The sequence below is a fragment of the Streptomyces sp. NPDC060031 genome, from assembly GCF_042736805.1.
In the GTDB taxonomy this organism is placed as follows: domain Bacteria; phylum Actinomycetota; class Actinomycetes; order Streptomycetales; family Streptomycetaceae; genus Streptomyces.
On the sequence record NZ_JBHWVM010000049.1, the window covers coordinates 1 to 54,905 of the forward strand.

The window sequence follows — 54,905 nt, forward strand, 5'->3', positions numbered from 1 at the left end:
TCGGAGGGCGTGGAGATGAACGTATGGGGCAGATACCTCAAGAGCGGCAATCGTATAGCTCGCCTATCGACACAAACCACCCCTGAATGCCCACTTAGTGGTCGTTAAGTCCGACTTCTCTTCGTTCGTGATCGCTCGATCGTGGTATTGATCGCGGTCCGGGCTGCTCGATGGGCATGTCCATGTTGAGATGCGGGGCGTGATGAGAGAGCCGTATCTCAGCGATTTGTCGGATGGGCAGTGGGCGTTGATCGAGCCGATGATCACGGCCTGGAAACAGGGCCGGGTGGCGCGGTCGGCGACCGGGGATCCCGGGTCCTGTGACCTGAGGGAGGTCGTGAACGCGATCTTCTACCAGAACCGGACGGGCTGTCAGTGGCGCATGCTGCCGCATGACCTGCCGGCCTGGTCGGCGGTGTTCTACTACTTCAGGTTGTGGCGCGAGGACGGGCTCGACCAGCGGATTCAGGAACTCCTTCGCTGCCAGGTCAGGGAGAAAGCCCGCCGATTAGAGGACCCGTCCCTCGTGATCATCGACACCCAGTCCGTCCGCGCTGCGGCGGGTGTCCCCAGGACCACGACCGGGCTGGACGCGAACAAGAAGGTCTCGGGACGCAAGCGGGGACTGGCCGTCGACGTGCTGGGGCTGATCATCGGCGTCGTCGTCATGGCCGCCTCGGCGCACGACAACGCCGCCGGCATCGCCCTGCTCGACCAGGCCGCCGAGCGGTGCGGAATGCGCCTGGAGAAAGCCCTGGTCGACCAGGGCTTCAAGGAAGCGGTCATCGTTCACGGCGCACTGCTGGACATCGGCGTCGAGGTCGTCCGCCGCAACCCCGCCGACCAGGGCAAAGGGTTCGTCCCGCAACCGAAGCGGTGGGTGGTCGAGCAGACGAACGGCACGCTGATGCTCCACCGGCGTCTGACCCGTGAGTACGACCACCGGCCCGACACCTCCGCCTCACGCGTCTACTGGGCCTCCACCGCCAACATGGCCCGCCGCCTCACCACCCCCACGCCGACCTGGCGCGACACCATCGGGCTGGCCGCGTGAACATCACCGAACTCCTGGTGGACCTTCACCTCCGGGAGAACGCGGCCACGGCCCGGGCAGACGAACTCCGCCATCAGATCGCGCACTTCACCGCCGCCCTCACCGAGACCGAAGCTCGCCTCGCGGACCTCGCCACCACCCGCAAGGTCATCACCGAACTCGCACCTACCGGCACCGAACCCGATCCGCCCGAGTCGAGCACCGCCTACCAGACCATCGTCGACGCCTTCAACCAGCACCCCGACCAGGCGTTCCGGGCCCACGACCTGCACGAACTCCTCGACATGCCCACCGACGAAGCATCCGTCAACATCACCCGCAGCCGCCTCGGACGACTCACCCGCCAAGGCTTCCTCACCCAACCCGGACGAGGCCGCTACCAGAAACGGACATAACGCCCACTTACATCAGCAAGCTGGTCAGGTCACCACATGGCAGCCGTGATCAGCGCCGACGGAACCTCCGGTCCATTCCCGCCCACTGCCACCGTCTCATCACAGGCCGTCAGCACAGTCCCACGGGATGGGCACCGGTTCAGCGCGGGCGCCGATCGCGTCGGCCATCCCGGCGAGCGGGGGAAATTCTGCGAGGACGGCGGCGAACTCGGGCAGGTAGTCGCGGGTGAGCCAGAACCGGTCCTGCCATCCGGGCTCGTCGGTGTCGAGCGTGAGCACCACCACGCGGCGGGCCACGCGCCGCATCTCGCGCAGCCCCGCTATCGGGTCCTCCCAGTGGTGAACGCTGGAGACAGACGGCCATCGCGACGTCGAAGGAGTGGTCCTCGAACGGCAGGCTCTCCGCGGCGGCGGCCACGCACGGCGCCGAGCCAGCAGGTCGCTGCCCCCGCATGACCGCCGATGGCTCAACCGCTCCACGTCGCCCGCCGAATAGGCCCGGTACCCAGCAGCGGTCCGCGCCGAAGGCCGAACGAGCCTGATCTCGTCGTAGTGATGCAGCGTGCGGACGCTCACGCTGGCCAACTCGGCCACGCGTCCCACAGTCCAGTGATCCTCCACGGCACCGACTATGCAGCCTGACGCCACGTGAGGGTCAAGAGCTCCCGCCCCGGCAGCAAGAGTCGAACACAAGGGTTCGACCCGCAAGATCACGGCCAGCAGGGGGAGGGGGATGAAGACCAGGTCCGGGAACCCGCCGAGGAGCATTCCGCCCAGCCCGGCGCTGGCGGTGGAGCCGGCGGCCATGAACGTGGTGAAGCGGATGGTGGCGCCGAGGACGGCGAAGAGCGCCAGCGCGAACGTGTCGAGGGTGGTGGTGTGGGTCACCAGTAGGGCGGCGGCCATGACGACCACGGGCGCGGGCACCTTGTAGAGGGTTGGGTGGTGCTGCGCATGCGGATCGCCCAGCTCGCTCCGGCCCGGGCGCCGAGGAGCTGCTGGCAGCAGGTTGACCGCTACGGGCCAGCGTGCCGCAACCTCGGCGGCCGGGACCGCCGCGAGCCGGGCGGGCAGTGCGACCAAGACCACGATCGGGCTCATTGCGCACTGCCTCCGGGCGCCGTGAGGGGGAACAGGGAGGAGACGAGGCGACCGTTCTTGTCGCCGCGGCCCTGCGGCTCGGGGTGAAGCGGCTCACCTGCCGTTGCAGGCCCGGTTGAAGGCGCGGTTGGCTGCCTGGGTCCAGGCCTGCCAGTACGCATCGCTGTGCTGCTGGCCGGACTTGTCCGCCACCGGCTTGGTCTTGCAGCTGTTGCTGGCCGCCACGGTCCCCGCCTTGGCGCCAGCCACGCGGCCCTGGGCGATGTCCCGCCGGGAACCCGGCTGGACCGGGGTCGTGTTCTGCGGGTTCTCGGGCTTCGGTGTCGCCGCCGAGCCCACCTTCTTACAGTTCACGAAGATGAAGTTCTGGTCCTCGTTGACCGCGAGGATCGTGTAGTCGACGTTCTTCTGGAAGCGCTGCACGCGGAATGTTCCGTCCGGGCCTATCGCCAGGTCCACGGTGGACTCGCCGTCGTTGAGTTTGCGGGGTCCCGTGAACCCCTCGCCGGTGATCGTGACGTACGTGTCGTTCGGCCCCGGCGTGACCGTACAGCTGGCGGCCGGGACGGCCGCGCCAGCGACCGGTGCGAAGACAACGGCGCCGCCGCATACGACCGAGGAGACGAGCAGGGACGTGACCACGGCGCGTCGGGTGCGTCGGTACATGAGGGTTCTCCGATCGGAAGTCGAGGGGGGGGAGGAAGGAGGGGCACATGACTGGCGGCCCTCGTGTTCATGCTCCCCCGCTCGTCACGGGGTGTCGACCGGAGGCCCGTACGGCAGCCGCGGCCGCCTAGCCGACGGAGCACTGGCGGCCGCCGCCCGGCCCGAGCAGCTCCCGCCACGCCTTCGCCAGCGTCGTGCGGTGAGGCATCCGGACCACGCCATCGGGAAACACTCGCGGGCCTACCGATGGGTCAGCCGCTCCGTCGAGGTCACGCCGCGGCGCTCACGTTCGGCCAGCGCCACGGGAACGGCACACCCAGCGCCTCGGTCAGCCGGGACCAAGCCGGACCCCGCGCGCCCGATCGAATCGACCTGGTCGTGAGTTCGCGGTTGGCCGCACGGGCGTCGGCGAGGTCGTCGCCGCGGTCCTGCAGGTTCAGCTCTGCGGCGACGGCAGGCGGGCGCTGTGCCTGGAGTTTCACGTACGACGGCGCGACCCTTCTCTGCGGCCGTGCCGAGGGCTGGCAGGAGACAGCGGTGCGCGGCCCCCGCGCTGATTGCCTCCGGCAAAAAGATCACACGTCCCTTCGGCAGGTTGCGCTCGCTCTTGCGTTCATCCCACGACGGTACGCAGTACCCGCTACGGCGTTCGTTTCGCTCGGCGCGCCGTGGTGGGGATGCGGCGCTACGGTGGAAAGGTCGTTCATGGCCCCGGAATCCGGACCGGCAGGAAGCCGGTTGCCGGCCGACAGGTGGAGGGGCCGCGCACGCGCGGCACAGGAGCGGGCCCGCGAGGGCGCCGCACGCGTCCCGTGCCCCCCTGTGGCTCGACTCATCTTCCAGCAATGCCTTCCCGGCTAGGAGGGAACGCATGAATCGGCACGTTCGCTACGCACTGCTCGCCCCGCTCGCGGCTTCCGCGGTAGCCCTGACACCCGCGATGGCCGCCCATGCCTCGCCTGCGGCGCCCGCCGCGGCCCCGCAGGCGACCTGCAAGCTCGTCGTGGCCCCAGGTACGAACCCCGTCGAGTTCGACCTCGTACTGACCGGCTTCAAGGCCGGCCAGCAGGTCAAGGTCAGGGGTCCGGAGAATTTCACCCGCACCGCGAACCCGCAGGGCTCATTCACGGAGGAGGACGTCAAGAAGGGCTCCTACACCGCGAGGGCCACCGGTGGTAGGAACAACCCGGCGGTCGGCTGCAGCAAGCCCACCAGGACACCCGCTACCGCTGCCGCCGACATATCGGACGTGGACGTCACGGGTGCGTCGACCACCCCCGCGGTGGACATCGATTGCTCCGTGGCGCAGAACGTCACCTTCCAGGGGAAGCTCACCGGAACGGGCACGGGGAACGTGAAGTACAAGTGGTCGGGTGCGGGCAAGACCAGCACGCCCACGGTCAAGTTCACCGAGCCCTCGACCGCGACCGCTTCCTTCACCGTGAGGGCCGCTCCGCGCGCTGCACCTGCGAATCCGGCCCCGTCCGTGTCCGTGTCCCTCTCCTCGGGTGACGCGACGGACTCGCTCAACTTCACGCTCAAGTGCAAGGCCGGAACCTGATCCGGCCCCGACCGCTCTCCTCTCGGCCTGTGCACCGCCCGGCGCACAGGCCGAGCAGCGGTGGTCCCATGCCGACTCAACGTCAGCTGATCGCCGACCGTCGCGACGTCACCAGCGCCCGCTGCGGCCTCGACCGCGCCGAAGCCAGCGGAGGTGCGGCGTCCTCGCTTGATCACGAGCGTTCCGGGCTCGGCACCTGACCCGACGGCAGTGGAGTCGCGGCCAGCACCGGCAGGCCCCACGCCCGCCTGACCCGATCGACGAGTACGAGGGCGCTGTACGGCGAGACGGCCAGCTCCAGGCGCATGTCGGCCAGGCGTTGGACCGAACCGTCCGGATCGCGTACCGCGGCCTCGGCGCTGCGCTGGTCGAAGCCCGCCGGGGTGAAGATCTGGAGCAGGGTGAGCACGCAGGCGGCGTACGCGCGGGCCTCCGCAACCAGCGGACGGGTGGTCTCCGGCAAGGCCGCCCCGTCCGGACCGCTCTGAGCGGAGGCCGCAGGCGCCACGGAGGCCGCCGGCGCCGCGAATTCCTGCAAGGCGCGCACGAGGGCGGCGCCCTGCTCCGGGCGGGCGTCGTCCAACCGCTCGGTCAGGAGCCGGTAGTCGACCATGACCGGTGCGGTCTCCGCCGTCCACGGCTGGGCGGCCAGCAGCGTCCGGAAGCCGGCCAGGGTGTCGGACAGTTCCTCCGCCAGCATCACGAGCGCGATGTCGCACAGTTCTACGTACGGGGTGCTCTGGCGCAGCTCGACCAGGCCGAGTGCGTAGCGGATGAGGTCCCGCGGGATGCCTCCGGACAGGGCATGGGCAAGGACGGCGTACGGGCGGGGCAGCCCGGGTACGCGTTCCTCGAGGATCGCCACCGACTCGGCGGGCGTCATCGGCCGGACGTGCACGATGTCGTCGAAGGCGCTGTCCGTCGTGTCGCGGTGGGGCATGCCCCGGCGTACGAACCCCGCGCTGATGTCCTCGGCCACGGACACCAGGCAGTAGACCCGCGGTACGCCGAGGATCGCCTTGACCTCGCCCAGGAACATGCGTGCCTGTGCCGGAGTGGCCATTCGGTCCAGCTCGTCGATGCACAGGAACACGCGTCCGTCGCCCTGCTCGCCCAGCTCCTCCGCGATCGCCCCCACCAGATCCAGGAACTCTGCCACCAGCTGGGGGAAGTTCGGCGGCACGCTGGAGAGGGTGGAGCCGTGCGCGCTCCCGAAAGGGGTCCCCGGCGTGAAGTTGAGTGCGGCGGACGTGCCCTGGACCGTGCGGAGCCGGAAGAGCTGGTTCAGGCAGCGCCGGGTGAGATCGGTCTGCGTCGTGTGCCGCCCCCGCCGCTTGGAGGAGGAGCGAACGAGCGCCAGTCCGAGCATGAACACCGCGAGCCGGCCGGGGTTCTCGGCATCGAACACGACCGGCCGGGTCGTCGCGGAGGTCGCCATGAAGCCGATGCAGGCCAAGCCGCCCAGCGTCACCGCAACCAGCGTGCGGTCGCTGGAGGTCAGACGTCGCGGGATGCCCGCCGCCGTGACGAACAGGTACACGAACAGCGGTACGAGCAGGGTGGCGAAGACAGTTGCCGCACCGTCCCGTGGTGTACCCGGCCCGCTGGTCCAGCTGGTCCAGCTGGACCGGTCGGGCAGGAAGTCCACGGAGTCGTGCACGTCCACCAGACCGTCCAGGATCGGTGCTGCGGCCAACAGCCAGCCGAGTGCCCACAGCAGGATCCAGCCGGCCCGGCCCTGCTCCCCCAGCCCCAGAAAACGGCGGAAGCGGCCTGGTGTGCGAAGACCCCACACCAGGAAACTCGTGTACGCGACCATGAGGCTGACCAGGACATACTGACCGTGCCAGAGCCCGCTCACCAGGTGGGCGGCGTCCTGGGCCACGCCCGTGGCAAGGGACATGAGGCCCGAACGGTGGCCACCCCACCAGACTCGTACCGTCGCGGCCGCGCCCAGCACGAGCAGGGCGCCGGCCGGCAGGGCGAACAGCAGCCACCGCACAGCGCTGCGGGCCATTCCGGCGGTACGACGGCCCAGCCGTACGAGGCCCGACAGCCGTGTGAAGTCCGGCACTGTCTGGCCGCTTCGCCGCAGGTACTGCTCGCACACGCCGATCAGGCAGGACAGCAGGAAGTCGTACGGGGTATAGGCGGCGGGTACGGCGACGCGGATCACCAGGTCGGGCTCCGATCCGCTGTGCGCTGCCTCGGGCCGAAGCAGACCGCTCACGGCGTCCAGGAGCGTGGTCTTGCCCACGCCCCGCGGACCGCTGAGCGCGATCGTGCCGCCGTCCATCAGGCTCAGCTTGCGCGCCAACTGGCTCGCGCACGCGCTCCGCACGAAGAACCGGGAGTCCCGCCGCGCCCTCAGCCCGTGATATCCGTCGTACATGAGTACGGAGTGCGGGTCTTCCCCGAGCAGTGCCTCGATCACCTCGAGGAGGACCCGGCGGGCGCTGTGAACGGTGAACTCCACGGCAAGCTGGCGCAGGGCGCTTTCGGCTTCGTTGCTGGTGGCCCACACCAGTAAGCGGTAGTGGACGTAGGTGGGCATGTTACGCAACTGCCGACGCGCGCGTGGGCGCCGCAGCAGCCATACGCCCACAGCAAGCACCACCACCGTCAGTGCCACCTGCGACGTGAACCTAAGGCTGCCGTCCTCATACGGGTTCACGAGCGCGGCGAACAAGGCGGCGAACAAAACAAGGAGGGCGGCCGCGGTGGCCGGTTCCAGCCCGAGCTGGGCCCGGGCGCGAGCCAGCCTCCGCCGGTTCCTCGACCGCTCGTCCAGCGCCGAGCAGACGGCCTCGTGGCCGTCACGCGCCAGGACGAGGACCCGTTCCACCGCCGCAGGTACCTGCATGGCCGCCCGCACCGCGTCCGCCGTCACCTCCGGGCGGATCTGCAGCCGGTCGGCGACGGCCGGTTCGACCAAGAGTTCCTCGACGCTGCTGCGGTAGACCTCGGCCTCCGCCGCGTAGCGCCAGCCTCGGAACGGCGGGAGCGGGTCCACCGGTTCCGGCGGGAGCGGATCCACCGGGTCCGGCGGGACCGCCGCCGGGTGTGTCACGGCCTCGGTCATCTGTCGGCTCCTCCCCCATGGCGCAGCCCGGCGAGCGTAGAACGACAGATGGACCCAGCGCAGTCGAACCACCCATCCCGCCCGCCGCCCGCGCCGGGCAAGTACGGGGAAACAGGCCGGCGCCTCGCGGCAGTCCGTGTACACCTGAGTCGACCGGTATCACGCCGACGGGCTGGACGCGCTGGTGGACAGATCCCGGCGCGGCCGAGACAAGCTCGGGGACCATTGGACCCCCACGACGCGAACGTCTACAACACCTTCACCAGCGGCCTCCTCGGCAACGGCGACCTCGACGACGCCGTCCTCCCTGGCCTCGGCGCCCACAGCGGATAACCAGGCACTGAACGACCAGCGCGGCCAACCCAGAATGACGCACCGAATCCTGAAGAATCTCAGCATTAGTGACATTTACCGTTCGCTGATGCTGCATGGAAATCCCTTCGACGCTGCACCAGCGGACAGGCGGCAAACCCTGCCAACCCCACCACCGAGAGGACGACTCCGTTGCGCGACCTGCCTCAGCCCGTACTCAGTCCGCTGACCACCGCCTCGCTCTTCCTCGTCCTCACCGTCGATCCGGGCGGCGAGCCCGTCGTCCGGGAGCTGCTCGCCGACCTCGCGGGGCTGCAACGCTCGGTCGGTTTCGGCTATCCGGACGGGCGGCTCAGTGTCGTCGCGGGCATCGGCTCCACGGCCTGGGACCGGCTGGTGGACGGTCCGCGCCCGGCGCAGCTGCACCCGTTCCGGGAGCTGCGCGGCGCCCGCCACCACGCTCCGGCCACCCCGGGCGACCTGATCTTCCACATCCGGGCCACCCGCCAGGACCTCTGTTTCTCCCTCGGCTCGGAGATCATGACCCGGCTGCGGGGCTCCGTCGCCGTCGCCGACGAGGTGACCGGTTTCAGCTATCTGGACCAGCGCGACCTGCTCGGCTTCGTCGACGGCACGGAGAACCCGGTCGGGCAGGAGGCCGCCGACGCCGTGCTGATCGGCATCGAGGACCCGGCCTTCGCCGGGGGCTCCTACGTGATCGTTCAGAAGTACCTGCACGACCTCGATGCCTGGAACCGGCTCCCCGTCGAGCAGCAGGAGCAGATCATCGGCCGGCGCAAGCTCAGCAACACGGAGCTCAACACCCCCGGATCGCACGTCGACCTCAACACCCTCACCGACCCGGACGGTACCGAACGGAAGATCCTCCGCGACAACATGCCTTTCGGCAGCCCCGGCCGGTCCGAGTTCGGGACCTACTTCATCGGCTACGCGCGCACGCCGGACGTCACCGAGGAGATGCTCCGACACATGTTCCTCGGCGACGGCCCCACCAGCCACGACCGGATCCTCGACTTCTCCACGGCAGTCACCGGGACACTCTTCTTCGTGCCCCCGGCCGGCTTCCTGGACGACCTGGCCAACGAGGAAGAGCTGCCGACCGCAGCCCAGGGCTCGGCCGACGCCGGTGACCTGTGAAGGAAACCGCAGGCCCCGCGGAAGCATCGTCTGGGCCTTGAGCAACCGGTCCAGCACGCCATCCCGCAGGCACGCGAAGGCATCGGCCGATTCCTGTTTGCCCATCCCCCGGTGTTCGATCCCGATCACGCCAGAAGCGTGACGCAGTGCACAAAGAAAGGGTGACAGGGTGTTGTCGCGGGTAGCTGCGACTGTCGACGGCATGAAGATCACAGATGAGGACTGCCTCCCCGAGACCCTGGCGTTCAACGAGCAATTTGAGGCTGCCGCTGCGAGCCGTCCAGCTCGCGGGCAGGCGCCGAGCGCAGCCACGCTGGCGCTCCTGCGGCGCAATCGGCTCGGCGCTGACACGCCACCAGTAAGACTGCCGCACGGCCGAGACCGCGTCGTTGAGGGCGGAGTGAAGGTACGGGTCTTCGTGCCGGATCACGTCGATGGCGTGTACCTGCACATCCACGGCGGCGGCTGGGCGTTCGGGTCCTCGGACGGACAGGACGAGCGGCTCTGGCGACTCGCCGAGCAGGCACGGCTGGCCGTGGTGAGCGTGGAGTACCGCCTCGCGCCGGAACACCCGTTCCCCACCGGGCCCGACGACTGCGAAGCGACTGCCCGATGGCTGGTGAAACACGCCGTGGCCGAGTTCGGCACCGACCGGCTGCTGATCGGTGGTGAATCGGCCGGTGCCCACCTCAGTGTCGTGACGCTGCTGCGCCTTCGCGACCGGCACGGCATCACAGGCGCGTTCCGAGCCGCCCACCTGCTCTTCGGCCCCTACGACCTGTCAATGACACCAAGCCAGCGGTTGTTTGGCCACCGACCGCTGTTGAGCAACACCGACAAGCTCCGGGGCAGCTACGAGCTGTTCACGCCAGGGATGGAGCAGGAGCAGCGCCGCGATCCCCAGGTGTCGCCCCTGTTCGCGAACCTGACCGGGTTGCCGCCCGCCCGGATCGTCGTCGGCACCGAGGATCCGCTGCTGGACGACTCACTGTTCCTCGCCCAACGGTGGCAGGCGGCGGGTGCTCCCGTGCAACTCGGCGTCGTCGCCGGCGCGATGCACGGCTTCACTCTGTTCCCCCTGACCATCACCGACCGGGAACTGCAGCGCGAGCGAAAATTCCTGGCCACCGCGTGACGGTAGCGTCAGCGGCATGAACCGAACTGCCCGGCTGTACGCGCTGGTGGAGGACATGCGCGCGGCGGCGCCGCGGCCGCTGACGGTCGCGGCGCTCGCCACGCGGTTCGACGTCAGCACACGCACGGTACAGCGTGACCTGCAAACCCTCATGGAGGCCGGTGTCCCGGTGCGCTCCGTACCCGGGCGAGGCGGCGGCTGGTCGATCGACCCGGAGATGACCCTGCCCCCCATCCGCCTCACCGCCGACGAAGCCTCGGCGCTGACCGCCGCGCTCGCCGCGGCCGACGCTTCCACCCCCTACGCCAGCGCGGCCCGCACGGCGGCCCAGAAGATCGCAGCCTCAATGACCGGCCCCGCCTCGGCGGCGGCGCGGGAACTCGCCGCACGGATCCTTACCCTGCCGACGCGCAGCGACTCCGCGATCCGTACGGCGGTGGAGCAGTCCCTCGCCAACAACCTGGTGCTGCAGCTGTCCTACACCGGTGCGGCAGGACACGAAAGCACCCGCGTCGTGGAACCAGCCGGACTGCTCACCGCCGCCGGCCGCTGGTACCTCATCGCGTGGTGTCGCACGCGCCAGGCCGGCCGGGGCTTCAGGCTGGACCGGATCGCAGCGGCGGCTCCTACCAATGAACGGTCCCAGCCCCACAACCTGGCCGAACTACTACTCGGCTCGGCTGCCGTCGGCGCAGTACAACCCACTGCACTGGCCTCACTCGGACCCCTGCCATGAGAATCCGAAGGCGCCAACCCGGCGAGCCTTTCCGGCCACGGCACTACTGCCCTCGTAGGCGTGGGGTCCGTGGGGGCTGACAGCTGGTGATCGTCGCGGATGCGTCAGAACCGCATTCAGACCGAGTGCTGCGGCTACCTGTTCCGGTTCCTGGAAGCCGGCCTGGTTCGCGGGCCGGTACGCCGGTGCGCTGGGCGATGATCTCCAGTCGCCGGGCGCAGCGGGACCGTGGGAGCGACCGCGCGGGTCGTGGCGTGCGTACGGTTCGGCCGGCGGCCCGGCAGGCACCGCAACGGCACAGGCCCCGGCGAGGAGGCTGTGCCCTGTGCCCGGGGCGGGCACGGGACCCGGCACCCGGCACCCGGCACCCGGCACCCGCGTCAGCGGGCGTGGTGCTGGATTCCGCGCTGCCCGGGAACACCGCTCCGCCGGGTCGTAGCGGACCGGCGGCGGGTAGTCCGGCGCCGACGGCCCGGGAACGGGTTACTCCGCGCAGGAGCACTGGGAGCCAGAGCCAGGAGAACCATGAGGACGAGGGCCACGACGAGGATGAGCACGGTAACGAGGGTCATGTTCCTGCCTTCCGTCGGGTATTGACTAACTGTAGTTACTTGGTGTAACCGGAATAGCGGCCGCTAAACACTCCCGGTGAGGAAGGAGCGTCGCTTCAACGCGCCCAACAGCCATCCCCGGCAGCCTCCGTCCCCACCCGGGCAGCACAACCGTACGACCCGCTGCTACGGCCGTGGCCGACCGCAGAGGGGAGCAGGCGTGCCCGAGAAGCAGCGGACACCGCCGGAAGGCAGCGGCCTGACGATCATCCCGGCCGTCGAAGTCAAGCCCGAGGAAGTCGGCCCGCTCAGCCTGCGCTACGTGGACGGCGTGCCCCAGCTTGTCATCAGCGGCGGAACGGTCCCGCCGACCGGATGGCAGTGGGTGGATGGTGACGGCAATGTTCTGGCCGCCTACATCGCAACCCGGTGCAGCCACAGACGCGCGGGCTGGACATCACCACGGACATCACCACGGTTGCAGGCACCGGCGTGGCCGGGGCAAGCGGCCCGGAAGGGTGCGGCCGACCACAAGCACCCGGCCAAGCGCTGCCGGGACTGATGCGCCTTCGCCGAGCCCCGTCGTGTGCCGGGTCCTCACGAGCTCCTGTGGACCTGCATGACCGCCACGGCAAGCGGCGGAAAGCCCCTCGACGTCAAGATCCACCGGCTCGCGCGCCCCCGGGCGCTTGAGTCTCCAGCGGCTGGAGGGTCCAGGATCTCGCCCATGGAATACGAACGCTCCGACGTGCTCACCATCGGCCAGCTCGCGCACCGCACCGGTCTTCCGGTGCGCACCCTGCGCTTCTGGTCGGACGAGGGAGCGGTGCCGCCCGTGGCCCGCTCCGCGAGCGGCTACCGGCTGTACGACGCCGGGTCCGTGGCCCGCGTCGAGCTGGTCCGCACCCTGCGGGAGCTGGGCCTCGGGCTCGACGACGTGTGCCGCGTCCTGAGCGGCCGCACCACGGTCGCCGCGGTCGCCGACGCGCACGTGGCCGCGCTCGACGCGCAGATCCGCTCCCTCAAGGTGAGCCGGGCCGTCCTGTCCACCGTATCGAAACGTGGTTCGACCGCTGAGGAGACAGCACTGATGAACCGGTTGGCACGGCTTTCCGCCGCCGAACGCAAGCAGATCATCGACGAGTTCAAGGAGGAGGTGTTCGGCGGTCTCGACGTCGACCCGCGCCTGCGTGACCGCATGCGCACCTTCAGCATCGAACTGCCCGACGACCCCACACCCGAGCAGGTCGACGCCTGGATCGAACTGGCCGAGCTGGTGCGCGACCCCGGCTTCCGCGCCCGGATGCGCACCATGCTGGAGCTGAGCACCCCGGTCCCCGGGCAGAGTCGTGCCCCCGGGGCGTCCATCTGGTGGGCCAGGCAGGTCGTGCAGACCGTCGCGGAGGTGAGGAAACGCGGGATCGTCCCTGAGGAACCGGCAGCGGCCGAAGTGCTGTCCGAGCTGTTCGGCGACGCCGATCGGGCCGCCGTGCTGTTGTGCCTGGAGGCCGGGATCGAGGCAGGCGCGGATCGCTACCGCAGGCTCGTCGCCCGTGTGCGCGGACAGTACTCGTCTCCCGACGCGTCCGAGGAGCTGGAGTGGCTGGCGCGAGCCCTGCGTGCCGCGGATCAAGCCTGACCGGCCGTACCGCCCCTGCCCGCATGGGCTGAGGCGAAGCGACCACCGGTTCCCGATCCGCCTCGTGTGATCACGGGCTGAGGTTTGAGCATGTCGTAGGAGTTGCAGAGCTCGCAGGTGTCGGGGACGAGGGAGCCGGGGATGGCGTTCGGGGCCCGGAAGCGCTCCGCCTGGCTGTTGCCGCCGATGGCGTAGGTGTGCGAGGTGGTGCAGATGGTCCAGGTTCGCGGCCTCGCCGCTGCCACGGTTGACCACACGTACCACGCGCTCGTATCCACCGTGGCCGCCCGCGCCGCCCCGGCAGCATCCCGAGGAGTTCCACCGAGGTCAGCGACGAGAGGTCGATCCGGTCCGAGCTGAGCGTCTTGATCGTCAGCGCGCCGCCGGGCCAGCCGAGGACGGTGGCGTACAGGACGTCGTCGGCCTTGCTGCGGGTGAACCGGATGTCCTGCGCGGTGCCGGCCCGCGGGGTGGTGAACGAACCGCCGCCCATCTCCGTCGGGCCTTCGCCGTACGCCGTCCAGGCGCGGGTCGCGTACACCGACTCCCCGAAGCGCTCCAGGTGGTCTCCGATACCGAGCAAGATGTCCTTCTGCGCCTGGGGGACGGTGCGCTCGGCCATCGGTGCGATGTTCAGCAACACGTTGCCGTTCTTGCTGACCCGGTCGATGAACGAGTGCAACCCCTGCGGGATGCTGTAGTGGCCCATGCCCTGCGTGTAGCACCAGCTGCTGGAAATGCCGTCGTCGGTCAGCCAGCAGGGGGCGGTGATCATTCAGGAGCAGAGTGCACCGTTGAGCGTGTAGCGCGCCGGGAACGCGTTGGTACCCGAATACGTCGCCTGGAAGCCGAAGCTCACGCTGCCGCCGGGCGCCAGCGTGCCGTTCCACCCGGTGTCCCGGGCGGTGACCGTGCTGCCCGGCTGGCTCACCGTGGCGTTCCAGGCGTTGCTGATCCGCTGATCACCCGCGAAGCTCCAGCCGAGGGTCCACCCGGAGATCGCCGAGGTGCCGGTGTTCCTCACGGTCACCGTCGCCGTGAAGCCGTTGCCCCAGGCGTTGTCGATCCGGTACCCCACCGCGCAGTGGGCCGCCGACGCGTCGTCGTCCGCCTCCGTCGCCGTGAACGTCGCCGGCCGCACGCCAGGACCACCGACCGTGAAGGTCGCGCTGCCCGACAACGCGTCGGCATCCTGCGCGGCGGAGACCGAAACCTGCTGCGCCGTCGCCCAGTTGGCCGGGGTGAACACCAGGGTCGCGGCTGCCGACAGGTCCTGGTCGCCGGAGCTCCGGGCCACCGTCAGCGTGACGTTCTGCGCGGGCGCGGCCGAGAGCCGCACGCCCGCCGGCGCCGAACCGCCCTCCGGGACCGTCACGGCCGCCGGTGTCACCTGGGCCACGGGCACCGCCGGGGTGCTGCGCCGCTCAGCCGCGAATGCCGCCAGCCAGGCCAGCGAGGCGTTCCAGTTGATGGCCACCTCGTTGGTGGAGTACGAGCCGATGTCGTCCACGTAGCACGCCGCCGGCGCGCAGCCCACGAGCTTCTCCTTGGCCACCGGGTCCTCCAGCCCCGCGTTCGGGCCGCCCGCGAAGGAACCGGTCGGCGGGTGCGGCAGCGAGGCGTCGTTCTGGTGCGCCCAGAACCGGTGGTGCTGGTTCTCGGAGTAGCGTTCGCCGTAGCCGGTGACGTAGGAGAGGTCGAGCGCGTTGCGGCCAAGCAGGTAGTCCAGGGACTCCAGCGCTCCGGCTCGGTAGCGTTGTTGACCGGTGAGCTCGTATGCGACGGCCAGCACCATCGCGTTGTTGGTGACGGAGCTGTTGGAGCCCCACACGTATCCGGTGGCGGGGAGTGACACCGCGTAGCCCTGTCCGGCCATGGCGGACAGGTGGCCATCGGCAGCCGCGGTCAGCAGGCCTCGCAGCCGGGCCATGTCGTCGGCGGGCAGGGCCACGCCGGGGACGGTGGCGAGGGTGATCCGGCCGAGCGTCGCGGTACCGCCCCACCAGAACCCGTCGACGGGCTTGGTGTGGTGCGGAGAGGAGGTGACGGCGTCCCGGTACTGTGACTCGCCGGTGGTGGCCAGGAGTTCCGCCGCCGCCCAGTAGAACTCGTCGGAGACGTCGGAGTCCTCGTACGCACCGCCGCCGGTGTTGTCGGTCGCCAGGGCGAGCACGTTCGGGTTGACCTTGGCAGCCGTCCAGGCGCGGCGGGCCGCGTCCAGGCAGCGCGCGGCGAACGCGGTGTCGTACGGCGCGTACACCCGGGCGCACTGCGCGGCCGAGGCCGCCAGGTTCAGCGTCGAGGCGGTCGAAGGCTTGTGCAACTCACGTTGCTCGGCATCGAGTTCGGGCCGGGTCGGCAGAGCGGTCCACTGGGCGTCGTGCATCTTGTGGAAGGCCATCCCGGCCATCGGCTTCCCGGCCGGGACCTGCATCCGCAGCAGGAACTCCAGCTCCCAGCGGGCCTCGTCCAGCACGTCCGGTGTCCCGTTGCCTCGCTCCGGCACCCGCAGCGTCGCGTCGCCGAGTGCCGCGTCGCCGCCCGAACGGCGCGCCCGCTCGAAGGAGTTGACCATCTCCCAGACGGAGATGCCGCCGTTGACCACGTACTTGCCGTGGTCGCCCGCGTCGTACCAGCCGCCGCGCACGTCCAATTGGTAGTCGCACACCCCGGCCTGGCAGGGGACACTGCTGTCGCCCTTGTTCGGGGCGATGCCCAGGTGCCCGGCGGGACGGGCGTAGGCACTGCCTCCCGCCAGGGCTGGGTCGATCGCAATGCCGCTGCGCTGCTGGTAGAAGAACGACATGCTGTCGGCGCGCAGTCCGTCGTACAGCGATGCGGAGATGTCGAAGGGGTGGCTGGTCTGGCCGCCGACGCCCAGGGTGTAGCCGGTGCCGGTGCCGGTGTACGCGCCGAAGTCCACCAGGTGCACGGACTGGCCGGACGCCTGGTCGGCGCCGCGCACCGTGGTGGTGCCCGAGGCGGCCACCGTGCCGGAGGCGTCGCGCAGTTGCCAGGCGAGCGGCTCGGTCGCGGAGCTGGCCACGGTGGCCCGCTTGGGGCCGTCGGGCAGGTAGCCGAGCTGGTTGACCCGGACGGGTGTGTCGGCAGCGGCGGCCACCGTGGCGGCAGCCGCGACCGGAACGGTCAGGGCGGTCGTGGACAGGCCGCCGACGGCCAGCGCGAAGCCGGCGAGCACAGCGGCCGCGCGACGTGGCACGCCGCGGACGGAGGTGACAGGAGGCACGGGTGGAGCCTTCCTTGGTGGGCAGGGGGCCAAAAGTGGGAGCGCTCCCAATCAAGCCAGCCGCCGGACGGCCCGTCAAGACGCCTGGTTGCAAAGGCAGTTGGCCTAGCTTTTATCCGAGAACAGGCCAACTACCACCACTGCTTCGACGGACGGACGACGGTGGCGCGAAAACGACGATCCACGACGGCGCCGGCCCGCCGGCAACATTCCTCACGCCCCGGGCACTGAGGCCGCCTCGGCCGCGCACGATCCGGCCGGTGACCGTCCGACGGCGCGGCCTCCGTCGGTAATAGGCGTCCGGTCCGTGCTTACGGGTGAAGTGCCGCTCCAGCAGATGACTCGGGGGTTCGGAGGCCTCCCCGAGGCGGGACCCCAGCGCCAGCGCCAGCGTGTGCAGCGCCATCTCCGCCACGGCCTCGCAGACGAGGGCGTTCTCCAGCGCAGCCTTCGCGGTGGCGCCCCAGGTGAAGGGGCCGTGTCGTGAGACGAGCGCTCCGGGGAATCTCGCCGGCCCGACGGGGGTCACCGTCGGGCCGGGCAACGATCACCTGTCCGGTGTTGCACTCGCCTGGGCGAAGGCGACGGCGTGCACCGAGTGCGTGCGGGTGACGCCGCCGATGGAGGGGAAGGGCCGGTAGGGGCACCGATGGGTTTCGGTGTGCCTGATGACGAAGACGCCGGCGCCTCGGTCTGCTCCGCCGACGTTTCCCCAGGCGAGGGTGGCCAGACCGGCCTCCGGCAGGCCCCGCAGTCCCGCATGAGCGGGCTGGACTGATCGGGGGACGCGCTGGGTGGCGCGGCTGCGCGACCGCAGCTACCCTGATCAAATTGTGAGCGCTAACACGCGTAAATCTCAAGAGACTTGGGAAGCTTCGCACTCACAACATCCGGCCATCGCTGCATAATGTGAGCGCCAACATCGATATCCCCGCCGCCAATATCCCGATCGGTCCGAGATGCGTACGGGCCGCGGCTGGTTCGGTTCCTTGAGGGAAGGCCGCTCGATGAGGAAGGGAAGAGAGTTGACCCAGCTCCCAGACGTCTCGCGAGCGCCCACGATGACGGACGTCGCGCGCGTCGCCGGCGTGTCCCATCAGACCGTTTCACGGGTGCTCAGCGACCACCCGAACGTCAGCGCCAAGACCCGGGCCGCGGTGACGCAGGTCATCGAGCAGCTGGGGTACCGCCGTAACTCGGCAGCCCGGGCTCTGGCCACTCGCCGGACCCACACGCTGGGCGTCATCGCGGTCAACACCACTCTGCACGGGCCCGCCAGCACCTTGGCGGGAGTTCAAGAGGCGGCTCGGGACCGCGGCTACCTGACGTCCGCCGTCACGCTTCGGACCGCCACGCGGACAGCCCTCGCCGAAGCCATGCAGCACCTCGCCGGGTGGGGTGTGGAAGGGATCGTCGCCGTCACTCCCCAACGCGACGCGGTGAGGGCCCTGGCGGCATTGGAAGCACCGTGCCCGGTGGTCACCGTGGAAGGCGGCCACACCCTGGACCTGCCAGGGGTGTCGCTGGACCAGAACCTCGGCGCTCGCATGATCACGGAACATCTTCTCGCGTCGGGCCACGCCACCGTGTGGCACGTCGCAGGCCCTCCCGACTGGCTCGAGAGCGAGGCCCGCACGCAGGGGTGGGAGGACGCGCTACGAGATGCCGGTGCCGAGGTGCCACCCCTGCTGCGCGGCGACTGGAGTCCGCTGTCGGGATACCAGGCCGGCCAGCAGCTCGCGGGTCGGGTCCGGGCGTCACGAGGGCGGGGAGCGGGCCTCACCGCGGTGTTCGTCGCCAACGACCAGATGGCGCTCGGTGTCCTGCGGGCCTTGCGGGAAGCGGGCCTGCGCACGCCGCAGGACGTGGCGGTCGCCGGCTTCGACGACATCCCGGAGGCGGAATTCTTCCCACCCCCGCTGACGACGATCCGTCAGGACTTCACCCAGCTCGGCCGCGACAGCATCGGGCTGCTCCTGGACCACATCGAAGGCCGGACTGACGAGTCGACGCACCTGGTGGTGGCGCCCGAGCTCATCGTGCGCGCCAGTACGGCCCGCAGGAGCCCTCCCCCCAGGGAATGACCCCCACCCCGCCGCAGAGGCGCCGTAATGCGGAGGCGTTCGCTGAGGGAACGCCGCCGCACTACGGCGCTCCGGGCGAACGTGCGGCCGACACACGGGAACCACCGACGGTCTCGCCCGGGCCGGGCCGGCACGCCCCGGGTACGGCGAAGCGGTCGGCGCCGGAGATCTTCGCGGCTCTGGATCAGCAGACGACGGCCGTACCGACCGCGGATGCGACCGGCGCCACCCCTCTCAGGCAGTGACCGTGGTGAAACTGTGGATGGTGGTGGACCGGTACAGCTCACCCGGGCGCAGGAGGACCGTCGGGTAGTCGGGGCGGTTCGGGGAGTCGGGGAAGTGCTGGGTTTCCAGCGCGACCCCCGCGTAGGCACGGTACGACGTGCCTCCCTTGCCCGTGATGTCGCCGGTCAGGCCTTGGGCGGTGTAGACCTGGATGCCCGGTTCCGTGGTGCGCACGTCCATGCGGCGGCCGGATACGGGGGCGTACAACACGGCGGCCTTCCGAGGACGGGCTCGCCGGGCGCCGTCGAGGACCCAGTTGTGGTCGAATCCGCCGCCCGCGAGGACCAGTTGCGCATCCGTGTGGCTCAGGACGTCGGAGAGCCGCCGGTGCCGGCGAAGGTCGAACGGGGTGTCGCTGACCGGGCGGTGAGGGCCGTCGGGGATCAGCTCGGCGTCGACGGGGGTGTAGAGGGGGGCCTCTACCTGGAGGTGGTGGGACAGGACGTTGCCGCGCCCCTCCCCTTCGAGGTTCCAGTAGGCGTGGTTGGTGAGGTTCACGATCGTCGGCGCGTCGGCGACCGCCTGGTACGACAGGGTCAGGTTGTCAGCCCGGTCCAGGGTGTAGGTGACGCGGACGTTCAGGGCACCGGGGAATCCCTGGTCGCCGTCGGGGCTGTGCAGGAAGAGGCGGACACCGGTGCGGTGCGCGGAGTGGAAGGGTTCGCACCGCCACACGCGCTGGTCGAACCCGTCGGGACCGCCGTGCAGCGTGTGCCCGTTCTCCTGGGTGGCAAGCCGGTGGGTGACGCCGTCGACGACGAGCCGGCCGCCGGCAATGCGGTTGGCGTATCGGCCCACCGTCGCACCGAAGTAGCGTGCGGAGCCCTCGAAGGCGGCGGGATCGCGGGCGGCGAGCACCACGTCGGCAGTCTGGCCCCAGCGGTCCGGCAGGGTCAGGGAACGGAGGCGGGCGCCGCGCGTGTGGACCTCCGCGCGGGCCCGGCCGGGGAAGCCGAACCGCCACCTCTCCCCCGTTCTTTCGTCGGCCATGCGGAGGGGGCGGCCCGCCGGCGGACAGGCGGCGGTCTGCCCGGGCTCAATGGCCTGGTCAGCAGATGCGTATACGTGTTCCATGGTGGTGTGTTCCCTGGAAGTCGGTCCCTCGGAGGGCGTGCCGGGGCAATCTGTGATCGCGGCACTCGAACGCGGTGGCACGGGCCGATGGGCAGAGGAGCCGGGAGTCAGTCGACGGCAGGGCGGCGTCCACTCATCAGGCGTTGCAGCACGATGAACACGAGCAGCAGGGCACCGATGACGATCCGGGTCCACCAGGAGCTGAGCGTGCCCTGGAAGTTGACGACCGTCTGGATCATGCCGAGGACGAGCACGCCGAGGGCGGTGCCCAGGACGAAGCCGGAACCTCCGGTCAGCAGCGTGCCGCCGATCACGGTGGCGGCGATCGCGTCGAGTTCCATGCCCATGGCGTGGAGGGCGTAGCCGGAGAGCATGTAGAAGGTCAGCAGCAGGCCGCCGAGTGCGGAGCACAGGCCGCTGACGGCGTATACGGCGACCTTGGTGGAGCCCACCGGAAGACCCATCAGGCGTGCGGAAGGCTCATTGCCGCCCAGCGCGTACACGTTGCGGCCGAAGCGCGTGTGGTGCAGTACGACGAAGGCGATCACCAGCACGGCCAGGGCGATGACCACCGGGATCGAGACGAACAGTCCCCCCGGGCCGTACAGCCGGGTCTGCGCGATTCCCGCCGTGGTGGGGTCGCTGATCGTGATGGATTCGGTGCTGATCGTGTAGCAGAGCCCGCGGGCGAGGAACATGCCGGCCAGGGTGACGACGAACGGCTGGATCTCGAAGGTGTGGATGATCCAGCCCATGAGCGCCCCGCTCGCGGCGCCGACCAGCAGGACCAGGGGAATGACGGTGGCCAGGGGCCAGCCGTGCGACTCGACCAGCCAGGCGGTGAGCATGGTCGACAGGGCCACCATGGAGCCGACGGACAGATCGATGCCGCCGGTGAGGATGACGAAGGTTGCCCCGACCGCGACGACCAGGAGGAATCCGTTGTCGATCAGCAGGTTCAGCACGACTTGCGCGGAGAGGAAGCCCTCGTAGCGCACCGATCCGACGCTGAACATGACGACCAGCAGGACGGCCGTGACGATCAGTGGGATACGGGTGCGGGTGCGCGGGGACACGGTCGCGAAGGGGCGGGTGAGTTGCGCGGCGGCGCTCGCGATGCCGGTACTCATGCGCGTACCTCCTGCTGCTGCGGGGCGGCACCCGCCGTGGTGTGGGATCTGGGAGTGGTCGTCCTGCGGCGGCGCAGGACCTTGGCCCGGAAGACCGGGGACTGCACGAGGCAGACGACGATGACGACGAAGGCCTTGAAGACGAGGGTGGTCTCGGGTGGTACGCCGAGGGTGTAGACGGTGGTGGACAGGGTCTGGATGATCAGGGCGCCCAGGACGGTGCCGCCGAGGGAGAAGCGTCCTCCGGTCAGGGCGGTGCCGCCGACGACGACGGCGAGGATCGCGTCGAGTTCGATCCACAGACCGGCATTGTTGCCGTCGGCGCTGGAGACGTTCGAACTGATCATCAGCCCGGCGACGGCGGCGCACAGCGCGCTGAAGACGTAGACCAGGGCGAGCAGACCGCCGGCGCGGATGCCGACCAGGCGGCTGGCGGCGGGGTTGCCGCCTACGGACTCGATCAGCATGCCGAGTGCGCTGCGACGGGTGATGAAGGCGGTGAGTGCGACGAGGGCGGTTGCCAAGAGGACGGCGAACGGGAAGGTCAGCCAGTGGCCGCCTCCGATCATCTTGTAGGGGGCGCTGGTCACCGTGATGATCTGGCCGTCGGTGATCAGCTGGGCGACGCCGCGGCCCGCGACCATGAGGATCAAGGTGGCCACGATGGGCTGCACCCCCAGCCCGGACACCAGGAAGCCGTTGGCGAGGCCCAGCACGAGGGCGACGCCGAGCGCGAGGGCGACGGCCGTGAGCATGGTGGCGACGCTGCCGGGATGAGCGGCGGTGGAGATGTGCCCACAGGCGAGGGCACCGGCGATGGCGACGGTGGAACCCACCGAGAGGTCGATGCCGCGGGTGGCGATGACGAGGGTCATGCCGAGCGCCACCAGGGTGAGGGGCGCACCGAACTGGAGGATGTCGATGAGGCTGCCGTAGAGGTGGCCGTCGCGTACGCGGACGGAGAAGAAGTCGTGGTGGAACGCGAGGTTTCCGAGGAGCAGGGCGAGCAGGACGAGCGTTGGCCATAGCAGGCGGTGGCCGGCCAGTCGCCTCCCGATTCCGCCGACCGCCTTGGACTTGGCAGGCTGGGGGGTCATGAGTCCGCTCCGGTGGCGATGGTCGTGAGTATGCGTTCGGGCGTGACGCTGTCGTCGTTCCTGAGGGTGGCCACCATGCGGTGGTCGCGGAGCACGGCGATGTGGTGGCTCAGGCGCAGGACCTCTTCGAGTTCCGCCGAGATGAACAGCACGGCGGTGCCTTCGCCGGCCAGGCGGGCCACGAGTTTCTGGATCTCCGCCTTGGCCCCGATGTCGATGCCCCTGGTGGGTTCGTCGAGGATCAGGAGCCGGGGTGCGGTCAGCAGCCAGCGCGCGAGGAGGACTTTCTGCTGGTTGCCTCCGCTGAGGTGGCGTACCTGCGCTTCGGGGTCGGCGGGGCGGATGTCCAGGGCTTCGATCCAGTGCTGTGCCAGTTCGTCCTGTTTCGCACGGGCCAGCGGCCTGGTCCAGCCGCGGGCGGCCTGCAGAGCGAGGATGATGTTCTCGCGGACAGTGAGCTCGCCCACCAGTCCCTCGGACTTGCGGTTCTCGGAGCAGAACGCGATGCCTCGGGCGATGGCGTGGCGGGGGGTGCGCAGGAGTACCTTCTTGCCCTCGATGCTCACTTCTCCGGCGTCCGCGCTGTCCGCGCCGAACAGGAGGCGCGCCACCTCGGTGCGGCCCGAGCCCAGCAGGCCGGCCAGTCCGATGACCTCGCCGGCATGGATGTCGAGGTCGTACGGTTCGATCGAGCCCGTGCGGGTCAGTTGTCGTGCCCGGAGGAACGGTTCGCTGGTCGCCCGTTCGGCCGCTTCCTCGTGGGCACGGTCGGACAACTGGTCGAGGGTGGCCAGTTCTCCGCCGATCATGCGCTGTACCAGCGTCACCGGTGTGAGTTCGCCTATGGGGTACTCGCCTTCCAGGTGGCCGTTGCGCAGGATGGTGACGCGGTCGCAGAGCTCGAACACCTGGTCGAGGAAGTGCGTGACGAACAGGATGGCCACACCGCGATCCCGCAGGCGCCTCACCAGCGTGAAGAGCTGGGCGACCTCCTCGCGATCCAGGCTGGAGGTGGGTTCGTCCAGCACGAGCACCTTCGCCGAGACGTCCACCGCCCGGACGATGGCGACCAGCTGCTGCACCGCCAGGGAGTGCGAACCGAGAAGACTGGTGACGTCCAGGTCGAGGTCCAGTCCCGTCAGCAGCTCTGCCGCCCGCTGCCGCATCGCGGACCAGTGGATGAGACCGAACCGGCGCGGTTCGCGCCCGATGAGGATGTTCTCGGCGACCGAGATGTTCGGGCAGAGGTTGACCTCCTGGTAGACGGTGCTGATTCCGGCCTGCTGCGCCTGGAGGGGGTCTCCGAACCTGTGGGGCCGGCCGTCCACGAGGACGGTGCCGCCGTCGGCGGGGTGGACACCGGTGAGCACCTTGATCAAGGTGGACTTCCCGGCGCCGTTCTCGCCCATCAGGGCGTGCACCTCACCGGGGAAGAGTCGCAGGGCGACTGCGTCGAGGGCGAGCACGCCCGGGAACTGCTTGCGGATGTCCTGGGCTTCCAGGACCGGCCGCGGGCCGCCGGCGTCCGTGGGCCGCGGGGTGGACGGGGATGCCATCCGCCCTCCTCTCATGGGTGGGGTGGTGGAGCGGGCTCCGGACGGTGAAGGAGGCACCGAGGCCGGGCCTCCTCCGGCACCGGAACGTGCCGCGTCAGTAGTTCCGGGACGGCAGCGCGGCCGCGGCCTTGTCCTGCGGGAAGACACCCTCCTCGGTTTCGACACGAGTCGGCACGTTCTCCCCTGCCGCGACCTTCTTGGTCAGCTCCATCAGCTGGTCACCGAGCAGCGGGTTGCACTCCACCACGACGTTGATCTTGCCCTCGGCCATCGCGACGAAGGCGTCCTTGATTCCGTCCACCGAGATCACCTTGATGTCCGTCCCGGGCTTCTTGCCGGACTCCTCGATGGCCTGGATGGCGCCGAGGGCCATGTCGTCGTTGTGGGCGTAGAGGACGTCGATGTCCTTCTCGGACTTCAGGAACGCCTGCATGACTTCCTTGCCCTTGGCGCGGGTGAAGTCGCCCGACTGCGAGGCAACGATCTTGAACTTGTTGTCGGCGCGGATGACGTCGGCGAAGCCGGCCTTGCGGTCGTTGGCGGGTGCGGAGCCCGTGGTGCCCTGGAGCTCGACGATGTTGACCGGGCCCTGCTCGTTCGCGTATGCGCTGGTCAGCCACTCGCCCGCGGACTTGCCCTCCTTGACGAAGTCCGAGCCCAGGAAGGTCTTGTAGAGGGAGGTGTCCTTGGTGTCCACGGCGCGGTCGGTGAGGATGACCGGGATGCCTGCGTCCTTGGCCTCCTTCAGCACCGTGTCCCAACCGGACTCCACGACCGGCGAGAAGGCGATGACGTCGACCTTCTGCTGGATGAAGTTGCGGATCGCCTTGATCTGGTTCTCCTGCTTCTGCTGCGCGTCGGAGAACTTGAGGGTGATCCCGGCCTTCTTCGCCGCCTCCTGGACGGACTTGGTGTTGGCGGTACGCCAACCGCTCTCGGCGCCGACCTGGGCGAAGCCGAGCGTGATCGTGCCGTCGGAGCCTCCCTTGGCTCCCGAGGGGGAGCCGGAGGCGGGGCCCTCGGTCGAGCAGGCGGTCAACGCCGAGGAGGCGAGAAGGGCGGCGGCGAGGACGAGAGCTGCTCTGCGGGCCATGTCGAGTGTCCTTTCAGGGTGTACGGATGAGGGCGCCGCACGGCCGGGGCCGGGCTTTGCCCAATAGGGGTCCCGGGAGTGCCGCGCTGCACGGCGGCCGGGGCGGCCGGCGTCTGAGTCAGGTCGGGACCGGCAGGAGAGGGATCCCCTTGAGGAGAGGGCGCCGTCGCATTGTGAGCGCTAACAAGCCATGTTCTCAACCCCCTTGCGCGCGTTACCTGTCCGTTACCGCGTCGGGTGCGGCAACGAGGCGGGCTCCCTTTCTTCGCGACGCCATCGACCCCGCCCCACTACCCGGATTCACCGACTCGAGCCGAGTCGACGGCAGATCGCGCCGTCCGACGTATACGGAGGCTGCTGCGCCGGTGGGGCTCACGCGCGACCCACGCAGACCTCTTGTGGATCGACATTGTTAGCGCTCACACCGTGTGTACCGCCCGGCGTGCACCGTCCTGCCCACGCTGGCCGACGGGACGCCCCTCGCCGAGACGGAGCTCGCCGGACGGCCGCGCGCGTGGCCGCGAGCGCCGCGACCGCCGCCGTCCGCGCCTCCGCACTCGGCGCGCAAGCCGTCCAATCCGGACGGCACTTCGGGACCGCGGTGGCCGCCGGAAGGCTCGGCGACAGCCCGTACAACACGATCCTGGACCGCGAGTTCAACTCGGTCACCCGAGAACGAGATGAAGTGCCCAGGACCCCAAGGCCGCCAACATCGCCCAGACGCTGATCAACACCTGCCTCACTACGAGGTGACCTGAAAAAAGATTCCGGCCCGAGGCAACCTTTTGCGGAGTCTGCGACCACAAGGAGTCGGATCCGGCCGTACCGGAGTCTGGATCCGCCTTTTGTCCGGTGAACGGCACGCTAAGGAGCACATCCCATGAAAAACCCCACGAACGGCGGGCGCCGCGGGCGCCACCGCCGTCGCTGGACCGCGACGAGCCTGCTGCTCGGCGTCCCCGCCATCGTCGTGCCGTATCTCCTGTTCGTGCAGGAGAACTCACAAGCCGCGACGGTTGACGGCGATGCCTACTACCTGCTGGTTTCCGTGCGCAGCGGCAAGGTGATGGACGTCAACGGATTCTCCACCGCCGACGGCACCCGTATCCAGCAGTGGACCGACCAGCACACCGCCAACCAGCAGTGGAGACTGAAGCCCGCCGGGGACGGCTACTACGAGCTGGTGAACCGCAACAGCGGCAAAGTGCTGGGCATAGCAGGCGATTCGACCGCCCAGGGCGCCGCCGCCGAGCAGCAGACCGACAGTTCCTCCACCTCCCAGGAGTGGCGGATCGACGAGGTGAGCGGTTCCGACGCCGTCACCTTCACCTCCCGCAGGAGCGGCCGGGTCCTGGACGTCTCCGGAGACTCCACGGCCGACGGCGCGGCAGTCATCCAGTACCAGGGCAAGGGCAGCACCAACCAGCAGTGGAAGCTGGTGAAAACGGCCAAGGCCCAGGCGGCCGGAACCGGACCGTATGTATGGAACAACGCCCAGGTGGTGGGCGGCGGTTACGTCACCGGGCTGGTGTTCAACCCCCGCGAGAAGGGCCTGCTGTACGCGCGCACCGACATGGGCGGCGCCTACCGCTGGGACGCCACGGCCGAGCAATGGATCCCGCTGACCGACTGGGCCGGCGAGAAGGACTGGAACCTGCTGGGCATCGATTCGCTGGCCACCGACCCCGTCGACCCCAACCGTCTCTACGTCGCTGCGGGCACCTACACCAACGACTGGGCGGGCAACGCCGAGATGCTGCGCTCCACGGACCGGGGCCGCACCTTCCAGCGCACCGCTCTGCCGTTCAAGCTGGGCGCCAACGAACACGGCCGCGGGGCGGGCGAGCGGCTGGCGATCAACCCCGCGGACAACGGCACCCTGCTGCTGGGCACCCGCAAGAACGGCCTGTGGCGCAGCACCGACCACGGCGTGACATGGAGTCAGGTCTCCTCGTTCCCCGTCAAGGACGGGGCGAGCAGCGGCGCGGGCATCGCCTTCGTGACGTACGGCCCGGCCGGCAGCAGGACGGTCTACGTCGGTGTCGCCGACAAGTCCACCTCCCTGTACCGGTCCACCGACGGCGGCAGCACCTGGCAGGCCGTCTCCGGGCAGCCCACCGGCGAGATGCCGCAGCACGGCGTGGTCTCCGGTGACGGCTCGCTGTACCTGGCGTACGCCAACTCCATCGGCGACGCAACGGCGGGTTCGGTGTGGAAGTACACGCCGGCCGGCGGGGCGTGGAAGAACGTCTCCCCGTCCCAGGGCAACTACGGGTTCTCCGGTCTGGCCGTCGACCCGCAGAAGCCGTCCACGGTGATGGTCACCACCCTCCACCGCTGGTGGCCCCAGGACGAGCTGTACCGGAGCACCGACGGCGGCACGACCTGGAAGGCACAGGCCGCGAAATCGGAGCGGGACGCCTCCGGCGCGCCTTACGTCGGTACCGGCATCGGGCACTGGATGACCGCCCTGGCCATCGACCCCTTCAACTCCGGGCACGTGCTGTACGGCACCGGCAGCGGCATCTGGCGCAGCAAGGACGCCACCGCCACCGACAACGGCGGCACCAGCCACTGGATCGTGGGGTCCCGAGGGCTGGAGGAGACCTCGCTGATGGACGCGATCGCCCCGCCCGGGGGCGCCACCGTCATCACCGGCATGGGCGACCTGGGCGGTTTCCGCCACGAATCCCTGACGAAGGTGCCCGCCGGGCGGCTGGACAACCCGATGATGATCACCAGCACCGACATCGATTTCGCCCAGTCCAACCCGTCGCTGATGGTCCGCGTCGGCCGTGGCGGCACGAAGGACGGCGCCTACTCCACCGACGGCGGCAGCAGCTGGAGCGGCTTCCAGTCAGAGCCGGTGGGCAGCGCCGACAGCGGCCATGTCGCGCTCGCGGCGGACGGCTCCGACATCGTCTGGACCGAGGCCGGTCAGGCCCCGTACCGCTCGACCGACAAGGGGGCGAGCTGGTCGAAGGTCAGCGGCCTGGGCGCCGGCGCCGTGGTCGTCGCCGACCGCTCCTCGGCCAAGACCTTCTACTCACTGGCCGACGGCACGCTCAGCGCCAGCACGGACGGCGGCGCGACCTTCACCGCCCGCGCCACCAACCTGCCGGCCGGCCGGCTCACGGCCGTCCCCGGCATCGCCGGGGACCTGTGGATCTCCGGCGGCGGCAAGGGGCTGCTGCACTCCACCGACGGCGGCCGCACCTTCACCACGCTCACCACGGTGCGGGCCGCCTCCGCGCTCGGCTTCGGCAAGGCAGCGCAGGGCGCCGACTACCAGGCCCTGTACCTGATCGGCACCGTCAAGGACGTCACCGGAGTCTTCCGCTCCACCGACAAGGGCGCCACCTGGCTCCGCGTCAACGACGACGCCCACCAGTGGGGCAGCATCGGCGGCGTCGGCGTCATCACCGGCGACCCCGACACCTACGGGCGCGTCTACGTCGGAACCAACGGACGCGGCCTCCAGTACGGCGACCCGTCCTGACCCCAGCGCCCGAGCCCGAGCGGGGCCGCAGACACAACGGCCTGCGGCCCCGCCATGGCTGAGGGACCTCGCTTCGCCCTGCATGAGCCCCGGGCACCGGGCCTGCCCGGGCGACGGCCCTCGGATGCTCTCCGGGGTCGGCGGGGGTGAGAGGCCGGCGCACACCCTGGCGGGGCCGATGGCGCAGGTGCAGCGGTCCGGTTGCCCGCTGCGGGGTGCAGATCGGGCGGGGTACCCGCCAAACCGCAGCTCCGGCACGTCCTCGCCCGGGGCCAGTCCGCCTTCACCCTGTGCGGCAACCGCCTGCAGTCGGAGCACCGCCACCGCACTGACGTCGGACGGGGCAGCGCGGTGGGGCAGCACCGTGCGCACTCGGCCGCCGCCGGCACCCTCGCCTGCCAGCCCGGAGCCGCGCACCCTCCCACGCCCGGGGGTCATGCGGCCTTCGGTGCCAACATGACTGCAGGGTGCGTCAGTTGAGCGTCCACCTCTGGTTGTTCTGGCCGTTGCAGCTCCACGGGATCATCCTGGTGCCATTGACGGCCGCGCCGCCCTCGGCGTCGAGGCACAGGCCCGACGCGTTGTTGGTGACGCTGCCGTTGGAGTTGACGGTCCATTTCTGGTTCGTGGCGTTGGTGCAGTCCCACAGGATGACCTTGGTGCCGTTCGCCGCGCCGCCTCCCTCCGCGTCCAGGCACTTGTTGCCGTAGACGACGAGCTCGTTGCGCGAGGTCTGGGTGAAGGTCTCGTTCCGGCCGCCGGAACAGTCCCACGGGACGGCCTGGCTGCCGTTGGCGACAGAGTTCATCGCGAAGTCGACGCAGCGGTTGGCAGCGGCGGTGACGAGGGCGACACCGTTGGTGCCGGGGATGCTCTGGACGCGGATGGCGTCGATGTCGGGCACGGTGCTGCCGGGGACGGTGGCGAAGCGCACGGTGTTCGTGCCCTTGGCCAGGTGGGCCAGTACGGATACGGTCCGGTAGCTCGCGGCGGAGCCCGTGGTCGGGAAGGACATCTCGTACGAGTACTGGCCGTTGACCTGGATGGTGGCCTTGCGGGCGGAGCTTCCGCCGTTGGCGTAGGCGATGTCCACGAGCTTGGTGCCCGCCGCGCCGGCGGTGATGCCGGTGAAGGTGGGTGTGGTGGCGGTCGTGGTGTCCTCGAAGGTGGCGCTGGATGCTTCGGTGCCGGACACGGTCAGCAGCACGGCGTCGTTCGCCGGGACGGTGGTGGTGTAGCTGCTGGCGAACGATCCGACGTCGGCGCGCGACCAGTCGTTGCGCACCGAGGTGGAGACCGTGGTCAGGCCGAGGTCGGCCCAGCGGACGGCCATCTGGGCGGAGGATCCGGTGCGGTTGAGCAGCAGTACGGCACGTTTTCCGGTTCCGGAGAGCACCTTTGAGTACACCTGGAGGTTCCTGGTGTCCTCGGCGACCTTGACGCCCTGCAGCCCGCGCGGGTCCTGGTCGACGGCGAGGACCTCGGGCTGGGTGAGGACGTCGCGGGTGGTGGTGCTCATTGTGGCCAGGTTGTTGCCGGCCAGCAGCGGTGCCCCGGACATCGCCCACAGGCTCATGTGCAGTCGGTTTTGGGCTGCGTTCAGCCCGTTCATCCCGACCATCAGCATGTCGAGGTCGTTGTGGTAGCCGGTGTGCTGCGCTGCCGGGTGGATTCCCTGGTCGAAGTTGGTGAGCATCTTGGCCGTGTCCGCCGTCTGGCCGAAAAAGATGATGTCGTTGCTGGTACGCCACAGGTCGCCGGTACCCGGTGCCCAGTTCCAGGTCAGGCCGGTTCCCCACTCGCAGACTGACAGGACGAGTCTGCGGCCGGTGACGGCGCTCGCGGCTTCGTGGGCGGTGGCGATCGCCTTGTACGTCGCTTCCTGGTTCAGCTTTTCCTCACGACCGCCACAGAAGTCGATCTTGACGTAGTCGAAGCCCCAGCGCTGGAAGGTCTCCAGGTCCTGCTGGTAGTGGCCCTCCATGCCGGTGTGGGGGGCGGCGGGCCGGGTGGTGGGGAAGTAGAAGCCGCAGCCCTGCTTGCCCGCGTCGGTGTAGATACCGGCCTTGAGGCCCTTGCCGTGGATGTAGTCGGCGACAGCCTTCATGCCACCGGGCCATAGGTTCTCGTTCACGGCGATGTTGCCGTTCGCATCACGAGCGCCCTGCCACCAGCCGTCGTCGAGGTTGATGTAGTCGTACCCGGCGGCAGCCATGCCCGAGGAGACCAGTGCGTCGGCCTGCTGCTTGATGACGTTGAAATCGATGCTGCTGGCGAAGGTGTTCCAGGAGGCCCAGCCGAGCGGCGGCGGAGTGACGCCGATCTGGGTGGTGCTGACGGCAGCCGGTTCTGCGTGCAGGGGCACCGCCGACTGCCGGCCGCCGATGGCGGCCAGCCCGGTGAGGGCGAGTACGAGGGTGAGGACCTGGGCGGCGATCCGACGGGTCCATCTCGGTCTGGTGTGCGGCATGCGACTCTCCGGAGGGCGAATGGAACACGTTTCAGCGAAGGGAATCGCTGACTGTCAACGCACACATGGCGGGCGGGCGGTGGGTCCGACGATCTGGCCGCCGACGACCTGATCACCCTGTGGCAGCGCTGGGAGCGGTTGCGCCAGGCCAGGTACCCGCTCGCCTACGCCCGTGGCTGAAGGACACCAGGAGCCGGCAGGCACTGCCCGCCGATGCCTTCACCGTCACCGTGCAGGACGACGGCCGGTGCAGTGGTGTACCGCTGGACCCTCGGGCCGGCCCGCAAGGTAACGGCCGGGCACCATGCCTTCGCCGGCCAGTACGCGACCACGCCGCCGGGGGCTTCACCCCCGGCGCGATGAGGACCGGCGCGTAGCCTTCGGGCGTGCGCCGACCACCGCCTCGGCCAAGGCCGGTCAGGTGCGGGTCCAGCGTTGGTTGGCGCCGCCGTTGCAGGTCCAGATGGCGAGTTTGGTGCCGTTCGCGGTCGCCTTGGCGGGAACGTCCAGGCACTTGCCCGCGCCGACCGCGGTGATGGTGCCGTCAGCGTTGAGCCGCCACTGCTGGTTGGGCTGTCCACCGCAGTCCCAGATGATCACGCTCGTGCCGTCCGCGGCGCCCCGGCCGCTCACGTCCAGGCACTTGTTCCCGTACACCCGCAGCTCACCGGCGGACGTCACCGTCCACTGCTGGTTGGACTGCCCACCGCAGTCCCAGATCTGCGCCTGCGCCCCGCTGGTCTGCGAGGCACCCGAGACGTCCAGGCACCTGCCCGAACCCACACCCTTGATCGCACCCGTGGCGGCGGGGGCGGCGGCGTTCAGCGCGTCCAGGACCGCGTAGTAGGCGGGCTTCTTCGTGTAGGTGCCGTCGAGGAGAAGAGGTGTGTCGGAGGCGCGCCAGGAGTACTTGTCGGTGACGCCCCAGGCGGTGATGCCGGTGCAGCGGGCCACGGCCAGGCAGGACCGGGTGACGCTTCGGTAGGCGTCGGCCTGGGCGCTACCGGAGCCGGCGATGTCGAGTTCAGTGACCTGTACGTCTACGCCAAGGGAGGCGAACTGGGCTAAATTCTGCTGGTAGTTGCCCGGAACCTGGCCGAAGTGCGACTGGAGGCCGACGCAGTCGATCGGGACGTCGCGCGCCTTGAAGTCGCGGACCATGTTGTAGACGCCTTGGGTCTTGGCCGCGGTGGCGTCGTCGATGTTGTAGTCGTTGTAGCAGAGCTTGGCGCCGGGATCGGCCGCCCGGGCGGCGCGGAATGCCTCCTCGATGAAGCCGTTGCCGAGCTTCTGCTGGAAGACCGAGCTGCGCAGGGTGCCGACGGGGCCGCCGTCGGCGAATGCTTCGTTGACTACGTCCCAGGAGTAGACCTTGCCCCGGTAATGGCCCGTCACGTTGGCGATGTGGTTGTTCATCGCAGAGCGGACCTCGGTGGCAGAGCTCAGGTTCTGTACCCAGCCGGGCAGTTGGGCGTGCCACACCAGGGTGTGGCCGCGCACCTTCATGCCCTTGTCCAGGGCGTGGTTGACGATCTGGTCGGCGCCGCCGTACGTGAATGTGTTGCGGGACGGCTCGGTGGCGTCCCACTTCATCTCGTTCTCCGGGGTCACGGCGCTGAACTCCTGGTCGAGGGCCGCGACATAGGCGGTCTCGCCGAGCCGGTTCGCCGCGACGGCGGCGCCGTAGTACCGGCCGCTCTGGGCGGCGGCGCCGCCGAGGGCGCCGGCCTCGGCAGCCGCGACGGGCGCCGTGGTCGCGGTGACGGCGACTGCGACGCCCAGGGCGCCGGCGGTGAGCAGGGCACCGATCCTGCGGGAAGGTACGGGTGGTACGCGCATGGCTGCGCCTCCGTTGTTCGGATCACGGGGTGGGGACCACGAAAGGAACCCTCGTGGTGTCGAGATGACGATCCGCCGCCGGATCGCCGTGGGGCGCGCGGTGGCCTGCCGCCGTCACCACCGGGTTCGGCAGGGGGCGCCTCCGGACCAAAGGGTGGAGGGCGGCCGGCGGACACGTCAAGACGGCCCCGCACGGCCACAGGCGGCCACCCCACCAGTAGTTGAAAATTTCACCGAGGCGGCCCAGGTCAGAGCCGCGCGGCCCGGCGAGCGAACTTGCCGCCGGTGACGGACCTCTTGACGCCAGTTCAGACGCCGTGATTTTCTCCGGTGACCTCACCACCAATCCCCCCAAGCCGCAGGGGAGTTGCCGGACTTCAAATTGTTAACGCTAACAATACGCGAATCCGCAGGGGCATCCCCCATGACGCTTCACGGGCGCCCCCTGCCCTGAATGTGATCAGAGGAGACATCATGACGGGTCTTGGTAGGGCCTCACGGGTCTTGCCGCGGCGTGGCTGGCTCCCCAAAGTGGCTGCCGCGCTGGCGGGAATCCTGTTCGCGAGTCTGCTGGCCGTGGTGAACGCGCAGCAGGCGCAAGCTGCGACGGTCGACGCGGGCAAGTGGTACGTCCTGGTCAACCGGGCGAGCGGGAAGGCCATGGACGACTACAACTTCGTGTCGTCCAACGGCGCTGCCGTCGTGCAGTGGACGCGGACCAACAACGAAGCCCAGCAGTGGCGGTTCGTGGACTCGGGCAACGGCTACCACCGCCTGATGAACCGTAACTCCGGCAAGGTCCTGGACAACTACAACTTCTCCACCGCCGACGGCACCGACATCGTGCAGTGGCAGGACCTCAACGGGACCAACCAGCAGTTCCGGCTGGCGGATTCGACCGGCGGCTACGTGCGGCTGATCAACCGTCAGAGCAGCAAGGCCGTCGAGGTGCAGGGCGCCTCCACGGCGGACGGCGGCAAGGTGGTGCAGTACGCAGACTGGGGCGGCAGCAACCAGCAGTGGCAGCTCGTCCCCGTCGCCGACGTCAACGCGGGCGGTTCGCTGCCGTCGACGTTCGAGTGGAGTTCCAGCGGGGTACTGGCCGGGCCGAAGTCCGATGCCACGCACAACGTGGTCTCGGTCAAGGACTTCTCAGTCATCCGGTACAACGACAAGTGGCAGGTCTACGCGACCGTGGCGAGCACCTCGGGCGGCTGGGGCCTGGTGCACTACAGCTTCGCCGACTGGTCGCAGGCCGCCTCCGCACCGCACACCTTCCTGGACACCTCCGCGATGGGCCCCGGTTACCGGGCGGCGCCGCAGGTCTTCTACTTCGCCCCGCAGAACCTCTGGTACATGGTCTACCAGACCGGCCCGCCCACCTACTCCACGAGCTCCGATCCGAGCAACCCGCACTCCTGGTCCGCGCCGAAGACGTTCATCGCGAGCGAGCCCGCCATCGTCACCCAGAACAAGGGCAACGGCGGCTGGATCGACTTCTGGACGATCTGCGACACCGCCGACTGCTACCTCTTCTTCGCCGACGACAACGGCCACATCTACCGGGCCCAGACCACCCTGGCCAACTTCCCGAACGGCTTCGGCAACACCCAGCTGATCATGTCGGACGCTCCCAACAACCTCTTCGAAGCGTCCAACATCTACAGGGTCCAGGGCAGGAACGAGTACCTGATGGTGGTCGAGGCCATCGGCTCCACCGGCCGCCGCTACTTCCGGTCGTGGACCTCGACCAGCCTCACCGGCACCTGGACACCGCTGGCGGCCACCGAGGCCGGACCGTTCGCGGGCCGCAACAACGTCGCCTTCAACGGAACGCCCTGGACCCAGGACATCAGCCACGGTGAGATGGTCCGGGCCGGCAACGACCAGACCCTGACCATCAACCCCTGCAAGCTCCAGTACGTCTACCAAGGCCTCAGCCCCACCGCGAGCGGCGACTACTCCCAACTCCCCTATCGCATGGGCCTGCTCACCCAGACCAACTCCACCTGCTGACCCTCCTGATCCTCCTGACCCCGAAAAGGTGTCGCCAGGCCCACGGGGCTGGCGGCACGAGGAGCGAACCGGCCTGCGCGCGCGGGAGTGCGGGTTTCGCAGTGGGAGAAGGCACAAGACCACAGCATCCATCAGGTCCTCGAAGAATTCGCGCTGCCGGTCATACGCTGTCGTCGGCGCGGCGGCTGACTTCGCACCCGCGGCCCGCAGCCCGCGGCCCGCGCAGACTCCCGCCCGCATCACGAACTGCAGCGCCGTGTCCTCACCGGCCGCCCACCGCAAGTCGAGCCTCGAGTTCCTGTTGTCCAGGCGGACACGCCGTGTCCCGTGGTGGGCCAACGTACCGGGAGCCGCTGTCACCCCAACAGAACATTTCGTGGGTGGCGGATATGAGCGTTCACATTATTTCGGATCCGCACACCGAGGAGTGATCATGCACCAGCACGGTCCGCCGCCACACCGGAGACGTTTCGCACAGTTGTTTGTGACCGTCGCGGCGCTGCTGGGCGCGGTCCTGGCGGCGCCGCCACCGGCGTCCGCCGCGCCGGCATCAGCGTCCGCCGCGCCGGTATCGGACATCAACGGGTTTACCGCGGGCAACGCCGCGATCAGGTCGGTCGACCTGGCCGGAACGTGGAGCTTCACGCCGAAGGGCCGCTCGGCGACGTCGATCACCGTCCCCGGCGGCGGCTGGTACAAGCAGGGCTTCACCGACGTGAACGAGGCGACGTACTCGCGAACCGTGACCGTGCCGAACTCGGGGCAGCCCCAGTCAGTGTGGATCGAGTTCGGCGCGGTGAACCATCAGGCGACACTGTCGGTGGACGGACAGGTGGTGGCCACCCAGACCACCTCCTTCACGCCGTCGAACTTCGACATATCCGCCTTCGCCGCCCCCGGCACCACCCACACGATCAGCGTGAACGTGAAGGGCCGCTACGCCCTGATGCAGGGGAACAAGACTCTGGTTCCCGACGCTGCCGACTGGTCCGAGGCGGTCCCCCAGGGCATCTTCCGCTCGGCATTCATGCGCGTGTATCCGGCGGTGTACGTCAGCGACGCGTTCGTCCGCACCTCCGTGGCCCACCAGACCCTCACCTACGACGTGTCCGTGACGAACACCTCCGGCAGCTCGCGGTCGGTGACGCTGACCGGCGCGCTCACCTCGGACAGCGGTGGGTCGTTCAACTACCCTTCGCTGCCCAGCCGCACGGTCACCGTGGCCGCCCACTCGACCGCCAAGGTGACGGTCGGCCCGGTGGCGTGGAACCTCGGCTCCGCCTCGTACTGGTGGCCGAACGTGCCCTACCGCGCCGGGTACCGCGCCCAGCTGCACCGGCTGTCGGTCCAGGCATCCACCGACGACGGCCGCACCAGCGACGCCACCTACCGGTTCGGGTTCCGGGACACCACCCAGAACGGCGAGTACTACTACGTCAACGGCGTGCGCGTGAACTTCCGCGGTGACAGCCTGCAGGGCGCGGATTACGACCGGATCGACAACGGCGGCAAGGGCGATGCCTATGACACCCTGCCCGGCTTCCTCCCGCCGTCCGCGGGCAACGGCGGCTGGGCGCAGGCGGTCGACAACTATCAGCGGCTCAACTACAACGTGGTCCGCATCCACCAGGAGCCGGGCAGCCCGTACATGCTCGACGTGGCCGACGAGATGGGCCTGATGGTCATCGACGAGACCGCGATCCGCGGCACCTGCAGCTGCCAGGACTTCGTCGCCGGGCACGACAACATGGTCAACCACGCCGTGGCGTTGACCCTGCGCGACCGCAACCATCCCGCGATCATCCGCTGGAGCCAGAGCAACGAGACGGACATCAGCAGCTTCGACTCCGAGTCCTTCGAGAAGGACCTGTACGCGGCGATGAACGGCAACGACGGCACCCGGCCGGTCAGCGTCGACACCGCCTGGAACACCAACCCGTACCCCAGCCTGCTGAACGGCAACTTCGCCGTCTTCTCGCACTACCTCGACGGCATCGGCGCGTACGGCGAGGCACGCACCTCCCTGGCCGGCCGGCCCGACGGTGAGGGCGAGTACGTCTGGAACAAGTCCAACACCAAGCAGGGCTTCGAGTGGTTCGCCACCGCGACGATCGCCAAGCGCGCCATGGACGCCAGCGACCTGCGCCCCTACACCCTGCTGTCCGGCTGGGCCGGGTTCGTACCCGGCGTGCGGAGCACCGACTTCGTCCCCGAAGAGGGCGGCCACCCCGTCTACGGCGAGGACAACCTGTCCGCCCCGTGGAGCAACCCGCAGATCCAACGTATCCAGGCCGCATTCAACCCGGTCGCCGCGATCGACCTGCCCTACTGGTCGGCCTCCGGCCGGTCGGACAAGGACGGCACGTTCCCGCTCCCGGAGGCGGTGGCCTCCTACTCCCACAACAGCACCGTCACCCGGAACGTCACCGTCTTCAACGACGATGTCAGCGGCACTTCCGTCGGCTTCAACTGGACGGCGCGACTCGACCGGCCTGACGGCGCGGTCATCGCGTCCGGAAGCGAACCCCTCACCATCCCGCTCGGCTCCCGGGTCACCCGGCCGGTCTCGTTCACCGCGCCGGCCAGCGGCTCCCGCGTGTACCTGGTGCTGTCGACCACGAAGTCGGGCAGCACCACGTTCACCGACTCGGTCGAGTACCTCAACCTGGGCAACGCGGCGACCCATGTGGACGACGCCGCCACCGCGGTGACCTACAACGGCACTTGGGGTCACACGAGCGGCGAGACCGGCCCGTACGCCGGCACGAACTCCTACAGTGACGTCACGGGCGACACCACGACGCTGAGCTTCGACGGTACCGGCGTCACGCTGCACGCCGTGACCGCGCCGAGCCATGGCATGGTGGGCGTCTCCGTCGACGGCGGGGCCGAGGCGCTGGTCGACCTGTACTCGGCGGCCCGCACCGGCGACGTCTCGGTGTGGACCAGCCCCCGGCTCGCCTCCGGCAAGCACACGATCCGGGTGCGCGTCACCGGCACCAAGCGGGCCTCTGCGACGCACCACTGGGGCACGGTTGACCGCTTCGAGATCGCCAACGAACCGGTGGTGGGAACGAATCACCGCATCGTCAACCGCAACAGCGGCAAGCCGCTCGCCGTGGCCGGCGGGTCGACCGCGGACGGGGCGTTGATCGTCCAGAAGACGGACGGCGGCGCCTGGACGATCAACGCCGCCCCCGGCGGCGCGTACTCACTGAGTTACGTCAGTAGCGGCAAGGTGCTCGATGTCGACGGCTACTCCTCGGCCGTCGGGCTCCAGCTTCAACAGTGGAAGTCCACCGGCGGCACCAACCAGCAGTGGTACCTGCGACCCACCGGCGACGGGTACTTCACCATCGTCAGCCACGACAGCGGGCTGGCGGCGGACGTGTACGGCTGGGACACCAGCGACGGCGCCAAGGTCGTGCAGTGGACCGCTGGCGGCGGCGCCAACCAGCAATGGCAGCTGGTGCCGGCGTGATCCGTTCCCAACCATCACCCGCATCCTGACGGCTGAGGATCCCCCGAGGCGCTGCTGACGACTGGTCAGTGGGCCGGGACGGGTGCGGCCGCGAGCTGTGCGGTGTCCTCGGGGGATCCTCGGCTCCCGGTAGCGGCGGGTCCTTGAATGGCCACTGGCGAAGAGGGGCGGCGGCATGCGCAGGCCAGGACGGGCTTCCCCGTTCGGTGGTATCTGCCAAACAGGCCCAGTACACGGAGCGCGGCAAACCCGCGCGTCGGCCCGCACTGCTGAACCAGGACGACCACGTCATCCCCTTCCCGGGCGGTGGTGCGGTCGCCCTTGGCGTCGGGCCCGGTCGGCCGATCACCCGGTTGCCGCACGCCTGTGACGGCGGTCCTGCGCGGGGGCAGACATTCGGTGGGGTTTGTTCCCGACCCGAATCCGTCCACCGCCCCTGAGGAACCCCATGCCAAGTGCTCCGCCCGCACTCAGCACCGAACCCGCACCGTCCACGCGCCGCGGCGCGTGGACGGCGATGATCCTGGTGATCGCCTGCGCGGCCCAGTTCATGGTCGTGCTGGACGTCTCGATCGTGAACGTCGCCCTCCCGGACATGAAGGCCTCCCTCGGCCTGAGCCCGGCCGGGCAGCAGTGGATCGTCAACGCCTACACCCTCGGCTTCGCCGGGCTGCTGCTCCTGGGCGGCCGAGCCGCCGACCTGGTCGGCGCCCGCCGCACCTTCCTCATCGGACTCGGCATCTTCACCGCCGCCTCGCTCGCCTGCGCGCTCGCCGCCGACGGTGCGACGCTGATCGCGGCCCGAGCGATCCAGGGCATCGGGGGCGCGATCCTCGCCCCCGCCACCCTGACGCTGATCATGACCACCTTCACCGAGCCCCGCGCCCGCACCCGCGCGATGGGCGCCTGGAGCTCGGTCAACGCCGTCGGCGGCGCGGCCGGTGCCGTGATCGGCGGGCTCCTGACCGAGTACACCGGCTGGCGCTGGATCTTCTTCGTCAACGTTCCCATCGGGATCGCGATCCTCGTCGCCGCACTCCTTTACGCGCCCGCCGTGGACGGCAGCCACGGCGGCCTGAGCCGCCTGGACGTGCCCGGCGCACTGTCGGTCACCGTCGGGCTGACCGCCCTGGTCTACGGGATCATCTCCACCGAGAGCTCATCCTGGGCCTCCCCCCAAGTCTGGGCCGCCCTCGCCCTCGGCATCCTGCTCCTGGCCGTCTTCGCCGTCATCGAGTTGAAGGTCGCCGCCCCGCTGGTCCCCCTCTCCGTCCTGCGCCGCCGCACCTTGGCCATCGCCAACCTGGTCATGATCGGCTTGGGCTCCGCGATGCTCGCGATGTGGTTCCTGCTCTCCCTCTACATGCAGCAGGTCCTCGGCTTCACCGCCCTGAAGACCGGCCTGTGGTTCCTGCCCGGCTGCCTCGCGGTCATCCTCGGCACCCGGACCTCCACCCACCTCGTCCGCCGCACCGGCCCACGCCCCCTGCTGGTCACCGGCATGGCCATCAGCACCCTCGGCTTCCTGTGGCTCTCGCGCATCGCCGTGGGCGGCGTCTTCACCACCGACGTGGCCGCGCCCTTCGTACTCTGCGCCCTCGGTCTGGGACTGGCCATGCTGCCCGTCACCGCCGCAGCCACCACCGGCATCCACCCGCGCGAAGCGGGACTGGCCTCCGGACTGGTCAACACCTCCCGCCAGGTCGGCGGCGCACTCGGCCTCGCGATCCTTGCCGCCATCGCCTCCCGCGCCGCCAGCGACCACTTCAGCCCCGGGGTGCAAGCCCTCACTGCCGGCTACGGCCACGCCTTCCTCTTCGCAGCCCTCTTCACCGCCAGCGCGGCCTTCGGCTCCCTCTTCCTCCCCGGCCGCCCCGCCCCGGCGGGCCCCGGCCCCACGCCTGGCGGGACGGAATGACCGGTTCGTAGCCCCTGCGCCCCCGTACACCTCGATCCCCGCGCTCGACTGCGGCGCGGGGTTCGGTCGAGGTCCGGTCAAGGGCCGGGTGTGGTCCCATCGAGGTCAGACCGCGGCCAGGCAAGGAGCGTCGCGGCCGGCGCCACGGGCCCTGCCGTGTCGTAGTAGACGCGCCGCAGGTGGTGGTGCGGATGGGTGTCCACCACCCGAGTCCGCGGCGCACGGCTCACGGCTCACGGCTCACGGCTCACGGCTCACGGCTCACGGCTCACGGCTCACGGCTCACGAGGGCAACTGTCCCGGATCGCTCAACCCGTGTTGTGCAGCCCGGCATGTCGATCATCAGCTGGGCTCCGTGCCCGTGGTCCGGGCCTGGAGGCGCGTCGCCCCTGCCGCGCGCACGTAGCGCCAATGCGAACGCGATCTCGAGTTCGAGCCGCGCCAGCGGGGCTCCCAGGCAGTAGTGCGTTCCGTGCCCGAACCCAGGTGCATCCCGTGGATCCCCCGTGGCATCGGAGTTCTGTGGACTGGACATACCGGTTCCCCGTGCGGACCGATCGCGAAACGGTCCTTGGTTCGTTCGAGGCAGGAGGTCAGCCGTCCGGTCCGGCCGTGTGGCGGGGCCGGCGGGCGCGGGACATCCTGCTCGCTACGAGCCCCCCACCGAGGAGTCCGCGCATGGTCCGCAGTCCCGCCCCCGCCCTCGCAGCGGCCGCCACTCTCGCCTTCGCGGCCGTCGCTGCCCCGGCCTCCGCGTCCCCTGCCGGCATCGACACCGGCAGGGCCGGCGCCGACCGCGCGACCGCCTACCGCGCGACCGCCCCGTTCCTGCGGCATGCCGCCGCGGTGAAGTCGGGCTACGTCCCGGACAAATACTGCATCGAGGACCGTGCGGGATCGGGCGCTCTCGGCTACCCGCACTTCAACCACGCGTACGACAACTCCGTCGACCCGGCGAAGCCCGCCGCGCTCTACTACGAGGACGACGGGCTCGGGGGCAAACGCCTCGTCGGCGTCCAGTGGCTCGTCTATGACCGCGACCAGGACATGGGGACGGACGATGACCGCCCGAAGCTGTTCGGCCGGCCCTTCACCGGCCCACATCTCGGCCACTTCCCCGGCCAGCCCGTCCACTACGCCCTGCACCTGTGGCTCTGGAAGAAGAACCCCTCGGGAACGTTCGGGACGTACAACCCGGCAGTCGCCTGCCTTCCCGGTACCACCCGGCCGAAGCCGCCCCCGCCCCCATCCCCCTGACCCGGAGAGCCACTCACGCAGGGCTCAACGACCATCGACGCGATCTTCTACGTCGTACGGCCCGGCTGCGCCTGATCAGAAGGAGACCCGACAGTTTTTACGTGGGAACGGGTTCCACAAGGCCTCGTGTGACCGCTGGAATCCCTCTCAAACCTCCGGACGCGGTGGCCGGGGGAATCGGGGACCGCGGCCCGGTGTTGTGGCACGCATGGGCGATGCATCCCGGTACGGCCATGACGAGCACGGCCCGCCCACCTTCGGGACCGCCCGCGCACGCCTCGCGGCCGACCGCGCCGACACCCTGGCGCGGACGGCCGCGCTGGGCCGCGACTTCGACGGGATCGTCGCGGCGAACGCCCTGGTCGCGGTCGACGACGAGCACGACCCCGAGGGGGCCAGCACCGCCTTCGAGCGGGCCCACGTGGCCGCCCTGATGGCGCAGGCGCGCGAGCACCTGGAAGAACTGGACCGGGCGCTGGAACGGCTCGAACGGGGCGAGTACGGGCAGTGCGAAGGCTGCGGCGGGACGATTCCGCCCGAGCGCCTGGAGATCCGTCCGGCGGCCACCACCTGCGTCCGCTGCGCCCGGTCCGACCCGCGCCGGCCGCCGCGCCCCGCCTGACGCCGGCCGGTGTCCCGCGTTCGCGTACCGGCCGGCCTTTCCGCGTACCGCACGGCCTCCCGCGTGCCGGCCGGTGATCATGGCGTCAGGTGGTCCGCGGCCTTCTGAGGGGGGCGCCCGCCGCGTGGAGGCTGGCGAGGGTCTGCCGGTAGGAGTTGATCAGGCTGGTCTCCAGGTAGCTGACCCCGATCTCCTGGCAGTACCCGCGGACGATGGCCTGAGCCCTGCGCAGGTGCGGGCTGGGCATGCTCGGGAATAGGTGGTGCTCGATCTGGTAATTGAGACCGCCGAGGACGATGTCGGTGAACCGGCCTCCGCGCACGTCGCGGGAAGTCAGGACCTGGCGCCTCAGGAAGTCGGGCCGGTCGGCGCCCCTCAAGATCGGCATGCCCTTGTGGTTCGGGGCGAAGATCGAGCCGAGGTAGACGCCGAAGAGGCACTGGTGGACGAGGAGGAACACGACCGCCTTGCCGGGCGGCAGCACCAGGAACAGTGCGCCGAGATAGGCGACGAGGTGCCCGGCGAGGAGGGCCCCCTCCCACATGCGGTGCTTGAGCGAACGGTCGAACAGCGACCGCACCCCGGACACGTGCAGGTTGAACCCCTCCAGCGTGAGCAGCGGGAAGAAGAGGAACGCCTGCGATCGGCCGAGCAGCCGCGGCAGTCCCCTGGCCGCACGGGCCTGGTCCTGCGTCCAGACGAAGACGTCCGGGTCGAGGTCGGGATCGAAATCCTCGTGGTTGGGGTTGGCGTGGTGGCGGGTGTGCTTGTCCTGCCACCAGCCGTACCCCATGCCGATGCCAAGGTTGCCGGCGAGGCGCCCGGACACCTCACTGGCCCTGCGCAGCCGGAAGACCTGCCGGTGGGCGAGGTCGTGCGCGAGCAGCGCCACCTGTCCGAACACGAAGGCGAGGAGACCGGCCGCCAGCAGCGTCCACCAGCTGTCGCCGATCAGGACGAAGGCCGTCCACCCGGCGGCGTACAGGACCGTCACGGCTGCGATGCGCAGTGCGTAGTACCCGGGACGCCGGGCCATGAGCCCAGCCTCCTGGATCTTCCGGGAGAGCCGGGCGAAGTCGCTCCCCGTATCCGCCCGTACGGGAGGGGGACGCACCGTGTGGGAGGAATTCATGATCAGAAGTCACTTTCCGTAGTCCGTCGGACGGAGGAGCGGGCCCCGGCACGGGCGGAGCGCCCTGCCCGGAGCCCCCACCCGGCACGCGGGTGGCCCTCCCCATACTGCGCATACCCGGGATAACGGAATCGACGTACGCCTCGGCGTGCCGCTTCCGTCCGACCTCCCGGCGACCGGACGCCGGCCGAGCCGGCACGGCGTTGCCGCCGAGGCGGGGCTCGTCGAGGCGGGGCCCGTCGCACACCTCTCCCCGAGCTTGAACCGAGCCAGCCGGAGCGGGGCGGAGCACTGACCCGGCCGCGCCGACCGAGGGGCATCATGATCCACATGACTTCCGTAGCGTCTTCCCCCTCCACCGAAGCCTCCCCCTCCGCACGCGCCTTCCCGCAAACCGGCCGTCGTGTGCTCGTCAGCGGTGCCTCGCGCGGGCTCGGCCGCGCGCTCGCTCAGGCGTTCGCCGCCAATGGCGACCTGGTAGCCGTCCACTTCGGCTCGCGGCGCGAGGATGCCGAGGAGACCCTCGGCTCCCTCGTCGGTACGGGGCACGTGCTAGCCGGAGGCGACCTGTCCGCCCCGCACGGTGCGCACGCCGTCGCCGAAACCGCGGCGGGAGGACTCGGCGGCCTGGACGTACTCGTCAACAACGCTGCCGTGAACCTCCCGCACCCGCTCGCCACCACCTCGTACGAGGACTGGGCGGCCGCCTGGCAGAGCCACGTATCCGTCAACCTCCTCGCGACGGCGCATCTCAGCCACCTCGCGGCTCGCCGGATGATCGAGCAGGGCGGCGGTGGCCGGATCGTCAACGTCGGCTCGCGCGGGGCCTTCCGCGGCGAACCCGACCACCCGGCGTACGGGGCGACGAAGGCGGCGGTGCACGCGCTGGGCCAGTCCCTCGCCGTGCACCTCGCCCCGTACGGAATCGGGGTCGCCTCCGTCGCACCCGGGTTCTTCGCGACGGAGCGGGTCGCGCACCGGCTGAGCGGGGCGGAGGGCGAGGCGATCCGTTCCCAGAGCCCGTTCGGGCGGGTGGGGTCGGCGGACGAGATCGCGGCGGCCGTGCTGTGGCTGGCCTCACCGGTGGCCGAATGGGCCTCGGGGACGGTTCTGGACCTCAACGGGGCCTCGTACCTGCGTACGTGAGGCAGCCGACCGCGCAGCGTGCCGGTCGGGTGGATCAGTGTTGGTCGAAGACGTAGCCGTGCCCGTCGCCGGCTGGACGGGCAAAGGTGGCCAGTACCACGGCTGGCCGTGCATACGGTCCGAGTCCGGGCACAGCTGCGACGATCTCCTCCACGGAGGGCCTGGTGTTGTTAGGGCAGTTCCATGGCCGGAGAGTAGCCAGTCCCTCCGACAACAGGGGCCGGCCGGCCGCACCTCCTGCACCCGCTCCGGCCGCGGCTGTCCGACCAGCACCACACCCACCAGCCCGGGAAAATGCCTGGGAAGCGGGCCGAATATCACGCTCTGGGCACCGGGCCTCGCCCGCGCACGCCAAATCGGTGCCGGTGGGGTGAACCTGTACCTCGGATGGCGGCGGGCACGAGTGGCAGCAGTGGCAGTCCGCCGGGTCGCACCCAAGACTCGTTGCCGGAGACGTCGCGAGGGAAGGGCAGCAGCACATGGCGCAAGCCGAGGAGGAAGGCGTCACCGCGCGCCCGATCGGTACGTCCGATCAGCGTCGGAGCAGAGCCGGACACCTGCGGACTGCGATCAGGCGGACCAATCTGCTACCGGCATTCTTGGTGCTCACGGTCATGATGGTGGCTCTGTGGCTCATGGGTATGCCGTTTCTGCAGGCCCTGACGATTTCGACCGCAGTGAAGATCGCGGTGGCTCTGCTCGAACTCCGTCGGCTGCCCGACCCTCCCGACAGCTGACGCAGGCCCTGTCACGGCGCGCCCGCCCGCGAGCATTCCCCCCGGCGCTGCTCACCGATCCGTCGAGCCGCAGCGCGTCACCCTGCCCGAGGTGGTCAACTCCGAGGCTCCCCAGCCCAGTTCCACGCAGCGGATCCCACCACCGGAGTGCCGCTCCATCACCGACTCGACGGCCGTTCCGTGCTGCTCGCACCGCGCCGTCACCGCGCCGTCATGGCGATGCCGCCGCAGGCATACGGTGCGCACCGGCAGCCCTGGGCCGTGCCCGACCACTCCCGGGTCCGAGGCAGCGGTGCCCCGGACCCGGGCCAGCCAGGACAGCTCCACGTACTCCCGGCCCTGCGCCCCTGCTGCGCGCCCAGTCACCCGGGCCTCCCCCAGCACGGCCAGGGCAACGCGCGGGGCGCCGCAGCCACCCAGGCGGGTATCCAGGTCCTGAAGCAGTACTTGGAGCTGGAAGGCGGCGGAGTGCTGGGACGGACCCACGTCGAGTGTCTCCCTTGACTGTGCAGCCCCTTCCTCACTCGTCAGGAAGGGGCTGCACACATGGCCGGGTGCCACCGGGCCGGTCTCACCCCGCTGTCGTCTCACGCATCCTGACGGAGCCCGCCTCGGCGAAAGGACCAGGAATCCTCAGGCGCCCGGCAGCGCAGCTTCCCGTAGGAGAAACTGCGGCGTGCGGGTAAGCCCTCTGCACACCACCCGAAGCACCTCCTGCAGACCGCTCGCTTCCGACGACGAGCGCGCCGATCTTGCGTGTGCGGTGCCGGACTAACTCGGCACCGGTGTCTGGCCGGACGTCTCGATGCCTGCCTGACGGAAGTCGTCCAGGGTGGAGGCGATGGTCTCCGGGGCGACGCCGACCGAGTAGTTCAGGCGTACCCGGGTGCTGAATCCCGCGGCGGCGGCGTCCAGTGCGGTGGCGCGCACGCAGTGGTCGGTCGCGATGCCCACCACGTCGACATCCCTCACTCCGCGGGCGCGCAGCCAGTCGGCGAGGGAGGTTCCTTCGGCGTCCGCGCCTTCGAAGCCGCTCTTGGAGGCGCTGTGGGCGCCCTTGAAGAAGACGGCGTGGACCTTGCCGCCGGCGACGGTGGGGGCGAAGTTCGGATGGAACTCGCCGCCTTCGTCTCCGGCCACGCAGTGGACGGGGAAGCTGTCCTTGAAGTCCGGGCTGGAGGAGAAGTGGCTTCCCGGGTCGATGTGGTGGTCGCGGGTGGCCACGACGTACTGGTAGTCGCCGTCCGCGCTCCGCTCCACCAGCTCGGCGATCGCGGTGGCGATCTGGGCGCCTCCCGCGACGGGAACGCTGCCCCCTTCGCAGAAGTCCTTCTGCACATCCACGACGATCAAGCCTCGGCTCATCACGAACACCCTTCAGTACGACGGGACGACCCCGGCGTTCTACCGGCCTCCTCACATTCGCCGGAGACATGGCGGGCTGCGCTCACCCACACGGCCGAGGACATTCACCGCAGGAACGATTCGCGTCACTCGAAGGCGATTCCTGCCCCAGGGCGGCGACGGAACGGCTCGCGCGACCCGCTGAACCTGCTGAGCCCCCACCATGTCCACTCGCTCCGATACCTGCCCGCCAGCACGCCGAAAGGTCGCTCCGTCTGTCATGGCCACCATCCTGACCAGCACCTCTGTCAACACGTGCGACGGGCCCTGTGGTGCTCGGCGCCTCGGCAGTCCTGAAGCCGGCATCCCCGCGTTCCCGTGCCCGGAACTCGGCGACCCTTCGACCCGTCGACCCGTCGACCCGTCGACCCGTCGACGCCAGGCTCCTGCCCGTCTATGATTCCGACGCCCCATCGCACCTCGAACGCACATACCCACGCAGGGGATCGACCGCCTCCGGAACCCGTACCGGAACGCTGCCGCCCCGCCGAGTTCGGAGGTCCCGTTGAGCACGCTCCCGCGCACCCCGCGCCGCCTGGCAGCGCTCGCCCTAGGCCTGACCGCCTTACTGACCGCCCCGGTCGTCCCGGCCGCCGCCTCGACGGCCACCGCCCCGGTGGCCCGTAGCGTGGCCGCGGCCCCGGTCGTGGCCAATCCGGGCAATCAGGTCGACTACCAGTACGACGGTGCCCACTTGCAGATCTCCGCCACGGACGGCACGACCCCGTACAGTTGGTCTGCCGTCAACCTGCCGCTGGGCGCTTCGATCAACGCCAGCACCGGCTTGATCACAGGCCTGCTCCGCGGCAGCGGAACCCGCACCGTCACCGTCACCGCGACTGACGCGGCCGGAGCCTCGGGCAGCACCACCTTCACCTGGCGCGTCATCCGCGACGCCTGCCCGCGCTGCTGACCCACCGGCCCGGTCCGCCGCCGGACCCCGTGGCCGCGGATGCACCACGCGTCCGTCACCGGGCCCGGCGGCCCCGAACTCCCCGGCAACTGACCGCAGAAGGCGTCGAGGCCGCCCGGTCCGACGGGGAGCCGTCAGGCCGCGGTGAGAAGACCTTGTCCACCTTGAAGTTGTAGTCAGACCACACCGTGGAGGTCTGACCGGCACGGACGCCCGGGCCCGCGTGGTGGTAGACGAAGCAGTCGGAGAACCGCTTGCGGTCGACGGAACCGAAGAACCGGGCGTTCGAGCCGCCCTTGCACGTTGAGGCTCCGCCTCAGGACGGGACGAGGACGCAGAACTCGGGGCCCTCCGGGTCGGCCAGGCACTCTGCAAGGCGGACCTCGAAGACGGCCGCACCAGGGTCTCCATAGACCACTTCGGTGTGCGGATCCCGGGGAATCGGGATGAGCACGGGCGCCCCCGGTCCGCACGTCGAGACGGCGGCCCGGGGGCACCGAACAGGCGTGACGCGGCCACCGCCTGAGCGGCGCTGCGCGGTGGCCTTTCACCTGCGTCTACCCGTGGAACAGCGCCCGAGGAGTCGCCTTAGTTGCCGATACCCGAGCTGCCGATTCCTGTGTTGCCGATGCCCGAGCTGCCGATGCCCGAGTTGCCGAGGCCCGAGTTGCCCACCCCGCCGTTGAGGATGCCGGAATTGCCCACCCCCCAGTTGGCGATGCCGGAATTGCCTACGCCGGAGTTGGCGATGCCGGAATTGCCCACGCCGGAGTTACCGAAACCTGAGTTGCCGACACCCCCGTCGGCGCTTGCCATGGCGGCGCCGCCGAGGGTCATGACCGCGGCAGTACCGACAACGGCTGCCATGCGGAGAAGATGTGCACGCATCACTACATACCTCCTGTTTTCCGACTATTGCTCTATATCTCTAGCACGCTGACCTCCCAAAGGCTGGACACAACCAGCCTCACCCGCCCATGTGGCTCACAGCAGGAGGTCCAACTGGGCCGACTGGCGGCCGTACGCCCGACCAGTGGTCCGATACGAGTGCTCGCGGCTGCGCTACGGACCTACGGAGCCGTGGGGCCCTCGTCCGAGCGCACTGCGCCGGGGTACGGACGGGGAAGGACCGGCTGGGTCGAGGGTGTCTTGTCATTCAGGTGCACCCGCAGATCCGGCCCCGCCTGCCATCACGACCACGCGGCTGCCGCAGGCGTCGGCAGGCACCCAGCCGCAGGGGGCTGGGTGCGCCATGTACGCCGTCCTCGACAACGCCATCGGCGGCTTCCTCGTCGCCGCGCTCATCTGGCTCACCACCCGTCTACGGGCCCACACGAACGGTGTGTCACACTCCGTGCCCCGTCGCAGTCGGCCGTTTGAGCGTCGTCCTCATTTGGCCGGCATTTCCACGTCCCCGCACCGGGGACCGGCCCGCCACTAGAGTCGGTCCGAACAGAGCACGGATCCGGGGGACTCATGACCGCTGTTGCGCAGGCACCGCCCATCATCTTCGTACACGGGACGCGGTTCAGCGCGGGTCAATGGAGCCCACAGCTCGCCGCGCTCGAAGAAGACTTCCCGGTAGCCGCCATCGACCTACCAGGTCACGGCGCACGCACTGCTCAACCCTGGAGTCTGAACGCGGCGACGGAGATCATCGCTTCTGCGGTGAGAGCGCTCGACCATGGGCCGGCTGTGGTCGTCGGGCATTCGCTTGGTGGATACGCCTCGCTGGAGTTCGCGCGACGCTGTCCGGAGCAATTGCGGGGGCTGGTTCTCGCGGGGGCCAGCGCCTCGACGTGTGGTCCGTGGGCAGTGCCGTACCGGTGGGTCGCCGGGCTTGTCCCTCGTATACCAGCGGCCCGCCTGACCCGCTGGAACGACAGGTTGCTGCGTCGGCTCTATCCTCCCCAGGTGGTGGATGCCACCATCCGCTCTGGGTACGCCTTCCACACTCTGCCAGCCGCATGGGGCGAGGTACTGGGCCGCTTCGACGCGGATGCGATGCGCCAGGTTGCGGCTCCCGTGCTCATCCTGAACGGCGAGAAGGACACCGTCTTCCGGTCCGGCGAGATGGACTTCGTGCACGCGCATCCGCGCGCCCGCATCGAATTGATCCCGCGGGCTGGACATCTCGCGAATTTCGACGATCCAGATGCCTTCACCGATGCCGTTCGGCGTTTTGCCCTGCAACTCCCTGCTCGCAGCTGAGCGCGAACGGTGCCCAGGAGCCTTACAGGCCCTCAGTCAACGGTCCCCCATCCGCTCGCCGGAGGCGGTGCCCGCCCATCGACCGTCGGCGCGGTCGGCGCCACAACCGGCTCGGACGCGGGCGCCGCAGTGCCCGGAGCGGGCGCGGGAGAAGCGGGGCTGGGAACCCGGCCCGGGTGCGGCGGGGGGAGCGGGCAGCGCGGCGGCCGCCGCGGCGGGGGCCCCGCGCTCTCCGGTCCTGCCGGGAGGTCGCCGCGGTGCTGCGCTTCACGGAATCTTCTCCGGCAACCTCTCGGGCCGTATCGGGACCGATACGGCCGTTGATCATTGCAGGTCGGCGCTGAGGCGTTGAGGCGCTGGGCGTCCTCGGGCGTCCCTTCCCGGTATCCGGCCGGCCGGCGGGATGGATCGGGAGCGTGTCAGGGCGGGCCTTCGGGGCAGTCGGGAGGCATGTCTGGATTCCACGCGCGTCCCGCCGTCGTCCGTTCCGCCCCGGAAACCGCCGCCTCCCCCCACGCGGCGAGGCACGGGCGCCGCGGAGGATTCGTCAAAAGACTGCGGCTCAGGATCCTCGCCTACCGCGACATCGAGTTCCTGTCCTCCCACATCCCCGGCATCACCGACGGTGCCGGTGCCGGGCCCCAGGAGGAGTGCCTACTCCTCGTCCGGGTCCGCAAAGTCGTCGGGCAGGTCCACTACCAGACCTGCGCCGACTGCGGTGAGGGCGTGATCACCGGCGTCGACATCGACGAGCCCTTCCACTCCAGCGGACTCGATACCCGCGCCCTGTCCCACCTACGATCCCGCCACCCCGACATCACTTGGCGCAGCACCCTCACACGCCGCACCACCCGGGGCGTCCTGCGCCGCATGCGCATTCCGGCCACCACCGATACCGGATGCGCACATACGGTGGCGACTCCGGCCCAGCCGATCGCCTGAGGAACGGGCGGCTCAACCAGCCCTCGGATCCGGGCAGGACCCTGCGCCCCGCCCAGGGCCGCCCGCTCTCGCCCGACGACCTCGCGCACCACGATCCGTACGGCAGCGTGGTCGTGACCGGCCGCGCCACGGACGCCGGGCTGACCGTGGCACCCCATCCGGTCACTGGCCGCAGCCAGGCTCGCCCGAACCGCCCCGCCCCGCCCGACCACCCGCCCGCCCGCCCGCTCGCTCGCTCGCCGACAGGTGGTATCGGCTCCCGCTTGCCACAATGGCCCCATGGCCGGTGCGGAGCCCCCGAGCGAGGGCCGATACGGTGAGCGGGTCTTCCGTCCCGAGGACCGGGGCGAGGACGACCGCATCGACCTCGGGGCCCTCACCTACGACGAGACGACCATGGCCCGGCTGCGGCAGTTGGGAGTGGGACCCGGCTGGAGGTGCCTGGAGGTCGGCGCGGGAACGGGAACGGTGGCGCGGCGGCTGCTCGGCGAGGCAGGAGTGGCACAGGTCCTCGCGGTGGACCGCGACGTACGGTTCCTCGAGGCGCACCCGGTGCCGGGGCTGACCGCTCTCCAGGCGGACGTCACCTCCGAGGAGTTCTCACCCGGCCTGTTCCGGCTGGTCCACGCGCGGTTCGTGCTCATGCACCTGCCGTCCGCGCAGCAGATGGTCTCCAGGCTCGCCGGGCTGCTCGCCCCAGGAGGGGTACTGGTGGTCAGCGACGCCGTCGACCTGACCACGGCCTCGGCGCCCGTGACCCCCTACACGCGCGCCATGCGGGCCATGTGGCAGGGGCTGCGCGACAGCATCGGGACCGACGTCTCCCAGGTCACACGGCGTGCCGACCAGCTGAGGGCGGCGGGGCTGGAACCGGTGGCGGCCGAGATCCACGTACCGCCCCTCCTGCCGGGGAGCGCGATCAGCCGCTTCTGGGCGGACACCTGGAGCCGGGCGCGGCCGGACATGGTGGCGACGGGCCTGATCGACGACGCCCAGCTCGACGAGGCCGTACGTTGCCTGGACTCCCCCAGGTGCACCGGAATGTCGCCGGGGATGCTCACGGCCTGGGGGTGGAAGCCCGAGAACGCACAGGCACCGGCATAGTCGACCGAGTTGCTGTTCGTCCCACCGCGCGGTGACGCGGGCCGCCTGACACTGAAGGGCGGCGGCCAAGCCTGAGCGCGGCGCGCGGTCGTGGACGTCGGGCACCGGACGCACCCACCCGTTCCGGCAGCCCGGCCGCCCGGAGAACGCGCTGCTGGGCGTGACCATCCCCTGGTCGCCGACCGGGGGCGATACCGGGAACTGCGACAGCCGGCTCCCCTACCGCCTGGTCGACCCCGCGCACCTCTTCTTCGCCGGCACCGGCGTGGTCGACAACCAGATGATCTGCGCCCGCGGATGGACCATCGTGTGCGACCAGCGGGACACCCCGGCTCTGATGATCGACCCGGTGCTGCAGAGGGTCGTGCGGAAAATCCTCTCCGAGTACCTGGCGTAGTTCCCCCGCGTGCGACCCGTGGCACGCACGCGCCACCCGGTCAGGGGGCCAGGGTGCCGAACCAGCGGGTGGGTGCGCGGTCATGGCGGGCGTCGGAGCGTCCGGGCGTCGGGCCGTCCCCAACTCGGACGCCGGTACGAGTGGTTGGCGGAGTTCCGGAGCCGGAAGTTGACAACGTTTCAGTTGCGGTGGCCGGTAATCTGGCCAAAAACCTTCCGGAGCGATGCGACATGTGAAATTTTACATGTCACACATCAACCGCCCGTGTCCCCAGCACGCGGCCACAACGGCCCCGGAGGCCCCCACAGATGCAGCCCTTCCGGATATCGAAGGCCACCGCGCGCAGACTTCCTGCGCTCGGTGCAGCCGTCTTCATCACGCTCGGCCTGTTCACACCGCAGAGCCAGGCCGCCTCCGTCGGCGCCACGACTCCGGCCGGTACGAACGCAAGGGGAACCGCCGCCTCGGCGCCGCGGTCGATCCCCGTCCCCAAGTCGCCCGATGCGATGAGCAACGGCTCCCGCTTCCGGATCTCCGCGCAGGACAATGCCGAGGAGTCCGCCCCGGCACCCGCCCCGACCATCAACCCCGCCAAGGCCGACAAGGCCGACAAGGCCGACAAGCAGTCCTCGGCCGCCGCCGGGGACGAGTGCGGCGACATCTCCGGCGTGATCAACGCCACGGGCAGCGCGTTGGTCCAGCAGCTCAAGGCCCTCCCCCGGATCACCTGTACCTACCCGCTGTTCAGCCTCACCGGGGAGAACGCGCGGAAGGCATTCCGTGAAGCCCAGATGGTGACCGTCGCCACCGCGCTGCGCGACGCCTCCGCCACCTACTCGGGCAACAACAGCGCCGCCATCGGTCAGCTGGTCCTGTTCCTGCGCGCCGGCTACTACGTGCAGGACAACAACGCGGACGTCGTCGGCGACTACGGCACGGCACTGGACAGCGCGGCGCTCGGCGCGCTGGACGCCTTCTTCGCCTCCCCGCGCAGCAAGGACGTCACCGACGCCAACGGCGAGATCTTCAACGAGGTCGTCACGCTGATCGACAGCACCCACGCGGCCGGCCGGTACGCCGGCGTCGTCAAGTGGATGCTCGGCAGCTACGACGGCACCTGGCCCGGCCAGATGAACCTCGCCATGCAGCACGTCGAGTGGGTCGTCGAGAACGGCTTCAAGGCCAAGAACGACGACCGCGGCTGGCGGGCCGCCCTCAAGGCCGACCCCACCATCCTCAACACCTGGGCCGGCTTCATCACGCGCAACGGCGCGCAGCTGAACCGCTTGGACGTCGTCAGCAACGTCGGCCGCTACCTCGGCTACGCCCTCGACGTCCCCGAGCTCAAGGACCGGGTCCGGCCGCTGCTGAAGGACCTGATCAACCGCTACCCGAACGTCGGCCCCACCGCGCCGATCACCATGAACCTGGGCTGGTACACGCGCCAGTACGACAAGAACAACTGCGCGGCCTACGCCATCTGCGACCTGGGCGACCGCGTGCTCCCGGCGGTCCTGCCGATCCAGCACACGTGCACCCCCGACCTGAAGATCCGCGCCCAGGACATGTCTCCCGGGCAGCTGGCCAACACCTGCACCAGCCTGGTCAACCAGGACGCCTACTTCCACCGGGTGATCGGCGACAAGGGCGCGATCCCCGGTGACGTGAACACCAACCTCGAGGTCGTCGTCTTCGACGACTACACCCAGTACTCGCTGTACGCCTGGGCCATCTACAACATCGACGTCGACAACGGCGGCATGTACGAGGAGGGCAACCCGGCCACCGCCGGCAACCAGGCCCGCTTCATCGCCCACGAGGCCCACTGGCTGCGCCCGGACTTCCAGATCTGGAACCTCAACCACGAGTACACCCACTACCTCGACGGCCGCTACAACATGGCCGGCGACTTCGAGGCCAGCCTGACCACGCCGACCATCTGGTGGGTCGAGGGCATCGCCGAGAACATCTCGTTCGGATACCGGGGCGAGCGCAACGCCGACGCGATCGGCGAGGCCGGCAAGAAGACCTACAAGCTCAGCGACCTGTTCGACACCGTCTACAACCAGGACGGGGACCCCGAGGTCAACTCGAACCGGGTCTACCGCTGGGGCTTCCTTGCGGTCCGCTACATGCTCCAGGCGCACCCTGCCGACGTCGAGACCGTGCTCAACAAGTACCGCTCCGGTGACTGGAACGGTGCCCGCACCTTCCTGAAGCAGACCATCGGCACCAGCTACGACGCCGGCTTCGCCACCTGGCTGACGACCACCTGCGCGACCAACGACTGCGGCCCCCTGCCTGAGGCCTCGTCCACCCCGCTCTGCACCATCAGCGACCCCCGTCAGTTCGACAAGAACTGCCGCCGGGACAACCTCGCGGCCGCGACCGGCAACTACAGCTACCACTTCGTGTACCTGCCGGCCGGCGTCAAGCAGCTGACCATCACCAGCAGCGGCGGCACCGGCAACGCCGACCTGTACTACGGCGGCAGTAGCTGGGCCACCACCAGCAGCTACCAGGCGAAGTCCACCAACGCCGGCAACAGCGAGACCCTGACGATCGACAACCCGCCGTCCGGCTGGGTCTACTTCAGCCTCGCCGCCGCGCAGGACTTCAGCGGTGTGAGCGTCTCCACGCAGTCCAAGTGAGCCGGTCCGCCGGGGCCGCGGGCTGAGCCGGCCGGGCCCGCCGGCCCCGGCGTACGACACAGCCGAGCCCGAGCCGACAGACTGAAACGCGGACTTGAAGAGTCCGAAGAAACCGTCACCTCACCTCGGCTCGCGTGACGAAAGGCCACCCGCACGGTCCCCCCGTTCGTGATCAGCGTGCCGCGCTCGCCGGATCGCCTGGCGCTCCGG

At 69.8% G+C, this 54,905-nt stretch carries 40 protein-coding genes and 4 pseudogenes; 24 read left to right on the forward strand and 20 right to left on the reverse strand.

What is annotated here, in order from left to right:
• Positions 1–199: 199 nt before the first annotated feature.
• Together ACFWB8_RS21765 and ACFWB8_RS21770 are read left to right on the forward strand one after the other, a co-directional pair.
• Positions 200–1,054 carry an IS5 family transposase gene (locus ACFWB8_RS21765; protein WP_385229381.1) on the forward strand — a complete coding sequence of 285 codons (855 nt, stop codon included), beginning with the start codon at positions 200–202 and terminating at the stop codon, positions 1,052–1,054.
• Entirely contained in the window at positions 1,051–1,449 is a 399-nt protein-coding gene (locus ACFWB8_RS21770) for a hypothetical protein (RefSeq protein WP_385229384.1), read from the forward strand. The genes ACFWB8_RS21765 and ACFWB8_RS21770 overlap by 4 nt, the downstream gene beginning before the upstream one ends.
• Before the next feature lie 102 nt (positions 1,450–1,551).
• Here ACFWB8_RS21770 and ACFWB8_RS21775 read toward each other — a convergent pair.
• From ACFWB8_RS21775 to ACFWB8_RS21785, 3 genes and pseudogenes are all read right to left on the reverse strand, one after another.
• Positions 1,552–2,052: pseudogene (locus ACFWB8_RS21775) on the reverse strand (MerR family DNA-binding transcriptional regulator); the annotation flags it as partial.
• 591 nt (positions 2,053–2,643) lie between these two features.
• A complete protein-coding gene (locus tag ACFWB8_RS21780) occupies positions 2,644–3,216 on the reverse strand; it encodes a hypothetical protein (RefSeq protein WP_385229386.1) in 573 nt (190 codons plus the stop codon).
• Positions 3,217–3,485: 269 nt separating this feature from the next.
• Entirely contained in the window at positions 3,486–3,698 is a 213-nt protein-coding gene (locus tag ACFWB8_RS21785) for a hypothetical protein (protein WP_385229389.1), read from the reverse strand.
• A 389-nt stretch (positions 3,699–4,087) separates the two neighbouring features.
• On the opposite strand from ACFWB8_RS21785, the gene ACFWB8_RS21790 reads away from it, so the two are divergent.
• Together ACFWB8_RS21790 and ACFWB8_RS21795 are read left to right on the forward strand one after the other, a co-directional pair.
• Positions 4,088–4,777 (forward strand): hypothetical protein, encoded by a 690-nt coding sequence (locus ACFWB8_RS21790; RefSeq protein ID WP_385229392.1) that lies wholly within the window; start codon positions 4,088–4,090, stop codon positions 4,775–4,777.
• A 68-nt stretch (positions 4,778–4,845) separates the two neighbouring features.
• Positions 4,846–4,977: a hypothetical protein gene (locus ACFWB8_RS21795; protein WP_385229395.1), complete on the forward strand. Its 132-nt coding sequence runs from the start codon at positions 4,846–4,848 to the stop codon at positions 4,975–4,977.
• Here ACFWB8_RS21795 and ACFWB8_RS21800 read toward each other — a convergent pair.
• Complete coding sequence (locus ACFWB8_RS21800) at positions 4,950–7,859, reverse strand: hypothetical protein (protein ID WP_385229398.1); 2,910 nt, start codon at positions 7,857–7,859, stop codon at positions 4,950–4,952. The two genes, ACFWB8_RS21795 and ACFWB8_RS21800, sit on opposite strands and share 28 nt — an antisense overlap.
• Positions 7,860–8,363: 504 nt before the next feature.
• Here ACFWB8_RS21800 and ACFWB8_RS21805 point away from each other — a divergent pair.
• From ACFWB8_RS21805 to ACFWB8_RS21825, 5 genes are all read left to right on the forward strand, one after another.
• Entirely contained in the window at positions 8,364–9,329 is a 966-nt protein-coding gene (locus tag ACFWB8_RS21805; RefSeq protein ID WP_385229401.1) for a Dyp-type peroxidase, read from the forward strand.
• 202 nt (positions 9,330–9,531) lie between these two features.
• Positions 9,532–10,464 (forward strand): alpha/beta hydrolase, encoded by a 933-nt coding sequence (locus ACFWB8_RS21810; RefSeq protein ID WP_385229404.1) that lies wholly within the window; start codon positions 9,532–9,534, stop codon positions 10,462–10,464.
• A gap of 16 nt (positions 10,465–10,480) precedes the next feature.
• A complete protein-coding gene (locus ACFWB8_RS21815; protein ID WP_385229407.1) occupies positions 10,481–11,200 on the forward strand; it encodes a helix-turn-helix transcriptional regulator in 720 nt (239 codons plus the stop codon).
• Between the two features lie 771 nt (positions 11,201–11,971).
• A complete protein-coding gene (locus ACFWB8_RS21820; protein ID WP_385229410.1) occupies positions 11,972–12,313 on the forward strand; it encodes a hypothetical protein in 342 nt (113 codons plus the stop codon).
• A gap of 165 nt (positions 12,314–12,478) precedes the next feature.
• Positions 12,479–13,390: a MerR family transcriptional regulator gene (locus ACFWB8_RS21825; protein ID WP_385229413.1), complete on the forward strand. Its 912-nt coding sequence runs from the start codon at positions 12,479–12,481 to the stop codon at positions 13,388–13,390.
• A gap of 86 nt (positions 13,391–13,476) precedes the next feature.
• Here the strand turns inward: ACFWB8_RS21825 and ACFWB8_RS21830 are convergent.
• The 4 genes and pseudogenes from ACFWB8_RS21830 to ACFWB8_RS21845 form a co-directional block, all read right to left on the reverse strand.
• A pseudogene (locus tag ACFWB8_RS21830) lies at positions 13,477–13,596 on the reverse strand (beta-L-arabinofuranosidase domain-containing protein); the annotation flags it as partial.
• A gap of 89 nt (positions 13,597–13,685) precedes the next feature.
• Positions 13,686–14,162: pseudogene (locus tag ACFWB8_RS21835) on the reverse strand (alpha-L-fucosidase); the annotation flags it as partial.
• A gap of 3 nt (positions 14,163–14,165) precedes the next feature.
• Positions 14,166–16,637 carry a glycoside hydrolase family 9 protein gene (locus ACFWB8_RS21840; protein WP_385229416.1) on the reverse strand — a complete coding sequence of 824 codons (2,472 nt, stop codon included), beginning with the start codon at positions 16,635–16,637 and terminating at the stop codon, positions 14,166–14,168.
• Between the two features lie 289 nt (positions 16,638–16,926).
• A pseudogene (locus ACFWB8_RS21845) lies at positions 16,927–17,454 on the reverse strand (class II aldolase/adducin family protein); the annotation flags it as partial.
• A gap of 190 nt (positions 17,455–17,644) precedes the next feature.
• Between ACFWB8_RS21845 and ACFWB8_RS21850 the strand changes: the two are divergent.
• The gene (locus tag ACFWB8_RS21850; protein WP_385229419.1) at positions 17,645–18,721 is read left to right on the forward strand and encodes a LacI family DNA-binding transcriptional regulator; all 1,077 of its coding nucleotides are present in this window, start codon (positions 17,645–17,647) and stop codon (positions 18,719–18,721) included.
• Positions 18,722–18,955: 234 nt separating this feature from the next.
• Here ACFWB8_RS21850 and ACFWB8_RS21855 read toward each other — a convergent pair whose 3' ends face one another.
• From ACFWB8_RS21855 to ACFWB8_RS21875, 5 genes are all read right to left on the reverse strand, one after another.
• Complete coding sequence (locus ACFWB8_RS21855; RefSeq protein WP_385229422.1) at positions 18,956–19,996, reverse strand: aldose epimerase family protein; 1,041 nt, start codon at positions 19,994–19,996, stop codon at positions 18,956–18,958.
• 191 nt (positions 19,997–20,187) lie between these two features.
• Entirely contained in the window at positions 20,188–21,210 is a 1,023-nt protein-coding gene (gene yjfF, locus ACFWB8_RS21860; RefSeq protein WP_385229425.1) for a galactofuranose ABC transporter, permease protein YjfF, read from the reverse strand.
• Complete coding sequence (locus ACFWB8_RS21865; protein WP_385229428.1) at positions 21,207–22,307, reverse strand: ABC transporter permease; 1,101 nt, start codon at positions 22,305–22,307, stop codon at positions 21,207–21,209. Before ACFWB8_RS21865 ends, yjfF begins: the two co-directional genes overlap by 4 nt.
• On the reverse strand, positions 22,304–23,863 hold the full coding sequence (locus tag ACFWB8_RS21870) for a sugar ABC transporter ATP-binding protein (protein WP_385229431.1): 1,560 nt from the start codon (positions 23,861–23,863) through the stop codon (positions 22,304–22,306). Before ACFWB8_RS21870 ends, ACFWB8_RS21865 begins: the two co-directional genes overlap by 4 nt.
• Before the next feature lie 94 nt (positions 23,864–23,957).
• Entirely contained in the window at positions 23,958–24,956 is a 999-nt protein-coding gene (locus ACFWB8_RS21875) for an ABC transporter substrate-binding protein (protein WP_385229434.1), read from the reverse strand.
• 880 nt (positions 24,957–25,836) lie between these two features.
• On the opposite strand from ACFWB8_RS21875, the gene ACFWB8_RS21880 reads away from it, so the two are divergent.
• Positions 25,837–28,455: an RICIN domain-containing protein gene (locus tag ACFWB8_RS21880; protein WP_385229437.1), complete on the forward strand. Its 2,619-nt coding sequence runs from the start codon at positions 25,837–25,839 to the stop codon at positions 28,453–28,455.
• Positions 28,456–28,927: 472 nt separating this feature from the next.
• On the opposite strand, the gene ACFWB8_RS21885 is transcribed toward ACFWB8_RS21880, so the two are convergent.
• A complete protein-coding gene (locus ACFWB8_RS21885) occupies positions 28,928–30,925 on the reverse strand; it encodes a ricin-type beta-trefoil lectin domain protein (protein WP_385229440.1) in 1,998 nt (665 codons plus the stop codon).
• Positions 30,926–31,342: 417 nt separating this feature from the next.
• Complete coding sequence (locus ACFWB8_RS21890) at positions 31,343–32,764, reverse strand: lectin (RefSeq protein ID WP_385229443.1); 1,422 nt, start codon at positions 32,762–32,764, stop codon at positions 31,343–31,345.
• Between the two features lie 474 nt (positions 32,765–33,238).
• On the opposite strand from ACFWB8_RS21890, the gene ACFWB8_RS21895 reads away from it, so the two are divergent.
• The 5 genes from ACFWB8_RS21895 to ACFWB8_RS21915 all read left to right on the forward strand — a co-directional run bounded on the left by ACFWB8_RS21895 (position 33,239) and on the right by ACFWB8_RS21915 (position 42,058).
• The gene (locus tag ACFWB8_RS21895) at positions 33,239–34,780 is read left to right on the forward strand and encodes a non-reducing end alpha-L-arabinofuranosidase family hydrolase (RefSeq protein WP_385229446.1); all 1,542 of its coding nucleotides are present in this window, start codon (positions 33,239–33,241) and stop codon (positions 34,778–34,780) included.
• A 484-nt stretch (positions 34,781–35,264) separates the two neighbouring features.
• A complete protein-coding gene (locus ACFWB8_RS21900; protein WP_385229449.1) occupies positions 35,265–38,261 on the forward strand; it encodes an RICIN domain-containing protein in 2,997 nt (998 codons plus the stop codon).
• Between the two features lie 448 nt (positions 38,262–38,709).
• A complete protein-coding gene (locus ACFWB8_RS21905) occupies positions 38,710–40,179 on the forward strand; it encodes a DHA2 family efflux MFS transporter permease subunit (RefSeq protein ID WP_385229452.1) in 1,470 nt (489 codons plus the stop codon).
• A 678-nt stretch (positions 40,180–40,857) separates the two neighbouring features.
• Positions 40,858–41,436 carry a hypothetical protein gene (locus ACFWB8_RS21910; protein WP_385229455.1) on the forward strand — a complete coding sequence of 193 codons (579 nt, stop codon included), beginning with the start codon at positions 40,858–40,860 and terminating at the stop codon, positions 41,434–41,436.
• 208 nt (positions 41,437–41,644) lie between these two features.
• Entirely contained in the window at positions 41,645–42,058 is a 414-nt protein-coding gene (locus ACFWB8_RS21915) for a TraR/DksA family transcriptional regulator (protein ID WP_385229459.1), read from the forward strand.
• Positions 42,059–42,143: 85 nt separating this feature from the next.
• Here the strand turns inward: ACFWB8_RS21915 and ACFWB8_RS21920 are convergent, their stop codons facing one another.
• Positions 42,144–43,190 carry a fatty acid desaturase family protein gene (locus tag ACFWB8_RS21920; protein ID WP_385229463.1) on the reverse strand — a complete coding sequence of 349 codons (1,047 nt, stop codon included), beginning with the start codon at positions 43,188–43,190 and terminating at the stop codon, positions 42,144–42,146.
• 330 nt (positions 43,191–43,520) lie between these two features.
• Here ACFWB8_RS21920 and ACFWB8_RS21925 point away from each other — a divergent pair, with 330 nt between their 5' ends.
• Together ACFWB8_RS21925 and ACFWB8_RS21930 are read left to right on the forward strand one after the other, a co-directional pair.
• Positions 43,521–44,336: an SDR family NAD(P)-dependent oxidoreductase gene (locus ACFWB8_RS21925; protein WP_385229466.1), complete on the forward strand. Its 816-nt coding sequence runs from the start codon at positions 43,521–43,523 to the stop codon at positions 44,334–44,336.
• A gap of 479 nt (positions 44,337–44,815) precedes the next feature.
• Positions 44,816–45,073 (forward strand): hypothetical protein, encoded by a 258-nt coding sequence (locus ACFWB8_RS21930; RefSeq protein WP_385229469.1) that lies wholly within the window; start codon positions 44,816–44,818, stop codon positions 45,071–45,073.
• Between the two features lie 51 nt (positions 45,074–45,124).
• On the opposite strand, the gene ACFWB8_RS21935 is transcribed toward ACFWB8_RS21930, so the two are convergent.
• On the reverse strand, positions 45,125–45,559 hold the full coding sequence (locus ACFWB8_RS21935) for a hypothetical protein (protein WP_385229472.1): 435 nt from the start codon (positions 45,557–45,559) through the stop codon (positions 45,125–45,127).
• A 285-nt stretch (positions 45,560–45,844) separates the two neighbouring features.
• Positions 45,845–46,438, reverse strand: coding sequence for an isochorismatase family protein (locus ACFWB8_RS21940; RefSeq protein ID WP_385229475.1), 594 nt, complete (start codon positions 46,436–46,438; stop codon positions 45,845–45,847).
• Between the two features lie 544 nt (positions 46,439–46,982).
• Here ACFWB8_RS21940 and ACFWB8_RS21945 point away from each other — a divergent pair.
• Positions 46,983–47,390, forward strand: a complete 408-nt coding sequence (locus tag ACFWB8_RS21945; RefSeq protein ID WP_385229478.1) for an Ig domain-containing protein — start codon at positions 46,983–46,985, stop codon at positions 47,388–47,390.
• Positions 47,391–47,706: 316 nt separating this feature from the next.
• Here ACFWB8_RS21945 and ACFWB8_RS21950 read toward each other — a convergent pair whose 3' ends face one another.
• A complete protein-coding gene (locus tag ACFWB8_RS21950) occupies positions 47,707–47,844 on the reverse strand; it encodes a hypothetical protein (RefSeq protein ID WP_385229481.1) in 138 nt (45 codons plus the stop codon).
• A 134-nt stretch (positions 47,845–47,978) separates the two neighbouring features.
• Positions 47,979–48,257 carry a hypothetical protein gene (locus ACFWB8_RS21955; protein ID WP_385229484.1) on the reverse strand — a complete coding sequence of 93 codons (279 nt, stop codon included), beginning with the start codon at positions 48,255–48,257 and terminating at the stop codon, positions 47,979–47,981.
• 609 nt (positions 48,258–48,866) lie between these two features.
• On the opposite strand from ACFWB8_RS21955, the gene ACFWB8_RS21960 reads away from it, so the two are divergent.
• The 5 genes from ACFWB8_RS21960 (at position 48,867) to ACFWB8_RS21980 (ending at position 54,695) form a co-directional block, all read left to right on the forward strand.
• Entirely contained in the window at positions 48,867–49,601 is a 735-nt protein-coding gene (locus ACFWB8_RS21960) for an alpha/beta fold hydrolase (RefSeq protein WP_385229487.1), read from the forward strand.
• 450 nt (positions 49,602–50,051) lie between these two features.
• Positions 50,052–50,543 carry a hypothetical protein gene (locus ACFWB8_RS21965; protein ID WP_385229490.1) on the forward strand — a complete coding sequence of 164 codons (492 nt, stop codon included), beginning with the start codon at positions 50,052–50,054 and terminating at the stop codon, positions 50,541–50,543.
• Between the two features lie 279 nt (positions 50,544–50,822).
• A complete protein-coding gene (locus ACFWB8_RS21970) occupies positions 50,823–51,647 on the forward strand; it encodes a class I SAM-dependent methyltransferase (protein ID WP_385229493.1) in 825 nt (274 codons plus the stop codon).
• Between the two features lie 160 nt (positions 51,648–51,807).
• A complete protein-coding gene (locus ACFWB8_RS21975; RefSeq protein ID WP_385229496.1) occupies positions 51,808–52,044 on the forward strand; it encodes a hypothetical protein in 237 nt (78 codons plus the stop codon).
• 308 nt (positions 52,045–52,352) lie between these two features.
• Complete coding sequence (locus tag ACFWB8_RS21980) at positions 52,353–54,695, forward strand: collagenase (RefSeq protein WP_385229499.1); 2,343 nt, start codon at positions 52,353–52,355, stop codon at positions 54,693–54,695.
• The last annotated feature ends 210 nt before the right edge of the window (positions 54,696–54,905 follow it).

Bases quoted from the DNA above. Each gene is read 5' to 3' on its own strand.
- ACFWB8_RS21925 (WP_385229466.1), top strand. From the start codon at position 43,521: ATGACTTCCGTAGCGTCTTCCCCCTCCACCGAAGCCTCCCCCTCCGCA.
- ACFWB8_RS21965 (WP_385229490.1), top strand. From the start codon at position 50,052: ATGTCTGGATTCCACGCGCGTCCCGCCGTCGTCCGTTCCGCCCCGGAA.
- ACFWB8_RS21960 (WP_385229487.1), top strand. From the start codon at position 48,867: ATGACCGCTGTTGCGCAGGCACCGCCCATCATCTTCGTACACGGGACG.
- ACFWB8_RS21865 (WP_385229428.1), bottom strand. From the start codon at position 22,307: ATGACCCCCCAGCCTGCCAAGTCCAAGGCGGTCGGCGGAATCGGGAGG.
- ACFWB8_RS21800 (WP_385229398.1), bottom strand. From the start codon at position 7,859: ATGACCGAGGCCGTGACACACCCGGCGGCGGTCCCGCCGGACCCGGTG.
- ACFWB8_RS21940 (WP_385229475.1), bottom strand. From the start codon at position 46,438: ATGAGCCGAGGCTTGATCGTCGTGGATGTGCAGAAGGACTTCTGCGAA.
- ACFWB8_RS21815 (WP_385229407.1), top strand. From the start codon at position 10,481: ATGAACCGAACTGCCCGGCTGTACGCGCTGGTGGAGGACATGCGCGCG.
- ACFWB8_RS21810 (WP_385229404.1), top strand. From the start codon at position 9,532: ATGAAGATCACAGATGAGGACTGCCTCCCCGAGACCCTGGCGTTCAAC.
- ACFWB8_RS21980 (WP_385229499.1), top strand. From the start codon at position 52,353: ATGCAGCCCTTCCGGATATCGAAGGCCACCGCGCGCAGACTTCCTGCG.
- ACFWB8_RS21870 (WP_385229431.1), bottom strand. From the start codon at position 23,863: ATGGCATCCCCGTCCACCCCGCGGCCCACGGACGCCGGCGGCCCGCGG.
- ACFWB8_RS21885 (WP_385229440.1), bottom strand. From the start codon at position 30,925: ATGCCGCACACCAGACCGAGATGGACCCGTCGGATCGCCGCCCAGGTC.
- yjfF (WP_385229425.1), bottom strand. From the start codon at position 21,210: ATGAGTACCGGCATCGCGAGCGCCGCCGCGCAACTCACCCGCCCCTTC.
- ACFWB8_RS21855 (WP_385229422.1), bottom strand. From the start codon at position 19,996: ATGGCCGACGAAAGAACGGGGGAGAGGTGGCGGTTCGGCTTCCCCGGC.
- ACFWB8_RS21890 (WP_385229443.1), bottom strand. From the start codon at position 32,764: ATGCGCGTACCACCCGTACCTTCCCGCAGGATCGGTGCCCTGCTCACC.
- ACFWB8_RS21915 (WP_385229459.1), top strand. From the start codon at position 41,645: ATGGGCGATGCATCCCGGTACGGCCATGACGAGCACGGCCCGCCCACC.
- ACFWB8_RS21880 (WP_385229437.1), top strand. From the start codon at position 25,837: ATGAAAAACCCCACGAACGGCGGGCGCCGCGGGCGCCACCGCCGTCGC.
- ACFWB8_RS21850 (WP_385229419.1), top strand. From the start codon at position 17,645: ATGAGGAAGGGAAGAGAGTTGACCCAGCTCCCAGACGTCTCGCGAGCG.
- ACFWB8_RS21790 (WP_385229392.1), top strand. From the start codon at position 4,088: ATGAATCGGCACGTTCGCTACGCACTGCTCGCCCCGCTCGCGGCTTCC.
- ACFWB8_RS21905 (WP_385229452.1), top strand. From the start codon at position 38,710: ATGCCAAGTGCTCCGCCCGCACTCAGCACCGAACCCGCACCGTCCACG.
- ACFWB8_RS21780 (WP_385229386.1), bottom strand. From the start codon at position 3,216: ATGTACCGACGCACCCGACGCGCCGTGGTCACGTCCCTGCTCGTCTCC.
- ACFWB8_RS21825 (WP_385229413.1), top strand. From the start codon at position 12,479: ATGGAATACGAACGCTCCGACGTGCTCACCATCGGCCAGCTCGCGCAC.
- ACFWB8_RS21910 (WP_385229455.1), top strand. From the start codon at position 40,858: ATGGTCCGCAGTCCCGCCCCCGCCCTCGCAGCGGCCGCCACTCTCGCC.
- ACFWB8_RS21895 (WP_385229446.1), top strand. From the start codon at position 33,239: ATGACGGGTCTTGGTAGGGCCTCACGGGTCTTGCCGCGGCGTGGCTGG.
- ACFWB8_RS21920 (WP_385229463.1), bottom strand. From the start codon at position 43,190: ATGAATTCCTCCCACACGGTGCGTCCCCCTCCCGTACGGGCGGATACG.
- ACFWB8_RS21955 (WP_385229484.1), bottom strand. From the start codon at position 48,257: ATGGCAGCCGTTGTCGGTACTGCCGCGGTCATGACCCTCGGCGGCGCC.
- ACFWB8_RS21970 (WP_385229493.1), top strand. From the start codon at position 50,823: ATGGCCGGTGCGGAGCCCCCGAGCGAGGGCCGATACGGTGAGCGGGTC.
- ACFWB8_RS21930 (WP_385229469.1), top strand. From the start codon at position 44,816: ATGGCGCAAGCCGAGGAGGAAGGCGTCACCGCGCGCCCGATCGGTACG.
- ACFWB8_RS21795 (WP_385229395.1), top strand. From the start codon at position 4,846: ATGCCGACTCAACGTCAGCTGATCGCCGACCGTCGCGACGTCACCAGC.
- ACFWB8_RS21875 (WP_385229434.1), bottom strand. From the start codon at position 24,956: ATGGCCCGCAGAGCAGCTCTCGTCCTCGCCGCCGCCCTTCTCGCCTCC.